The following is a 57,671-nucleotide window of genomic DNA, read 5'->3' as shown; positions in this document are numbered from 1 at the left end:
TGGTTCAGGACCGCAAGAAGCTGCAGAGCACGGTGGTCGAGGAAATCGTCAGGACCGCAAGAGGCGAGGCGGAAGTGCTCTATATCGGGCGCCAGAAGCCGCTGTGGACAACCGGGCGCAACGACCCGATCCGGCTCGGCTGCAGCATCTCGCCGACCACGGTTCCATACGCCGGGACGCTCGGCTGTTTCGGCCGCGACAATCTGACGGGCGAGACCGGGATCCTGTCGAACAATCATGTGCTTGCCGATGTGAACAGCGTCCCCATCGGAACGACGATCATGCAGCCTGGAGCACGCGACGGCGGCAAGCCCGGCCCGGACGATATCGCCGAGTTGCTGCGTTTCGTGCCGATCCAGTTCGGCGGCTTCCCAAATGGCGTGGACGCTGCATTCGCAAAGCTGATCGAACACGGCCGCGCTGAAGACCGCGCGACACTCTACGGCAGTGCGGATGAACCCGAGGCAGCGCTGACCCTGCAGCCCGGAGTCCTCGTCGATGCCGTTCCAGGCATGACGGTGTTCAAGACCGGCCGCACCACCCGCCATACGCGCGGTCGCGTGCTGGCAGTCAACGTGAACAACTATCTCGTCGATGTCGGAGTGGGGGTGGCGCGGTTCGACGGCCAGGTCGTCATCGAAACCGATGCCGCACCTCAACCCTTTGGCCGGCCAGGCGACAGCGGCTCGCTCATCGTCGACGAGGAAGGCCGTCCGGTCGGGCTGCTGTTTGCCGGATCGGCGTCGGGCGGCGCCGGAAATGTTGGAATTACCGGCGCAAACCCTATATCATCGGTGGCGGCTCAACTGGGAGTGACGCTGATCTGAGGACATGAATGGCTGATACGAAACACTCGATGAAAGAAGCTGTCGAAATACAGCGCGCTTTTGAGAAACAGTTCTGCGACAACGGACTGGTCGGTGTGGGTATTGGCCTGAACCCGCAGCGCGACGATCTCGCGCTCAACGTCTTCGTTTCCCGCGAGAAGGAGGCGGAGAAGCTGCCGAAAACCTTCGACGGCCTGGAAGTGGTCGTCGATGTCGTCGGCGTTATCCGCGCCTACTAAGCGCATCGCGCCGGCCAGGATTCGGCCGCCGCGCTTCAGATTCCTTGATTTGATGCATGTCGTTATCCCGAAACCGAGGACACTTTCGGGCGACCCCTTTCGGACATGCTCGACGGGTTGCCGGTGTCCCATACAGGGACATGAGGCGTTGGCATGCGTTTCGCTTCCCAAATCTTATTGATGGCGGGAGTGAACGATGGACATGATACTCGAGAACTCAATCGGCATCGACGGGCAGGTGTTCGCCGATCGCCGCAACGACATCCGCAGACGCGTGCTCAAAGGTGTCGTGCTGAGCTTCAACCACGGCTTCAGCTCGTTTGAAGGGGTGATGCGCAATCAATCCGGAGGCGGCGGCAAGTTGAGTTTCGGCGAAGCCCTGTCTCTGCCTTCAATGTTCGAGGTGCGCATCGCCGGCGAGGAGAAACCGCGCACGGCACGGGTGCGCTGGCGCTCGATGACAGCACTCGGCGTCGAATTTATATAGATACAGGCCGGAAAAACCGGCGCTAACCGTAGTGCCAGGCGGGTTTGGGCTCGGTGCCGGCGAACGTCACGCCGACGCGCCCCTCCTTGCGCCAGCGCAGCACCGCCTTGTAGGCAATGCCGTCGACCGGCACATAGAGCAGGAATTCGCCGGGTATGCGCGCGTCGAGATCGACTTTCAACTCCGCGCCTTCCGCATGCATGTTGCGGATCAGGCATTTGACTTCCGAGTTGGCGACGCCGGTCAGTATCGACGCGCCCTTGAGCACGCGCTGCCTGCGATCCTTCCTGTGTTCGGACGTTTCCGATAAAGCCATGGCGATTTTCCTTGCCGCCGAATCTTAGCTTAAAGACCGGTAGAATTGGTAAATCGCCGCGGTAAAAAATGAATGACGCTAGGGGAGTTGTTCCCTGGCGTCACTCATGTGGAGCGGAGCTTGTTAGCTGTAAGGCGACCAGCACTGCCGGCGCGGACCGTTGTAGGGCTGATACGTGTTGTCCCACGAGCGGTAGGACCGGTAGCGGTTGTAGCACCACTGGACGTGGGCCGAGCCGCCGCCGCGGTAGACACGCCGCGGTGCGTAATAGCGGCGCGGCTCGTAGTAACGATAGCTCGGCACCGAGAAATCGAAATAGATGCCGGAACCGCCGTAGTAGGGCCGGTAGGGTCGATAGTGGCGCCTGTTGTAGCGCCGCCAGTCGCGGCGATCGCCGCGCCAGTGGCGATTGCCGTCCCAATGACGGCCGCGCCACTCGCTGTTGGAATTCCAGTGACGGCCGCGCTGGGCATTCAGAAATGGTCCGCCGCGTCCGCCCACGCAGGATCCGCTGCGGATGCAGCTGGAATATCTGCCGTCGCCCTGGACAGGGACGACAGTACTGGCGCCGTCCAGGACAGGACTATTGGCGATACCCGTGGGGGCTGCCGTTGCGGAAAACGTCAAACCGCCGATCACGCCCAAGGCAAGCAGCCCGGAGCGCGCCAAAGAGCTGAGTTTCGATAGCATCGTTCTTCTCCAGAAGTCGAAAACCATTAGGGCCCCGCGCCCGAGATCCGAATGGAGGTGGACGCAAGATGAGCTTAACTGGATGAACGGGGGATGAACGAAAAAGTTGCAGCTTGGGAAGGCCGTTACTGCCGGCCTTCAATAGAAATGCCGCCGGAGCTGGGCCGGCGGCATTTCTCTTTTTGAAATCCTGATCGCCGCGTCAGTTCAGGTAGATGCGGAACGACGGACCATCGTTGTGGCGGCGGTGATGCCGGCGATCGCGGTCACGGTCACGGTGCCGTCGCCAGTACCGGTTGTTGTCCCATTGGCGATCGGAGCGCCAGTGACGGCCGCGCCAATCCCGGTCGCGATCACGCCAGTCCCGGTCGCGATCACGCCGGTAATGATCGCGGCTCCAGCGGCGATCCTTCCTGCCGTTCCAGCAGTCGCCACCGCGGTTGCAGTCTGAATACCTGCCGTCGCCCTGGATCCTGATCACGTTGCCCGTGGTGTCGGCAACCGGATTGGGCGCCGGGCTTGCCGGCCCCGCGACAGCCGTTACCGTCAGGCCGCCGACCACGCTCAATGCGATCAACCCGGAACGTGCCAAAGAGCTCAATTTCGCTAACATTGTCATTCTCCAAATTGTCCTTGTGCCAGCCGCCCGGTGGATGCGCTGCACAATGGTCGTCGGGCGATGAACGGAGCCTGAACGGAAAAGTTCCGGAATGCGCAGGCTTGTCTTTGCCTCCGCTTGCGGGCAAAGCTCGCGCCCATGTCGCTTCGCCTGGCCACCTTCAACGTCGAAAATCTGATGAACCGGTTCGATTTTTCCGGTTTCCGCAACCAGCTCAATCAGGACCGGAGCCTGGCGCTTTTCGCCATCAAGGACGAGGCGGAGTACAAGCTCCTCGAGCAGGCGCGCGCCATTGCCCATACGGATGATACGCGGCAGCTTTCCGCGCTCGCCATCGCTGCAACGCGCGCCGACATCCTCTGCCTGCAGGAAGTCGACAACATCGAGGCGCTGAAGGCGTTCGAATACGGCTATCTGTTCAAGATGGTGGGCGAGGGCTACCGCAGCAAATATACGTCCGCCGGCAACGACAGCCGCGGCATCGACGTCGCCGTCATGATGCGCGACCAGACGCATCACGGCCAGCCGATCGAATTCGTGCGCATGACCAGCCACGCGCATGTCACATTCGAGGAGTTCGGCCTGCACACGCCGGAACTTGCAGAACTCGGCAACGAACCTTTCGAACGGATATTCCGGCGCGACTGCCTCGAGATCGATATCCGCATCGCCGGCCGGCCGCTGACGCTCTATCTGGTGCATTTCAAGTCGATGGGCGGTGCGGCGCGCAACGGCGTGCCGGGCCGCGACGCCTCGATGCCGATCCGCGTCGCCGAGGCGCAGGCGGTGCGGCGCATCATCGAGGACCGCTTCGGCAAGGATCATGCGTCAAAGAAAAACTGGGTGATCTGCGGCGACTTCAACGATTACCGGCAGCGCGTCTTGATCAGCGGCGATGCGCAGGCCGGATACGGCTTCGACGTCGTCGACGAGACGCAGTCGTGCCTCAACGTGCTTTTGGCGGGAGGTTTTTGCGAAAACGTCGTCGAACGGCGGCCCGAACTCGATCGCTGGACGCTCTATCACACGCGGGGGCCGCAGGAGCGGCATCTCTGCCAACTCGACTACATACTGGTCTCGGAAGCCCTGGCGAAGAAAAATGCAAAGGCGGTGCCGGACATCATCCGCAACGGGCAACCGTGGCGCACGCCATTCCCACCCGGGCAGGAGGTGGAACGGTTTCCGCGCGCCGGCTGGGACCGGCCGAAGGCGTCGGACCACTGCCCGGTCGCCGTGACCCTCGACATTGCCTGAGGACGAAATCTTGCCGTTCGACATGCCGCGTGACGTCATCCTGCCCATCGATCGCGTCGATGTGCGCCTCGATCCAGCACCGCATCCCTTCGAAGTGGCGAATGCCGCCGAGATCGACGAGAACTGGATCGGCGAACAAGCGGCCAATCCCGCGGTTTTCGACGGCAGGATGGTGCTCTTGTCCAGCCTCTCGCATCGGGATCGGAGGCTCGAGGGCACTTGCCACGCCATCCGCTTCGCGACGTTTCTGCACTGGCGCAAGCACCGCGATTATTCGATTGCCGAACACGCCTATGCGCATGCCGCACTGGTGACGACCGACAATGCGCTGGTGGCGATCCGCATGGGCCCGAAAACGTCCAATCCCGGCCAGGTGTATTTCGCCGCCGGCTCGTTCGAGCCCAGCGATTTCCGCGACGGGCTCGTCGACCTGCATTTCAACATGGCGCGTGAGGTGCGCGAGGAGACGGGGCTTGATATCGACAGCCTTCGTCGCGATCCGCACTCCCACGCATTGCTGGAGAAGGGCGGCGCGGTGATCTTCCGCCGGTATTTTCTCACAGACGACGCGGAGACCGTGGCGGCGAAGATCCGCGATTTCGTCGTGGGCGATCCCGACCCGGAAATAGAGGAGCCGGTGATCATCCGGCATGCCGGCGACCTGCCGACCAGGCTCAGGCCGCACATGATGCCGATCATCAACTGGCACTTCGCCAATCCGGCAGGCTGAGCCAGGCCTATTCGTGCCTTAATGCGTCGATCGGGTTGAGGCGCGCGCCGCGCAGGGCGGGGAAGAAGCCGAAAACCATGCCGATCAAAGCCGAGAAGCCAACCGCCAGCAGGATGATGGCGATGCTCGGCGCGAACGGGATCGACAGGCTGTAGGCTGCTGCCCCCGCCAGGCCGAGGCCAAGTGCGATGCCGATCAGACCGCCAAGCAGCGACAGCACCGTCGCCTCGACCAGGAACTGGATGAGAATGTGCTTTTCATGAGCGCCGATGGCGAGCCGGATGCCGATCTCGCGCGTGCGCTCGGTGACCGAGACCAGCATGATGTTCATGATGCCGATGCCGCCGACCAGCAGGCTGACACCCGCGACCGCGCCCAACATACCGGTCATCGTGGTGGTCGCGCTGGTCATCGCGTCGGCGATCTGCGTCATGTCGCGCACCGAAAAATTGTCCTCGCCGTCAGGAGCGATGCGGCGCGTCTCGCGCATGATGGTCTCGATGTTCTGCTGGACGAGCGACGTCGATACGCCATCACGCGCGGCGACGTAGATCGTGTCGATGTCGCGGTCGCCGGCGATGCGCCGCTGATAGGTGAGCAGCGGCATCATGACGACATTGTCCTGGTCCTGGCCGAAGCCCGAAAACCCCTTGGTCTGCAGGACGCCGATGACCTTGCAACTCATGCGGTTGACGCGGATCGACAGCCCGTCCGGGTCGCCGGCGCCGAAGAATTGCTGGCGCACCGTCTCGCCGATGACGCAGACATTGGTGCCGCCGCGCACTTCCGATTCGGTGAAAAGCCGTCCTTCGGCGACATCCCAGTCGCGGGCCACGAAATATTCGGTGTCGGTGCCGGTGACCTCCGCTGCTACGTTTTCGGCGCCGTAGACGACGCGGACGGTCTTCTGGGATGCGGCGGATACCGCGTTGACGTTGTCCAGACCCTTGACCAGTCCCGCGACATCCTTGTCGTCGAGTTGGCGCGGCGTGAAAGAGGTCGAGCCTGACCGGTCAGGCCTGGCCGCGCGGACGACGAGCAAATTGCTGCCGAGCTTGGAAATGTCGTTCTTCACCTTCTCGGTGGTGCCGCTGCCTATGGTGATCATCGCGATGACGGCGGCGACGCCGATGACGATGCCGAGCAGGGTCAAGAACGAGCGTAGTACGTTGCGGCGGACGGAGCGGAGCGCCAGGCGTACGGTTTCGAGGAACATCACGCCGCCTCCAGACTGCTCGTATCCGAGGCGACATCGCCGTCGAGGAAGCCGATGGTGCGCTGGGCGTAGGCTGCGATGTCGGCTTCGTGGGTGACCATAACGACCGTCAGGCCAAGCTCGCTGTTGAGTTCGGTCAGCAGATCCATGATTTCATGGCTGCGCGCGGTGTCCAGGTTGCCGGTCGGCTCGTCGGCGACGAGCAGCGCCGGTTTCGTGACGATGGCGCGGGCGATCGCTACGCGCTGCTGCTGGCCGCCCGACAACTCGCCCGGCGTGTGATGCTCGCGGCCTGCCAGCCCGACCTGCTCCAGCGCTTCCATGGCGCGGGAGCGGCGTTCATGCGCCGGTACGCCGCGATAGATGAGAGGCAGTTCGACATTCTCGGCCGCAGTGGTGCGGGCAAGCAGATTGTAGCCCTGGAAGACGAAGCCGATGTAGAGGTTGCGCAGCACGGCACGGCGGGTGCGGTCGAGACGGCCGGCGTCGATGCCCTGGAAGGAGTACACGCCGGCGGTCGGCGTATCGAGGCAGCCTATGATGTTCATCGCGGTTGACTTGCCGGAGCCAGACGGACCCATGATCGCCACGAACTCGCCCTTGGCGATGGCTAGGTCGACGCCGGCGAGCGCATGGACCTTGGCTTCGCCGCGGCCATAGGTTTTCCAGACGTTCCGGAAGCCAAGCAGTGGGGAATCCGGCATCGGACTACCCGCCGCCGGTCTGCGAGGCACCGGTGATGACGAGGTCGCCCTGTTTCAGCCCAGAGACGATTTCGACCTTTTCGCCATCGGTCGAGCCGGTCTTGACCTGCACCGCTTTGGGCGCGCCGTTATCGAGCACGTAGAGCGTCCGACCTCCATCGGAAGCTGCAGGCCGCTGTCGCTGGCCTCCCATGCGCATGCGCGGCATGAACAGGTCGCGCAGGCTCCAGCCGCGGGTCTGCCGCGCCGTTGCCGGCTGGTAGCGGAAAGCGCTGCTCGGCACGGTGAGGATGCCGTCCGCCTCGCGGGTGATGACGGCAACAGTCGCCGTCATGCCCGGCCGTAGCAGAAGCTCGGCATTGTCGACATCGAGCCGGGCATCGTAGGTGACGACGCCTTCGGTGGTGACCGAGGCGAAGGCGATGTCGCGGATGTCGGCGTCGAAGCGGCGATCAGGGAAGGCGTCGACGGTGAAATAGGAGTTCTGGCCCGGCTTGACGGCGCCGATGTCGGCTTCGTCGACCGCCGCCTTCAATTCCATCTTGCGCAGGTCGGCCGCGATCACGAACAGAACCGGCGCCTGCAGGGACGAGGCGACCGTCTGACCGGGGTCGACCGAACGGGTCAGCACGATGCCGTCGATCGGTGCGTAGATGGTGCTTTTCTCGAGATCGGCCTGCTGCAGCTTCAGTTCAGCCACCGCGATGGCGAGGTTGGCCTCGGCCATGGCGACAGCACTGTCGGCGCGATCGCGCGCCGCGGTTGCGGTCTCCAGCGCCTGGTCGGCAACCATGCCGCGGCTCGACAGTTGCGTGGCGCGCGCCAGCGCCTGGTCGGTTTCCCTGAGCGTGGTTTTCGTGTCGGCGACCTTGGCCTCGGCAGCCTTGGCGGAGGCCTCGGCGCGCTCGATCTGCGCCGAAAGCCGCGTGGTATCGAGCACCGCCAGCACGTCGCCTTTCTTGACGCTCTGGTTTTCGTTGACGGCGACGGAACGCACCACGCCCGACAATTCGCTGGAGATGTCGACCTGGGTCAGCGGCTGCAGCGTGCCGGTCGCCGACACCTCGACGGTCAAGGCACCGGTTTCCACCGGGACGGTGGTATACCTGATCTCCGGGGCCGACTGGCCGAACCAGGAATAGGCCGCTGCCACGATGGCAGCGGCAAAGATCACCGCTACAGCATAGCGCCAACGGCGCGGCTTCCTGCGTGCTCCACCATGTTTGTCGAGCGCCAGGGCTGTCTCGATGGCGGCGGTTTCCTCGGCTTGCGGCCGTTTCACAATCTGGTCGATTGTAGACCCCTATATGTACGCCGTAGAAATCCCTTCACGACAGAAATCATGCCTATCGTAGCGGAATTCAAATTAAATTTCGCTCATGTTTGGAATGCGATGGCGATCGAATGAGGGAGAAACGCATGAAAGGCCGAACTTATGCCGTCTACGATGTCTTCACCGACAAGGTCCTGACGGGCAATCCGCTGGCCGTCGTCTTCGATACCGATGGGCTCGACGCGGCCGCCATGCAGGCCATTGCCCGCGAGTTCAACCTGTCGGAAACGGTGTTCGTGCTGCCGCCTGGAAACCCAGCGCACCGGGCCAATATCCGCATTTTCACGCCGGGCAACGAACTGCCGTTCGCCGGCCACCCGACGGTCGGCGCCGCGATCGCCCTGACCGAGCGGGATGGCGACGGAGCGGCTGAAACCGGCATCTTCGTGCTCGAGGAAAAGGTCGGCGCGGTACGCTGCGCCATAACCCATGGCAAGGGCGGCGCCTTCGCCGAGTTCGACCTGCCGCGGCTGGCGCAGCCGGTCGGTTTCCCGGCACTGCCCGAAGCCGTGGCAGCAGCGCTTGGGCTCGAACCGCAGGACATCGGCTTCGAGAACCATGTCGTCGGCGCTTGGTCGGCCGGCGTTCCATACGCCACCGTGCCGGTGCGCGGGCTGGCGGAAGCCGCCAAGGTGCGCATGAACACCGATCTCTGGCTCGAACTGACGCCGGTGATCGGAGGCATCATCACATCGCCCTACGTCTATTGCCGCGAGACGGTGAACCATGGTTCGTCATTCCACGCGCGCATGTTCGGGCCTTACGACGGCATTATCGAGGATCCGGCCACGGGATCGGCGGTGGCCGCGCTCACCGGCGCGATCATGAAATTCGACCGGCCGGTCGATGGACCGTCGCAATTCTGGATCGAACAAGGCATCGAGATGGGCCGGCCGTCGTCGATCCGGCTGGAAATCGACGTAACTGGAGGCGCAATGACGGCGGCGCGCATCGGCGGCCTCGCCAGGAAGGTGGCTGAAGGCACGCTGTTTGCGTGAAGTTTTTCTTTTATTAGATTGAAATACCAGCGGAAAGTTTTGGTGGGTGCGACAGGGATCGAACCTGTGACCCGCTGATTAAGAGTCAGCTGCTCTACCAACTGAGCTACGCACCCACACGCCGCGGAAGTGGCGGATGGCGCGCATATACCCACACCGTTCCAGCCTGTCCAGCCCCTCGGCCGCGCATTCGGTCGCAGGGACAGGGATAACGCGCTTTTCTTCGGGTCCGCATTTTTCCGCAGCGGTTGCAACTCACCCGATTTGCCGGCTTGCGGCGTGCTGGCATGGGAGGTTTCGCTGCGTGACGGCAACGACGGTTCACCATTGCCGCCAGGCGTGGAACCCCGTTCCCTCAAATCCAGGAAAAATGGAACTGCCGCGTGTGTGATCGGCTTCGCGCCTGCGGTAGGTTCCGCACTCGTCCGGCGTGCTGTCAAGCTCCGGGCTAAGGCAATGCCGCTTCGCCTCCATCGGCCAGGGAAAATGTTTCGATGAATACCGTGCTGGCCGGAAATCCTCCGGCCCCGTCAATCCTGAGCAGGACCGCAATTGCGGCGGGTGGCGAGAACCGTGCCGAGTTTGCTGCGGCCGGCGCTTCGGCTAAAAATGACCGCATGAGTGTCCCCGCAAATGCAATGGTCTCGTTCGAGGCAGTTTCGAAACGATTCCCCGCCAATCGCTCGAGCGCGGAAGTCGTGGCGCTCGACGCCATCGAGCTCGATGTCCCGCGAGGCTCCGTCACCGGCATCATCGGCCGGTCGGGCGCCGGCAAGTCGACGCTGATCCGGCTGGTCAACGGGCTGGAAAAGCCGAGTTCGGGCCGCGTCATCGTCGATGGCGTGGATGTCGCGGCACTCGGTGAGGACAGATTGCGTGATGTGCGCCGCTCGATCGGCATGGTGTTCCAGCATTTCAATCTTCTGTCCTCGCGCACCGCCTACCAGAACATAGCCTTGCCGCTGGAGATCGCCGGCGTCGACCGACGTGTCATCGAGGCGCGGGTGACGCCGCTGCTCGGGCTGGTCGGGCTCACCGACAAGCGCGACCGTTATCCGTCCGAGCTTTCGGGTGGCCAGAAACAGCGTGTCGGCATCGCCCGGGCCCTGGCAACGCAGCCGAAGCTGCTTCTGTCCGATGAAGCGACGTCGGCGCTCGATCCGGAAACAACGCGGTCGATCCTTGCGCTGCTCAAGCAGATCAACACCGAACTCGGGCTTACAGTGCTTCTGATCACGCATGAGATGGAGGTGGTGAAGACCGTTGCCGACCAGGTCGCCGTCATCGACCGCGGCGCAATCGTCGAGCGCGGCACCACGTTCGACATATTGAGCGCGCCGAAGCACGAGACGACGCGGGCGCTGCTTGCCGGACTGCCGAGCCTCCGGCTGCCCGCCTTCCTCGCCGAACAGTTGCGGCCGGAGCCGAGCGCCGGCAGCCGCGCGGTCCTGCGCATCAGCTTCGCCGGCGACAGCGCGACACAGCCGATCCTGTCGCGGCTGGGGCAGGTGACCGGCGTCGAGGTCAATATCCTGGCCGGCGCCATCGACGAGATCGGCGGGCGGCCATTCGGCTCGCTGGTGGTTTCCATCGCCGGGGAATCAAAAACGCTGGCCAAGGCCGAAAAGCATCTGGCGGGGCAGGGGTTGCAAACGGAGGTGCTCGGCCATGTCGCCTGAGATTTTCAAGCTTCTCCTGCAGTCCACCGGCCAGACGCTTTACATGGTGGCGATTGCCGGGCTCATCGGCTCGCTGGTCGGCGTGCCGCTCGGCGTCTTCCTGGCCACCAGCGGCCGTGGCGAGCTTTACGCGGCGCCTGCCGCCAACAAGGTACTCGGCGCTATCGTCAATGCCACCCGCTCGACGCCGTTCATCATTCTTGTCGTTGCGATCATCCCCTTCACGCGGCTGGTCGCAGGCACCTCGATCGGTACAAGCGCTGCGATCGTGCCGCTGACGGTGGCGACGGTGCCGTTCGTGGCGCGGCTGGTCGAGGCGGCAATCCGCGAGGTCGATCCCGGACTGATCGAGGCGGCGCGCGCGATGGGCGCCAGCCCGCTGCAGATCGTCACCAAGGTGCTGCTCGCCGAGGCGCGGCCCGGCATCACGCTGGCGCTGACGCTGACCGTCGTCAGCCTGATCGGCTACTCGGCGATGGTTGGAGCGGTCGGCGGCGGCGGGCTCGGCGATCTCGGCATTCGCTACGGCTACCAGCGCTTCATGCCGGACGTCATGGCCGCCGTGGTGATTGTGCTGATCGTGCTGGTGCAGGCGGTGCAGAGCGCCGGCGACATGCTGGCGCGGCGTTTCGACAAGCGCTCACGCCCGCGCTGATTTTATCCTCCCAGGAAGAAACGGAGACTACCCATGCTGAAGAAAACACTCATCGCCGCAGGGCTGGCGGTGCTGCTCGGTGCGAGCGCCGCGGCGGCGGAGACCATCAAGATCGGAGCGACGCCCGGACCGCACGCGCAGATCCTCGAAAAGGTGAAGGAGATCGCGGCAACCAAGGGGCTCGACATCGAGATCCTGGAGTTTTCGGACTATGTCGTGCCGAACCAGGCGCTGAACGACGGCGAACTCAACGCCAATTCGTTCCAGCACAAGCCCTATCTCGACAACCAGATCGCCGACCGCAAATACGACATCGTTGATGTCGGCTATACCGTGAATTTCCCGATGGGCATCTATTCGAAGAAGGTGAAGAGCGTCGATGAGCTGCCGGACGGCGCTACCATCGGCATTCCCAACGATCCGACCAATGGCGGCCGCGCGCTGCTCATCTTTGCCGACAAGGGCTTCATCAAGCTCGACGAAGCCAAGGGGCTGAAAGTCGGCCCGGCCGATGTCACCGAAAACAAGAAGAACTTCAAATTCGTCGAACTGGATGCCGCGCAGCTGCCGCGCTCGCTGGACGATGTCGACGCCTCGGCCGTCAACGGCAATTACGCCGTGGAAGCCGGCCTTCAACCGACCGATGCGATCCTGACGGAAGGCGCCAAGGCACCTTATGTCAACCTGATCGCGGTGAAGACGGCGGACAAGGATGCGCCGTGGGTGAAGACGCTGGTCGAATCCTACCACACGCCGGAAGTGAAGGCGTTTGTCGACGAGACATTCAAGGGCGCCGTCGTCACCAGCTGGTAATTTTTGCCCTTGGGGCGTGGAATTGGAGAGCGCGGGAGCCTGGCTTCCGCGTTTTTTGTTTGGGGATGCATACCGGCGGCTGTAATTTTTGAGCGCTCGCGCCGCCCCTCATCCCCCCGCCGGGACCTTCTCCCCGTAAGGACGGGGAGAAGACGGCTGGCCGCGACGCCGGCGCCCCCTCTCCCCGTTCTTACGGGGAGAGGGTAAGGGTGAGGGGCGGCGCTAGCGGTCGAAAGTTACGACCCGCTGGTCTCAGGCGCCGAGCGCCTGCGCCAGGTCGGCGATCAGGTCGTCGGCGTCCTCGATGCCGCATGACAGCCTGACCAGCGAATCGGAGATGCCGATCTCGGCGCGCTTCTCGGCCGGGATAGAGCCGTGCGTCATCAGGGCAGGGTGCTCAATCAGGCTTTCGACGCCGCCTAGGCTCTCGGCCAGCGTGAACAGCTGCGTATGCTCGAGAAAGCGCTTGGTGGCGGCGAGGTCGCGGTCGAGTTCGACGGTGATCATGCCGCCGAAGTGAAACATCTGCACCTTGGCGATGGCATGCTGCGGGTGGCTCGGCAGGCCGGGATAGACGACGCGGCGCACATCCGGCCGGGCCTCCAGCCATTCGGCGATCTTCGCGCCATTGGCGGAGTGGCGCTCCATGCGCAGCGCCAAGGTCTTGATGCCACGCAGGGCCAGAAAACTGTCGAACGGGCCGGAGATCGCGCCGACGGCATTCTGCAGGAACTTCATGCGATCCTTGAGATCGGCGTTGTCGCCGACGATGACCGAGCCGCCGACCATGTCGGAATGGCCGTTCAGATATTTGGTGGTCGAGTGGACGACGATGTCGATGCCGAGTTCCAGCGGCCGCTGCAGATAGGGGCTGCAGAACGTGTTGTCGGCGACCGAAATCAGATTCTTGCGCTTGGCGAGCGCGGCGACGCCTTCGAGGTCGACAATGCGCAAAAGCGGATTGGTCGGCGTTTCCACCCACAGCATCTTCGTTTCGGGGCGGATCGCTGCCTCGACCGCGGCCAAGTCGGTGAAATCGACGAAACTCACCGAAAACCCCGCCGAGCGCTTGCGGACACGTTCCAGCAGCCGAAACGTGCCGCCATAGATGTCGTCGGTGGCGACGATATGGGCGCCGGCGTCGAGCAGTTCGAACACGGTGGCGATGCCGGCAAGGCCGGAGGCGAAGGCAAAGCCGGCGCTGCCGCTTTCCAGATCGGCGATGGCGCGCTCGAAGGCCATGCGGGTCGGGTTCTGGCTGCGCGCGTATTCAAAACCCTTGTGCACGCCGGGGCTCTGCTGCGCATAGGTCGAGGTCGCATAGATCGGCACCATCACCGCGCCGGTGGTCGGGTCGTGGTTCTGCCCGCCGTGAATGGTGCGCGTCGAGAAGGCGAGGCGGTTCTTGCGGTGTTCCGTCATTTGCTGCGTCTCAGATGGTTGATGAGGTCGATGCGGGTGATGAGGCCGACAAACTCGTCCTTGTCGAAGACTATGGCAACCTCGTTGCGTTCGAAAACCGGCAGCAGCGCCTCAAGCGTCTGCGTCGCCTGGAGCGTGTGCAGGTCGGAGGCCATCGCGGTTTTGACCGGGGCGCCGAAACGGTCCCAGCGGCTGTCGTAAGGACCGTCGACGACCGACAGGATGTCGCTTTCGTCGACGATGCCGACCAGTTTGCCATCTTCAAGCACCGGCAATTGCGAAACGTCGCCGCGGCGCATGCGGCCATAGGCGGTGAGCAGCGTGTCGTCGGGGCCGACGAACACGGTGCCGCCCTCGCGGTGCGAACGGGCGACGAGGTCGCGCAGATCGCCGTGATGCTCGACCTCCGACAGGCCCTGTTCGGCCAGCCAGAAATCGTCGAATACTTTCGACAAATATTTGTTGCCGCTATCGCAGACGAAGGTGACGACGCGCTTGGCCGTCTTCTGCTCGCGGCAGTAGCGAAGTGCCGCGGCAAGCAGCGTGCCGGACGAAGAGCCGGCAAGGATACCCTCGCGCGACAGGAGATCACGCACCGCCAGCATGCTCTGCTTGTCGGGGATCGAATAGGCTTTGCCTACCAATGACAGGTCGGCGTTGGGCGGCACGAAATCCTCGCCGATGCCCTCGACCGTCCAGCTGCCGGCTTCCACCGTCTTGCCGGTCTTGATCAGCGGCGCCAGTACCGAGCCGACCGGGTCGGCGAGCACCATTTCCGTCCTCGGCGAGTTTTTCCGGAAGAACCGCCCGAGGCCGGTCAGCGTGCCGCCCGAGCCGACGCCGACGACCACGGCGTCGATATCCTGGCCGAGCTGCTCCCAGATCTCCGGTCCGGTGGTGGTTTCGTGAGCCAGCGGGTTGGCGGGGTTGGCGAACTGGTTGACATAGAAGGCGCCGGGTATTTCGGCGGCCAGCTTTTCCGCCATGTCCTGGTAGTACTCGGCGTGACCCTTGCCGACGTCCGAGCGGGTGAGCCGTACCTCTGCGCCGAGCGCGCGCAGGTGCTGGATCTTTTCGCGGCTCATCTTGTCGGGCACGACCAGGATGATGCGGTAGCCCTTCGGGATGCCGACCTGGGCGAGGCCGAGACCGGTGTTGCCGGCGGTCGCCTCGACGATGGTGCCGCCGGGCGAGAGGCGCCCGTAACGCTCGGCATCGGCGATCATCGACAGCGCGATGCGATCCTTGATCGAGCCGCCGGGGTTCTGGCTCTCCAGCTTGATGAACAGCCGGCATTTGCCGGTGTCGAATTTGGTGAGCTCGACGATTGGCGTTTCGCCGATCAGGTCGAGGACCGAAGAATAGGGTGCGCGCAAACGGGTCATGTCGGCGTTTTCTCCAATCTTTTCTCGCGGTTCGCGGCGTCTCTCCGGACACTATCACAGGCGATTTCCGGCCGCTGCCTCGGCATCTCCCGGTTGGCCAGATTCTCGGCGGCATCAGCCTTTTCGGTAGAATTTTGCCTTTCTAGCCATGCAATCAAGACAGCAAAGACAGGTTGGACCAACAATTTGCATTTCGTTGGAAATTCATTCCCACGGCGGATTTGCAATGGGCATGGTGCCGCCTGTCAGCAGAATGGCGAACCGGCCATTGCCCGAATGAGAGGACGGGCTAAGTTAGGGGTTGAGCGGCCGCATGGCCCTTGAGAGCGATTTTTTGCGCCGGTCGCGGCGAATATGAAACCGGATGCCCCGACAGGACATTCCCCTCATGGTCAAACGGCATCCTCAGTCTCAAGCAAAGGAAATCCCGCCATGTCCCTGAAAAAGAAGCTTGCCGGTGCCGTGCTGGCACTCGGCCTGACCGCCGGCGCCGCCAATGCGCAGGTCGTCGTCTCCTCGAAGATCGACACCGAGGGCGGCGTGCTCGGCAACATCATCCTATCGGTGCTGAACGCCAACGGCATTCCCACCACCGACCGCATCCAGCTCGGCGGCACGCCGGTGGTGCGCAAGGCGATCACCGCCGGCGAGATCGACATCTATCCCGAATACACCGGTAACGCTGCGTTCTTCTTCGAGAAGGCAGACGACCCGGTGTGGAAGGATGCCGCCAAAGCCTATGAAACCGCGAAAAAGCTCGACTACGACGCCAACAAGATCGTCTGGCTGTCGCCGTCGCCCGCCAACAACACCTGGGCGATCGCGCTGCGCAAGGATGTCGCCGAGACCAACAAGCTGGCAACGCTTTCCGACTTCGGCAAATATGTCGCCGGCGGCGGGGAGGTGATCCTCGCGGCTTCTTCGGAATTCGTGAATTCGGCGGCGGCTCTGCCAGCCTTCCAGACGACCTACGGCTTTACGCTGAAGCCGGAGCAGCTGATCACGCTGTCGGGTGGCGATACGGCGGCGACGATCGCGGCGGCCGCCAACCAGACCAACGGCGCCAATGCCGCGATGGTCTACGGCACCGACGGCGGCATCGCGCCGTCCGGCCTCGTGGTGCTGGAGGACGACAAGGGCGTGCAGCCGGTCTACCAGCCGGCGCCGATCATCCGCGAGGCGGTGCTGAAGGAAAACCCGAAGATCGAGGAACTGCTGAAGCCGGTGTTCGAAAAACTCGACCTCGTCACGCTGCAGGATCTCAACGGCCGCGTGCAGGTCGGCGGCGAACCGGCCAAGGCTGTGGCCGAGGACTTTTTGAAGAAGAACGGGTTCCTGAAGTAGGCGGCCGCGTTGATCCCGGTAAAAGACAAGGTGGGTGCTCTACGGCGCCCCCCTCTGTCCTGCCAGACATCTCGCCCACACGCGAAGGAATGGGACGCATCTCGTGAATGCGAGACGATCCAATGAATCTCCGCCTCGACAAGCTCGGCGTCGTCATCGCCCTGATCGTCGCTTACGGAGCATTGCTGGCGCCGTTCGCGACCTTCCGCGCCAACCGCATCGTGCCCGGCGAAGCACGGAGCATTCTTGAGGCACTGCCTGGCTGGGCGGGCATCCTGCTTTTCACGATCCTCGGCATCGCCGGCCTCGCAGCCTTGTTGAAGACACCGGCACTCATCCGTCTTGGCGCGGCGGTTGCCGCGCTGGTAACGCTGGCGGTGCTGATCGGCGTTGCGGCGCTTTTTTTGACGCCGGAAGGCAACACCTATGCCCGTGTGTCGCCGGCCTCCGGTTTCTGGCTGTTGCTCTTCGCCTTCGCGCTGCTCGCCGCCGATGCGCTGACCCGCCTGCAACTGACGCCGCTGGCGCGTATCGGCGCGCTGGCGATCGTGGCCGTCGCAATCTGGCTGTTGCTGTTCCTCGGCGGTTGGGACGGGCTGTCGATCCTCAAGGAATATGCCAACCGCGCCGACAGTTTCTGGGCAGAGGCCGGCAAGCATGTGACGCTGGCGCTGGGTTCGCTTGCAGCAGCCGTCATCGTCGGCATTCCACTCGGTATTCTCTGCCACCGCGTCGACAACTTGCGCGATGCGGTGCTCAATGTCCTGAACATCGTCCAGACCATCCCGTCGATCGCGCTGTTCGGCCTGCTCATTGCGCCGCTTGGCTGGATCGCCGTCAACGTGCCGGGAGCCGCGGCAGTCGGCATCCGGGGCATCGGCACCGCGCCTGCCTTCGTGGCGCTGTTTCTCTATTCGCTGCTGCCCGTCGTCGCCAACACGGTGGTCGGGCTGGCAGGCGTTCCCCGCGCCGCCAACGACGCAGCGCGCGGCATGGGTATGACCGATACCCAGCGCCTCTTCCAGGTCGAGTTTCCGCTGGCCTTCCCGGTGATCCTCACCGGCATCCGCATCGTGCTGGTGCAGAACATCGGCCTCGCCACGATCGCCGCGCTGATCGGGGGCGGTGGTTTCGGCGTCTTCGTCTTCCAGGGCATCGGCCAGACGGCGATGGACCTGGTGCTGCTTGGCGCCGTGCCGACGGTAGCGCTGGCCTTCGCGGCGGCCGTCGTGCTTGACGCCATTATCGAACTCACCCAGACCAACAAGGGCCGGGCCGCATGATCGAGATCGAAAACCTCACCAAGCGTTATGGCGAGACTGCGGTGGTCGACGATGTGTCGCTGGTGATCGAGCCGCGCACCGTTGCGGCAATCGTCGGCACCTCCGGCTCCGGCAAGACGACGCTGCTCCGGATGATCAACCGGCTGGTCGAGCCGACCTCCGGGACGATCAAGCTCGACGGCGTCGACAACCGCTCGCTGCCCGGCCACCAGCTTCGCCGCAGCATCGGCTATGCGATCCAAGGGCATGGCCTGTTTCCGCACCGCACCGTTGCCGAGAATATTGCCACCGTGCCGACGTTGCTCGGCTGGGACAAGGCGCGGATTTCCGCACGGGTCGACGAGCTTCTGACGCTGTTCCAGCTCGACCCTGGCGATTTCGGGCCACGCTATCCGCATGAATTGTCGGGTGGCCAGCAGCAGCGCGTCGGCGTGGCGCGGGCGCTTGCCGCGGAACCCAATGTGCTCCTGATGGACGAACCGTTCGGCGCGCTCGACCCGATCATCCGCGCCAAGGCGCAGGACGACCTGCTGGCGATCCAGAAACGTTTCGGCACCACCATCATCCTGGTCACGCACGACATGGAAGAGGCAATCCACCTCGGCCACAAGATAGCTGTCATGGATGCCGGCAGGCTGGTGCAATACGCGCCGCCGGCCGAAATCCTGGCGAAGCCGGCGACGGAATTCGTGGAAACGCTGATCGGCACCGGCGAGCGGCCGTTCAAGCTGCTGTCGCTTGGAGCAGTCGGCGACGCGGTCGAACCGGGCAAGGCGGAAGGCGAGGCGATCCCTGCGACCGCGACGCAGCGCGACGCGCTGGCGGAACTGTTGTGGTCGGGTCGTCCGGCGCTGCCGGTGAAAGGCGATGACGGCGCCAGCTTGGGCAAGGTGACGGTCAAAGGGCTGGTCAAGCGGGCAGAGAGGCCGGCATGAGCCTGTCGATCCCGACGCTGCTCCGGCTGGCGGCCCTCATCCTTCTGGTGGTCTTCATCGTCGAGCCGCAATGGTTCGAGCCGCTGTTCAAGCCGCTGACCGAGAACAACGCGCCGGCGATCTACAATCAGGGCAGCCTGCTGTCGCTGACCTTGCTGCACCTGCGCACCGTTGCCATCGCGACGATCGCGGCGATCGTCGTCGCGGTGGCGCTGGCGATCCTGGTCACGCGGCCATTCGGCGCCGAGTTTTTGCCGTTGTCGCGCAGCCTGGTGAACATCGGCCAGACCTTTCCGCCGGTCGCGGTGCTGGCGCTGGCCGTGCCGGCGGTCGGTTTTGGCGAGAAGCCGACGCTGATCGCGCTTTTTCTCTATGGGCTGCTGCCGATCTTCGAAAATTCGCTGACCGGGCTGACGACGCTGCCGCAGCCGGTGGTCGAGGCGGCGAAGGGCGTCGGCATGACCAGCTGGCAGCGGCTGACCCGGGTCGAGCTGCCGCTGGCGCTGCCGGTCATCCTCGCCGGCATCCGGCTTTCCGTGGTGATCAGCCTTGCCACCGCGACAATCGGCTCGACGGTTGCGGCCAAGACCTTGGGCGAAGTGATCATTGCCGGCCTGCTCTCCAACAATCTCGCCTTTGTGCTGCAGGGCGGCCTGATCGTCGCGGTTCTGGCGGTGCTGATCTACGACGCGTTCAGCGCGCTCGAACGCTTGGCGGCGCGGCGGACCGGGCGACTGGCCGGATAAAGGTGCGCAAGACGTGGAACAGGTTCACCCCGATTTGCGCCCATTTCCGCTTCAAAAAGCAGGCCGAAAAGTTTTTTGGAAAAAAATGATTTTTTGTGGAACCTTCTCCGGGGCTGCGCATTTATGCATCCGACGGCCGGCGATCCCCCCACCCACCCCCATGCCTGCCGTCTCAATTCAAAGCCGGCCGCAAGGTCGGCTTTTTCTTTGACCGGCCGACGGAACCGGCCTTCCGAAAGGGCGTTACGCAAGGGTTGCGGCATGCGATCCGATGCCGCGGATCAAGGAATGCATCGATGGCTCCACGTCCCGCCTGGAAAGGCTACCTCAAGCTTTCGCTTGTCACCTGTGCCGTCGAACTCTCCAATGCCGTCAGCGAAAGCGAAAAAATCTCCTTCCGCGTCATCAATCGGAAAACCGGCAACACCGTTCGCCGGCAATATGTGGACGCGGATAGCGGCAAGCCCATCGACGAGAAGAACGAGGTCAAGGGATACGAGACCGGCGGCGACAAGTTCGTGCTGATCGAAGAGGACGAAATCGAGGCGGTGCAGATCGAGTCCTCCCACACGCTCAACCTCGAGCGGTTCGTGGAAAAAGCCGACATAGACAAGATCTACCTGGACACGCCCTATTACCTGACGCCGGCCGACGAAGTCTCGGAGGAAGCGTTCGCGGTGATCCGGCAGGCGCTGGCGGACAAGAAGATGGCCGGGCTGGCGCGCATCGTCCTGTGGCGGCGCGAGCGTCCCGTCGTCATCGAGCCGTTCGAAAAGGGCATGCTGCTCACCACCTTGCGCTACGACAAGACAGTGCGTCAGCCGGACGACGTTTTCGGCGATATCGGCGAGCCGAAGCTCGACAAGAAGATGATCGACCTGGCGACCCGCCTCGTCGACAAGAAGGATGCGAAATTCGATCCGTCGAAATTCGAGGACAAGTACGAGGCGGCGCTGATGGAACTGGTGCGTTCCAAGAAGGCGGGCCGCAAGGCGCCGAAGCCAAAGAAAAGCCCCAGCGAGACCAAGCCGTCCAATGTGGTCAATCTTTTCGACGCGCTGAAGAAGAGCCTGGGTTCGGAGAAGGATGGAGGCGGCGAAGGAGCGTCGAGGGATGGGCGCAAACCTTCAAAGTCGAAGGCCAAGGCCCGAACCTCCCGAACCGCGAAGAAGAGCACCGCAAAACGCGAAACATCGAAGAAGCGGAAATCCGCCTGAGGGCGGCAGCAATGGCCGATCTCGAACAATACAACGCCAAACGGGACTTCAAAGTTACCAGCGAGCCGTCTGGAAAGGGCAAGGCGAAGCGGAAATCCGCCGGCGGCATCTTTGTCGTTCACAAGCATGATGCGACGCGCCTCCACTACGATCTCCGCCTCGAACATGGCGGCGTCCTTTGGAGTTGGGCGGTGACGCGCGGCCCGAGTCTCGACCCTTCGGAGAAGCGGCTTGCCGTGCATGTCGAGGACCATCCCTTCGATTACCGTTCGTTCGAAGGCAATATCCCGAAGGGGCAGTATGGCGGCGGCGCGGTCATCGTCTGGGACGACGGGACCTGGGAACCGGAAGGCGATCCGGCGGCCGGGATGAAGAAAGGCCATCTGCGGTTCGAGCTGAAAGGCAACAAGCTGAACGGCACCTGGCATCTGGTCCGCCTGAAGCGGCGACCCAAGGAAAAGCGCGACAACTGGCTGCTGATCAAGTCCGATGACGAGTTTGCCCGCCGCAAGGGCGATATTCTCGAGGAAGCGCCGGAATCGGTGAAGTCCGGCCTGACGATCGAGGATGTCGCCGAAGGGCGGACGATGCAGCGACGCGCCAAGCCGGCTGCCAAATCGAAATCAAAGCCGGCCAAAGGGGCGGCAAAGAAGCGGTCGAAGGCGGCGACAATGCCGGATTTCATCCCGCCATGTCTGGCGCGGTTGCAGGACAGGCCGCCTGCCGGTGACGAATGGCTGCACGAGGTGAAGTTCGACGGTTACCGCATGCAGGCGCATGTCGCGGGCGGCGAGGTAAAGCTCTTTACACGCACCGGGCTCGACTGGACGCACAAGTTCGGCAAGGCGATCCCGGACTTGCTTGCCGGGCTCGATCTCGACGCTGCCATAATCGATGGCGAGGTCGTTGTGCTTGGAGACAACGGCGTCTCGGCGTTTTCCGAGTTGCAACTGGCACTGTCTGAGAAGCGCCCCGAGCGCATGATCTTCTATGTCTTCGATCTGCTTCATCTCGACGGCGCCGACCTTACCCCGGCGCCGCTGGCCGAACGCAAGGAGCGGCTTCGCGATCTCCTGAAAGACCGCGACGAAGAAGGCGCGGTCCGTTTCAGCGAGCATTTTTCCGAACCGGGCAAAGTCATGCTGGCCCATGCCTGCCGCATGGGGCTGGAGGGCATCGTCTCCAAGCGTGCCGACGCACCCTACAGCAGCGGCCGTGGTCATGACTGGATCAAGTCCAAATGCACGCTGCGGCAGGAGTTCGTGATCGCAGGCTACGTACCTTCGCAAGCAGCGGGCAGGGGGCTTCGTTCGCTCGTCATTGGCTACCATGAAGACGGCGCGCTGAAATCGACGGGGCGTGTCGGCACCGGTTTTGCCGGCAACGCGACCAATGATCTCAAGAAGAAGCTCGATGCCATCCGCACGAAAACCTCGGCTTTCGATGGTGCCGTGGCCAGGGAAAAGGGCGTGGTGTGGGTCAAGCCGGAACTTGTCGCCGAAATCGAGTTCCGTTCCTGGACAAGGGGCGGTAGCATCCGTCACGCTTCATTCCAGGGCTTGCGCGAAGACAAGCCGGCAGAGGAGGTCGTCGTGGAAAAGCCGGAGCCGGCGAAGAAATCGAAGGCGGGGCAGGGAAAGCCGGACGGGAGCGGCAAGGCTTCGGCGGCTGCGCGGCCCGAAACCTCGGTCGAGCTGTCCAGCCCCGACAAGAAGCTGTGGCCCGATGAGGGGATAACCAAGCAGGATCTGCTCGACCATTATGCCGCGGTATGGCCGCGCATGAAGCAGTATGTCGTCGATAGGCCGCTGGCGCTGGTGCGCGCGCCGGACGGCGTCAAGGGTCAGCGCTTCTTCCAGAAGCACGCCATGCCCGGCATGCACAAATCAATCCTCAAGTCTCACGATCCGGAGGACAATGAGGAGATATTGTTCGTCCGCGATTTCGACGGGATCGCCGCGCTCGTACAGCTCGGCGTCGTCGAAATCCACATCTGGGGCTCGACGGTCGACAAGATCGCTACACCGGACCAGATCGTCTTCGATCTCGACCCTGACGAAGGCCTGGGGGTCGGGGATGTGCGCGCCGCCACGCTCGATGTAAAGCAGCGGCTCGACGATCTCGAACTGCCGAATTTTTTGAAGACGTCCGGCGGCAAGGGTTTCCACGTCGTGGTGCCGCTGAAGCCGAAGGCCGACTGGGCGACGGTAAAAACGTTCGCGCATGATTTCGCGCGCGCCATGGAACAGACCAATCCGGAACGCTATACGGCGACGCTGTCGAAGAAAGCGCGCCAGGGCCGTATCTTCATCGACTACCTCCGCAACGGCCGCGGCTCGACTACGGTGGTTGCCTACTCAAGCCGAGCCAAGGCAGGCGCTACCGTTTCGATGCCGGTGCCATGGGAGGCGCTGGACAAGCTGTCGCCTGGAGAATTCAAGCTCGGCGACAAGGTCTTCGCGAAGGAGCTGGCGAAGGACGATCCATGGAAGGATTACGAGAAGAGCCGCAAGCTTCTGGCCTTGAACGGCCGCTGACCTGTCGGATATCGATGAAATGAAAAAAGCCGGGCACCGCCCGGCTTTTTGATCTGCTTCTCCGCTCAGGCGGCTTCGACCGGAATGGAAATGCGGCTGAGACGGCGCACCTCCTCGTCGTTGAGCAGACCGCCGGCGCGCAGCAGGCCGGCGAAGCGGCCATTGCTGACGGCCAGTTCGTTAAAGGCGCCCGACTCGATGATGTGGCCGTTATCCATGAAGATGACCCGGTCCGCGTCGCGCACCGTGGTCAGGCGGTGAGCGATGATGAAGGTGGTGCGGCCCTGGCGAAGCCGGTCGATGGCTTCCTTGACGCGCGCCTCGGTCTCGACGTCCAGCGCGCTGGTCGCTTCGTCGAGTACCAGGATCGGCGCGTCTTTAAGGACGGCACGGGCGATGGCGATACGCTGGCGCTCGCCGCCGGACAACTGGCCGCCGCGCTCGCCGACTATGGTGTCGTAACCCTCGCTCTTCGAGAGGATGAAGTCCTGCGCGGCAGCAGCCTCGGCGGCGGCGTGAACTTCATGATAGCTCGCGCTCTCGCAGCCGACGCGGATGTTGTCCTCGATGCTGCGGTTGAACAGGCCGGCATCCTGAAAAACGCTGGCAATCGACTGGCGCAACGATTTGCGGCTCACCTTACGGGTGTCGATGCCGTCGATGAGAATGCGTCCTTCATCGGGATCGTAGACACGCTGCAGCAGATTGATCAGCGTCGTCTTGCCCGCGCCGGTCGGGCCGACGATGGCGATCGTCTCGCCGGCCTGTACCTCGAACGAGACGTCGTGGACGCCCTGGCCGCAGTTCGGGAATGTAAATTCGACATTCTCGAAGCGGATATGGCCGGTGACCTTCGGCAATTCGCGCTGGCCTTCAGGCTCGCTGCGCATGGCGGAAGCATCCTGCAGTTCATAGAAATCGACGAGCTTGGCGCGCGCCTCGAACACCTGATTGACGAAGGTAGCGATCTGGTCGAGCCGGCTGATCAGCAGCGTGGCGAATCCGGTGAACATGACGATGTCGCCGATGCGCAGCTGGCCGTAGGTCACCAGAAGCGCGCCGATGAACAGGACGATCATCATCGAGATGGTGGAGGCAAGGCGTCGCAGCGTATCGGCAAGCGCCCACCAGTCGAGGACCGGATTCTGCGCCTTGATCAACTGGCTGGTGTAATCCTTGAGCGCGGCAGTCTCGTGAGCTATGCGGTTATAGCTCTGCAGAACCGAGACGTTGCCGATGGTGTCGCTCACATGGGCGAACACGCGATGATGGTGCTGCTCGACGGAAGCCTGGCCGTCCTTGGTCTTGCGCATCACCACGCGGTTGATGGCAACGTAAGCCACGCCGAGGCACAGCAGTACCGCCGACATGCGCAAGTCGACGACCAGGGCGGTCGGTATCATCAGCATGAGTGTGACCGCGGTGGTCAGATGCTGGCGCATGAAATCGAGCCAGAGGGAGAACAAGGCGTCGACGGCCCTGATCAGCGTGTGCAGGGTGCGCGAGGTGCCATGTTCGTGGTGCCATGAGAGCGGCATGGAAATGGTGCGCTCGAATGACTGCGTCAGCACGTCAACGCGTAAGGCATGAGCGAGCCGATCGGCGCCACGCGTCACGAGCACGAAGGCAACAATGTTGAATGCCCCCAGGCCAGCCCAGAGGGTCAGCGTCGGCAGGACATCACGCTTCTCAGCGATCGCATCGATGATCCGGCCAAACAGTATGGGCTCGGCGATGACTACCATCGCGAGCACAATATTGGCCGCGCAAATGAACAAAACGCGCCTCGGTGCTGCCGAGAGATGACCGAGCGCTCTCAAGTAGATTTGAAACAAAGACACTATGCTACCCCGCGGGGACTAATTTGTGCAGTGCGATGGCGTGACAGGTACCGTTTGACGAACGACATTACAATGCTTCGGGGTGACGCAGGTTCCTTCGTTTTGGACAACAATATGCAGGATTGGTAATTTGATGTGATCGCGTAACGAACTGACAAATAAGGAAAAATGGCTACACTGGGGCGAAAGAAAGGCCCTTCGACCGCAGGCTAGTTCGATTCCGGACTGCTGATCAGGCCGGAATCGTCACAAGCACATCGCGTTCTCCGCTATCGGAAAGCTCTATAGTGGAACCTTTAATCTTGCGGCCGTTGACTTCCAGCGCCGTTGTTCTGGTGCCGGATGCTCTTTTGACCTGAATCTTGTAGATCGCACCGGCCAGATTTACTGTCGCAGCAAAGCCGTCCCAATGGGAAGGCAGCCTTGGCTCGATGCGGAGGCGGTCGCCTTCCTTGCGGATTCCAAGGATTCCTTCGATCGCCGCGCGGTACAGCCAGCCGGCCGACCCCGTGTACCATGTCCAGCCGCCGCGCCCGCCCTTGTTGCCTTCCGAGTAGATGTCGGCGGCGACCACATAGGGCTCGACCCGGTAAAGTTCGGCCGCGTCCGCGTCGAGCGCGTGGTTGACCGGGTTCAGCATCTGGAAGCAGCGCCAGGCGTCGTCGACACGGCCCATGTCGGCGAGCGCGATGACGAACCAGGTGGCGGCATGCGTGTACTGCCCGCCGTTCTCGCGAACTCCGGCAGGATAACTCTTGATGTAGCCGGGCTCCTTCTCCGTCTTGGCGAAGGGCGGTGTGAACAGCCTGACGATCTTCAACTCGTCGTCGACGAGCCGTTTCATGGCCGAATCCATCGCGGTCTCCGAGCGGGCGGGATCGCCGTGACCCGAAAGCACGCTCCACGACTGCGCGATGGAATCGATCTGGCATTCGTCCGAATTGCGCGAGCCAAGCGGCGAGCCGTCGTCATAGGTGCCGCGACGGTACCATTCGCCATCCCAGCCGGCACTTTCCAGCGCTTTCTTCAGTGTTTTCGCGTGCTTCAGCCAGGCCTGCGCGCGCTTGCCGTCTTTCTGGTCTTCCGCGATCGGAGCGAAATCCTCCAGCGTTTTCAATAGGAACCAGCCGAGCCATACGCTTTCGCCGCGGCCTTCCGCGCCGACACGGTTCATGCCGTCGTTCCAGTCGCCGCCAAGGATCAGCGGCAGCCCGTCCGCACCGGTCCGCTCGACGGCAAGGTCGAGAGCCCGGGCGCAATGCTCGTAGAGCGGCACCTTCTGCTTGGAGACTTCCGGCGTGAAGAATGCGTCGTGCTCGCCGGGAGCCAGTTTTGGACCCTCGATGAACGGCACGCTCTCCTTGAGGATCGAGGCATTGCCGGTAACGCGGATATAATGCGCTACCGCGTAGCCGAGCCAGACCACGTCGTCGGATATAAGGGTGCGGACACCCGCGTCGGTACGTGGCAGCCACCAATGCTGGACGTCGCCCTCCCTGAACTGCCGGCGGGCGGCGTTGAGGATCTGTGCGTGGGCCAGTTCGGGATCGTGGAGCAGTAGCGCCAGCGTGTCCTGCAACTGGTCGCGGAAGCCGAACGCGCCACTCGCCTGGTAAAAGGCAGAGCGGGCGCGAATGCGGCAAGCGAGGCTCTGATAGGGCAGCCAGTGGTTGACCATCGCGTCGAACGCCTTGTCGGGGGTCTCCACCTGCAGCGTGTCGAGAAAGCCGCGCCAGGTCCTGGTTGTTTCGTCAAGGCGCTTGTCGAAGTTCTGCGAGCGATGGCGGGTGACCAGCGCGCTCGCCTCTTCCGGGGAACTGGCATCGCCAAGCAGCCACAACAGCTTCACTTCGCCATTCGGCGGGATTTCGACGTCGCGCGCCATCGCGGCGCACGGATCGGCACCGGCCTCGATGCGGTTCGACAGTGCCGCGCCCGCCGCGACCGTTTCCGGCAGTTCGACCGAACCGCGCGCGCCGATGAATTCGTGGCGGTCGGCGGTGACACTGTCAGCCGCCTCGTCGCTGGCAAGGAAAGCCACCCGGTCGCCAAAGTCGAGGCTGTAGGTGTTGCGGGCAAGCACGGCGCCTGTCGCCGCATCCTGCGTGGGAATGATGTAAGGCGCCGAGCGCGACCGGCTCGAGCCCAGCACCCACTCGGCATAGGCATAGACCCGCAGGCGAAGCGGCACCGAGCCGGAGTTGCGAAGCGTCAGCTGCGAGATCTTGACCGGATCGGTCGGATCGACGATTTGCGTCACCTCCATGGACAGCGGACCGCGCCTGGCGCTGAAGCTGGAAAACCCCTGGCCATGGCGTGCTTCGTAGACGATCGACGTATCGCGTGCGATGGCCGCGAATGGCGAGAACGTCTTTCCGCTCGCATGGTCATGGACATAGATGGCTTCGCCGGGCCGGTTGCTGACCGGGTCGTTCGACCACGGCGTCAACTGGAAATCGCGGCTGTTGCGGCTCCAGGTGAAGGAAGCGCCTTCCGCGGATGTGTGGAAACCGAACGAGGCGTTCGAAATCACGTTCACCCAGGGTTGCGGCGTCGAGCGTTCATCGCCAAGCCGCACGACGTAATCGCGGCCGCCTCGGTCGAAGCCGCCGAAGCCGTTCCAGAAGGAAAGCTCTTCGGAGGGCGCCTGCTCCTTGCCGACGGCGCGCAGCTTTGGCGGCGCGGCGGGGCGGGGACGAGCTTCTTCGGCGGGTTCCGAGGCCAGCGCGGCCAACGCCGCGTCGCGGGTGGCCAGCGCGGTCGCCTCGGCGCGCTCCAGTTGATCGAAGATGGTGCCGTTGCGCGTATGGAAGGCGATGCGCGCCGCCGCCAGCAGCGTCCGGTAGGAGCTTTCGTCCATCAGGTCGCGGCGAACCGTGAAGATATGCTGGCGTGGTCCCAGTTCACGACCGCGCAGGCGGCTGTTTTCGCAATGCCACTCGATCGCCTGCTGCAGGTCCTGCACATAGGACGAGCCTTGCTCGTTGACGATCACCAGGTCGGCAACGAGGCCGCGAGCGCGCATGTACTCCTGGAAACGCAGGCTTTGCGCAACGATCTCGAGATCGGCCTGATCGCCGATCCTCAGGACGAAGATCGGATAATCGCCGGAAATCGCCATCGGCCACAGCGCCGACTGGCGGCCGAGGCCGGACGCTATCGACTGCGCGGCGATCCTGACCGACGGGTCGGGATAGATGAGATAGCGGGCGAGTTTCTGGACATTGGCTGCCTGGGTGAGCGTCAACCCGATATGCCGGGTCTGTACCTGCGAACCGGTCCAGGAAAGCATCGCTTGGCGCGAAAAACTCTCCGTGTGGTCGAGGCGGGCGATCGTTGCTTCGACTTCATCGCGGTTGGGTCCGACGACGCTCCAGAAGGTCAGCGACACTTTCTTGCGCGCCGGCACCCTGACCCTGCGGCGGATTGCGGCGACCGGGTCGAGCACGAAGCCGTGCGCTCCGGAAAGCTTGGCGCCCGGATCGAAAGCGGCGGCATTGGCAATCGAACGGCCGCGGCCGATGAAGGCGCGCCGGTCCGTTTCGGCCTCGATGTCGCGTCCGAAGCCCGAGCCGCCGCTGACGAAGTGGCCGAACGCGATGTCCGGGTCGTTCTTGTCGCGCTTGCGCCGGCTGGCAAAAATCGTGCTTTTATCGGCCGAAATTTCCGTTTCGACGAACATTTTCGAAAATGCCGGGTGTGCGCTGTCGGTAATTTCCGGCGCAAGCGCCAACTCGGCAAACGAGGTGACGTCGATCTGGCGATCCGTATTGCCCTCATTGGAGATGACGATGCGGCGCCCTTCGCCATTGCCTTCTGAAATGACGATGCATTCGACCTCCGAACGCAGGGTGCCGACAGATTTTATGAAGGTCGCCTTGTCGTCCGAGAAAAGCGTCTCGAGCGCTTCCTCGGGCGCCTGCTTCGGTTCGGCCGTCGCCGACCACCATTCGCCGGTCTCGGCATCGGTAATGAAGAGGTAGGTGCCGAGACGGTCCTCGGTCGGGTCTGGCTGCCAACGGGTGACCGCGAGGTCATCCCATTTGCTGTAACCGGAGCCGGTTGCCGTCACCATCACCGAATAGTGGCCGTTCGACATCAGATTGGTCGCGCGCAGCGAATGCAACGGGTTGAGTACGATGCGCGTATCGGGGCTGACTTCGACCACCTCCGCCTTGGCCCGTTCGGCAGCCTCCGGCTTGTTCACCGCGATGGGGATGTCGCGCGGTGCTTTCTCCTGCAGCAGCAGTTCGGCGGCCTCGATGACCGGATCGCTGTGGAAGCGGTCACGCATGCGGCCCTCGAAGATGGCGTTGGCGATTGCAACGATCGACATTCCCGAATGGTGGGCCATGTAGTTGTAGACGACGGCGCGGCGGTCACCCTCGGGCACCCGTTGCGGTGTGAAATCCACGGCATCGTAATAGCCGTAGCGGCCCATCGCGCCGATCAGCCGGAGCCGGCGAAGGTTTTCGGCTGCCTCATGCGGCATGAACTGCGCCGCGAGCACGCTCGCGTATGGCGCGATCACCGTATTCTGCGCCAGGCCGCGTTTGAGGCCGAGCCCGGGAACACCGAAATTGGTGTATTGATAGGTCATTTCGCGGTCGCGGCCATTGTAGGCGGCTTCTGAAATGCCCCACGGGATCTGCTTCGAGCGGGCATACTGGATCTGCCGCTTGATGATCAGGTGATTGGTCTGGTTGAGGAGGCCGCCCTGCGGTTCCTTCATCACCAGCGGCGGCATCAGGTATTCGAACATCGAACCCGACCACGACATCAGCGCGCCGCGGAAACCGATCTCGACGATCGGGCGGCCAAGCCGGAACCAGTGTTCGGTTTGGATGTCACCCTTGGCGATGGCGAACAGGCTGGTCAGCCGCGCCTCGGAGGCCAGAAGATCATAGCAGCTTTCGTCGAGTTGCTGCTCGCTGACCCGATAGCCGATGGACAGAAGCTTGCGGTCCTCGCGCAGCAGGAACGAGAAGTTCATTTCGAAGGCATATTTGCGGGCGCGGTCGCGCAACTGCTCCAGCCGTTTGCGCAGGGCAGCGAGATTGCCCTGGTCGCTGTGCGCATCATGGACATGCGCCTCGCAGGTTGCTTCAAGCTTGGCAGCCCAGCCGGCCAGTTCCTCGCTCTTCGCGGAGCCGGTCTCGTTCTGGATGGTGTCGGCGAGCTTGCGCAGTTCGGCGGCGATCACGGCAAGGTTGATGGTGCGGATCGAAGCCATTTCCGGCTCGTTCTTGATGGTTTCGACGGCACGGCGCATGCCGCCCAGACGATCGCGCAGGCGCTTGCGAAGCGGCCGCAATTGGCGACGGTCGTCGGGCAGGGCTTCCAGGCTCTCTTCGAGGATGGTGACGGTGTCGAGCAGTCCATCGAAATCGCCCTGCAGATGTACGGCGGGCGCCTCCGCCCATTCCTGGCATGCCGCAGAGAGTGCGATCAGGTGACCGGCGAGATTGCCGCTGTCGACGCTCGAGATGTAGAGGGGGAACAAGGGCTTGAGCGTGCGCGTGTCATACCAGTTGTAGAGATGGCCGCGATGGCGCTCCATGCCCTCGATGGTGGAAAGGGTCGCCTCGATCCGGTCGACGGCATTTGCCAGGCTTATCCAGCCAAAATCCCGCGCCGAGACCACCGAGAGGAAATAAACACCGATGTTGGTCGGCGAGGTGCGACCGGCGACAACCGGCGCCGGGTTTTCCTGGAAGTTGTCCGGCGGCAGGTGGTTGTGTTCGGCTGTGACGAAGGTTTCGAAATAAAGCCAGGTGCGACGGGCGATGGCGCGCAGCCGCAGGCGATCCTGGTCGCCGATCTCGAGCCGGTCCTCGGTTTCGGCGGAGCGACTGATCAGCCATGCAAACGCCGGCGAAAGAATCCAGAACAGCGAGAAGATCAAAGCGAGATACAGGCCGGAGGATTCGAACAGCAGCGGCAGCAAAGGTCCAGCAAGGCCGATCACCACGGCGCCATACATCATGCGATAATACGCCTTGATGTCGTTGCCGCGCGTTTGTCCGGCCTGGGAGGCCGTGCGCCATTCGAGCAGGTAACGCCGGCTGATGAATAGCCGATAGAGGGTGCGGACTATGGCGTCGCCCATCATCCACGCCGTGTCGGCGATCAACACGATCTTGAGTGCCACCTGCGCGGTGCCGAAGGCAAAGTCGCGGGCAAGCGCGTTGATGTGGCCGCGCAGCGTGGTGTCGCGGCTGTCCGGCAGGAGAGAGTCGACGACGTCAAACGTCAGCGCCACGAAGATGCTGAGGATCAGCAGCGCCTGCCACTGGACCGCCGCGCTGAAGGGCAGCAGCGTCCAGCCGGCGATCGATGCCAGAACCCAGGCGATCGGGGTGAGCGAGCGGCGAAGATTGTCTATCATCTTCCAGCGCGAGAGGGCCGGAACGCCTGAGGAGGGGCTGAAGATAAAAGGCAGCAACTGCCAGTCGCCGCGCGCCCAGCGATGGTGACGGGAGGCGTCCACGGCATAGCGGGTCGGATAATCCTCCACCACTTCGATATCGGTGACCAGGGCGGCACGGGCAAGGGCCCCCTCCAGGAGATCGTGGCTCAGCACCGTGTTTTCGCCGATGCGGTCTTCGAGCGAAGCCTCCATCGCATCGATGTGGTAAAGGCCCTTGCCGGTGAAGGTGCCGTCGCCGAATACGTCCTGGTAGACGTCCGAGACCGCGAACACATAAGGATCGAGGCCGCGATTGGCAGAGAATACCCGCTGGAAGAATGAAGCATCGTCACCGGTCGTCAGCGAGGCGGTGACGCGCGGCTGCAGGATGCTGTAGCCGGCAATGACGCGACGCGTCTGAGGATCGAAGACCGGGCGGTTGAGCGGGTGGCCGAGCTTGCCGACCAGGCGGGTGATTGCGTCACGGGTCGTGCGTGTGTCCGCATCGAGCGTCATCACATAGACAACGCCTTCAGGCAGCGGGTCGGTGTTTGGCAGGAAGGTCGTGTCCGGGTCGCCGCGCAACAGGTGGTTCAGTTCGTGCAGTTTGCCGCGCTTGCGCTCCCAGCCCATCCAGCAGCCTTGCGCCTCGTTGTAGAGCCGGCGGCGATGCAGCACGTGGAACCTGGGCGAACCCTGGAGCGGGTAGCGCTGGTTCAGTTTTGCGATCTCCTCGCGCGCGAAATCGAGTAGCTGAAGATCCGACGGCTTCTGCTCGAGATCACTGTCCGGCCAATCCGACAGCAGCGCGAAGCGCAAATCACCTTTGCTGTTGGCCAGATAGTGAACCTCCAGATTGCGGATGTTCTCCTCGATATCGTCTCGGGAACCGATGAGAGCCGGCACGACGACCAACGTGCGCTCTTCTTCCGGAATGCCGTCCTTGTATTCATAGCCGACGAGCCGCGTTGGCTTCAGAAAAAGCAGTACGGCGGTGTTGAAGAGCCCGAGCGTCGCCTCCGCCGCCGGCAGGGCGAACAGAACCAGCATCAGCGCCACCGCGGCACCGGACAGCCCGAGCGCTGCCAGCGCCGCGCCGGTCACCCACAGGAACAGCGCGGTCAGCAGCGCAACAGGGATGGCGATGCCTGCCCAGCCGCTTTTCTGGAACGAGCGGTTGATTTTTCGGCCAAAGCTCGGCCGATAGCCGATGGCCTGCTCGAGTTCTTCGCGCCGGTCGCCGACGAGCCAGAAGCCGATGTCGTCGGGGCCGGCCAGCTTGACGGGGACTGCGGCGGAATCGGCCTGGCCGGACGAAGCCTCTGCCTCGGCAGCGTCGGCTGCCGCGCTTGCAAGCTGCAAGGCGCGGTCGGCAACATAATATTCGCTGAGCTTGGAACGCTTGGCCAGATCTTCGATCGCCTGGCGGTATTGGTCGCGCGACGGGAAATCCAGCGCGGCAAAGTCGGTTCGTTCGCGCAGCAGTGCATCGACCCGGCTGATCGCCTCGAACCAGTCGGTCCACTCGATGTCGTTGATCTTGCGGAGTCCGCGGATGATGTTGCCGGTGGTGACATTGCCGCTGGAAAGCGTGCGATGCTCTCCGATGATGATTTCCTCGGCGTCGGACCCTGACTTTTCCAACTCGCTTTCCAGCCAGACCAGCGCCTTGCCCGCGTTCTGGGAGCCGTCGCGAAGCCTGTAGAGGAGCTGTGTTGCAAAAGTTGTGTCGCGCGCGTGCTCCGCATAGCCGGCAAGGATGTTGCGCCGCTCGTCACCGTCTCCCGCTGCAAGCACCGCATCGGCAACCGTGTTGGCAGTCAGCCTCAGTTCGCGCGCCCGGTTCACCCGCAAGGCGAGCCGGCGCAAGTTCTCGATCAGCACGAAACGCAGGAGCGAGGGCAGAGCCCAGAGTTCGCCGATGCGCAGCGGATCGACCGACTGATAACCCTCGACGATCGACTGGAACATGTCGGGGGTGACCGTGCTGTCGACGTGGGCGACATAGATCCACGCGAGCGCCAGAGCTCGTGGTATCTGGCGTCCTCCGATGTCTATGGTCGGCAACTCGCGATAGAAACGGCGCGGCAGGTCGCGGCGGATCTGATAGATGGTCTCTTCCACCAGATAGTGATTGTCGAGCAGCCACTGTGCCGCGGGGGTGATGGTTTCCCCGCGGGCCTGGGCGTCATTGGTCAGGCGATAAACTTCGAGTATTTTCGCGGCGTTCTCGCGATTGCGTTCCTGGAAGTCGAAGGTCTCGAGCCCATAGAAGAATTCCAGCTCGCCCCTGGCCAGACTCTCGCCGAGTTTCCTCAGTTTGTCTTCATGAAGAAAAGTCGAGCGGATTGGTAGTTCGGCATCTGCTGGAAGCGGGTGAATTCCTTTTTCCAAATGGGTGGGCTCAGTCCGGATATTCATTCATTCCAATCCATACAACATGAATCGAGCCGCGCCGTTGCCGGTGCAGCCCACGCCTAAAGCATTTCAGGGCGTCTTGGTTGCATTCTATATCCTGCCGCAAAGGCAATTTCTATTTCGCAACGCAACAAAAAGATTATTGCGATGCGATGGAACCAGAGGCAGATAGCCGAGTTATTGGAGCATTCTGCGGCAAACGTGCCCTGCCGTGACCTCAATTAATATTTCAGGAAGAACCATGCACCGGAAAATTCGGAAAGCCGTCATCCCTGCCGCCGGTTTTGGAACCCGCATGCTGCCGGCGACCAAAAGCATCCCGAAAGAACTCCTCACCATCGTCGACCGGCCGATCCTCGACTACATCGTCGCGGAAGCATTTGCGTCGGGTATCGAACATGTCGTGATCGTCACCGGACGTATGAAATCCGCGATCGAGGATCATTTCGACCACGCTTTCGAGCTTGATGTCTCACTGCGCAAGGGCGGCAAGCATGCCGTCGCGGACAGGCTGGCCAAAGACACGCCAGGCGTCGGCGCGGTTTCGTTCGTCCGCCAGCAGGAGGCGCGCGGCCTCGGCCACGCAATCTGGTCGGCACGCCATATTGTCGGCGACGAACCGTTTGCCGTGCTCCTGCCCGACATGCTGATGGTCGCCGGCGAGCCGTGCCTCAAGTCGATGACCGGCATCTACGACCGCAACGGCGGCAACGTGATCGCCGTCGAGAAGTGCCGACCGGAAGACGCGCACAAGTTCGGCATCGTATCGCTGAAGCCCACCGGCAACGGACCGCTGGTCAACGGCTTGGTCGAAAAGCCGGCGCCGGGCACCGCGCCGACGAATTTCTTCATCTCGGGCCGTTATATCCTGCAGCCGGAAATCTTTGCCCTGCTCGAAAACCAGGAGCCTGGGGCGGGCGGCGAAATCCAGCTCACCGACGCGCTGGTGTCGCTGATGGGAATGCAGGAGATTCGTCCGTTCGAATTTGCCGGTCAGACATTCGATTGCGGTTCGCCAGCCGGCTTCGTCGGCGCCAATTTGCACATGGCCATGCAGCGTGCCGACATTGCCGAGGCGATCGGCCATCAGATCGACGCGCTCTCCATGCTGGCCCGGCCCGGAATGGGTTCGAAGGCTGCCTGACAGGCGCGGTCCGGACATGCATAGAAGCGCCGCCTCGTGCGGCGCTTTTTCGTTTTGGCAGGAACCTTTGCCGTTGCAGCATTTTCCGGTTGCGCCGATTTGAGCCTTCCGCATGCTGCCCGGGTAGCGATTCCGCGCTGTTCGCGCGGATGGGAGCATTCGTGGAATGACGGAAAAGATATCGCTCAAGACGGCGCGCCGTATCGTGCTCAAGGCGCAAGGCTTCAGCGAGCCGAAGCCAGGCGGCAACGTCGACCGCCGCCACCTGAAGAAGGTGCTGGCTCGGCTCGGGCTTTTCCAGATCGATTCCGTCAGCGTCATCGTGCGCGCACACTACATGCCGCTGTTCTCCCGCCTTGGGCCTTACCCGCAGTCGCTGCTCGACGGAGCGTCGGTCGGCCGCAAACGGCTTTTGTTCGAATACTGGGCGCACGAGGCTTCGCTGCTGCCCGTCGAAAGCTATCCATTGATGCGCTGGCGGATGGAGCGGGCTGAAAGAGGCAAGGGCACCTATGGTGCGCTCGCGCGATTCGGCCGCGAACGTGCCGATTTCATCGAAGCGGTGTTTTCCGAGGTCGAAAAACGTGGACCCATTGCCGCGTCGGATTTCGACGGCGAGCGTGGTTCCGGCGGCTGGTGGGGCTGGAGCGATACCAAGCACGCGCTCGAATTCTTGTTCTGGGCAGGGCGCATCACCACCGCCGAGCGCCGGCCGAGCTTCGAAAGGCTCTACGATCTGCCGGAGCGGGTGCTGCCGAAGGCGGTTCTGGCCATGCCGACGCCGGAACCGAAGGATGCGCACCGAGAATTGCTGCGCATTGCCTCGCGGGCGCTCGGTGTGGCGACCGCGAGCGACCTGCGCGACTATTTCCGCATGTCGCCGGGCGACGCCGACCCGCGCATTGCCGAACTGGTCGAAGCCGGCGACCTGTTGCCGGTAAAGGTCGAAGGCTGGACGAACAAGGCGTATCTCGATCCAAACGCACGGCGGCCGCGAAAGGTCGATGCGCGCGCGCTTCTCGCGCCGTTCGACCCGCTGGTGTGGGAGCGTTCGCGCGCCGAACGGTTGTTCGATTTCCACTACCGCATCGAGATCTACACGCCGGCCGAGAAGCGGGTGTTCGGGTATTATGTTCTGCCGTTCCTCCTCGGCGAAAGGCTGGTCGGTCGGGTGTCGCTCAAGGCGGACCGGGCAGCAGGCAAGCTTCTGGTTCACGCGACTTATGCGGAAAAGCATGCGCCCGACCATACGGCCGAGGCGCTGCTGGGCGAACTCAGGAGCATGGCCGCCTGGCTGGAGCTCGACGGCATCGAAATAACGAATTCAGGCAATCTGGCGCCGGCGCTGCTGGATGTGGCGGGCAGCGCAAGCATCGCCGCCTGAATTTCAGGGCAGCCAGTCGGCAAGCCGTGCCTTGCGCACGTCGCGCAGCAACCGGATGAACCCTTCGGCCTGGAACTCGGCGGTCAGCCGGCCTTTTTCGGCGGTTGCTATGCTGGCGTCTCCGACCACGCCGTGCGGATTGAGGTCGGTGGCGATCCAGGCGAATGCGTGGATGCCGGTCTGCCGCAAAAGGTCGAATTCCTGCTCGGCGCGGGCGACATTGGAGACAAAGTTCTCCGCCTTTCCCATGTCGACCAGATCCGGGCGGAAATGCAGCATCAGCGATGTCTCGACGTTGCCGCCGTGGATCCCCTGACGATCCTCCAGTTCGGTGTACATGCCTTCTGGACGGCCGAAGCGCTGCCAGCTCGTCTTTACCGACATCATGCCGAACCGCACGCGCAATTCGCGCGAGACGATGCCCATGATCTCCTCGTTGCCGCCATGCGAATTGACGAAGACGATTTTCCTGACGCCGGCTCGCGCCACCGAGGCACCGAGTTCGGTCCAGGCGTCGATCAGCGTTGCCGCCGGCAAGGTCAGCGTGCCGGGCGCGTGAAGGTGCTCGTTCGACTTGCCTACCGCCTGGACCGGCAGGAACCGCACGTCGAGTTCGTCGGGCAGATGCTGGATCACCATGTCCAGCATGCCTTGCATGATGGTGGTGTCCGTCGACACCGGCAGATGCGGACCGTGTTGTTCGATCGCGGCGACGGGGATGACGGCGATCGTCGCCTCGGGATCGATCGATTGATATTCGGTGGTCCGGTAGTCGCCCCACCACACGCGTCTGTTATCGCTGGACAATATACGGGCCTCGTTCGCGTCTGCCCGGCCAGATGCCGGGGGCAGTTTTCTTCCTTTCCGCAGAAGGCGGTGCGGTTTAGATGGCGCGCGGGCGGAAAAAAGTAAACTGTCCCTGGAGCTACCCTGCGGCGATCACTTCGATCTCGACCTTGAATTCCGGTCGGGCGAAGCCGGAAACGATCATTAGCGTCGACGCCGGCGCGGGGTCGGAAAACAGCCGATCACGCACATCCATATAGGCGCGCAGATAGGCGCGGTCGGTGACATAGGCGTTGATGCGCACGATGTTCTTCAAATCCATGCCGGCTTCACCGAGGATCGCGCCGATGTTGGAAAAGCAGAGTTCGGCCTGCGCGCCCGCATCGTCCGGGACGCTGTCGTCCGGTCCGATTCCCAGTTGTCCGGAACAGAAGACCAGGCGTTTTCCTGGCGGTACCTCGACGCCGTGGCTGTAGCGGGCGAAAGGCGGCTTGATCGTTTTTGGGGCGAGAAATCCGAACATCTCAATCTCCGGGTAAGCGGCCAGCCTAAAGCCGGAACCTCCCGTGCTTCAAGCGTTGCTTTCAAGCCTCGCCGCGATGGACAGCAGCCCGGAAAATGGGCACCATGACGAAGGAAGCAGCATGAATGGAACCGCGACGCGAGGGCAAGGCGTAGGATTTCTGCCCTGCGTTGTGGCACATGTCTTGCGTGGTGAGATTCCGGTGTCGAAAATGCCCGCAGCCTTGAGCGCCGGGCAGAAGGGGGTGGTGTCGATGACGAAGAAATTCAGGGTGTCCGGGATTGCGGCTGCAATGCTTGCCGTGTCGGTGTCGGTGACGTTCGCGGCGGAAAAGGTCACTTTCATGACCAACTGGCTCGCCCAGGCCGAACATGGCGGCTACTACCAGGCCGTGGCCGACGGCACCTATGCGGCCTGCGGCCTCGACGTGACGATCGCGCCGGGAGGCCCTCAGGTGAGCGGCCGCCCGCTGCTGCTTGCCGGCAAAGTCGATTTCTACATGGGCGGCAACCTGCTTCAGGCGTTCGACGCGGTGCAGCAGAACATCCCGCTCAGGATCGTCGCCGCATCCTTCCAGAAGGAACCACAGGTGGTGATGTCGCATCCCGGCCAGGGTCTCGACAAATGGGAGGACCTCAAGAACGCCGAACAGTACATTCTCGGCGACGAGGGAGCCCAGAGCTTCTTCCAGTGGATGATCACCGACTACGGCTTCGATCCCGCCAAGCGCGCGCCCTATACGTTCAATGCCGCGCCCTTCATCGCCAATCCGAAATCGATCCAGCAGGGCTACGTGACTTCCGAGCCATATGCCGTTGAAAAAGAAGGCGGTTTCAAGCCGAACACCTTCCTGCTCGCCGACTATGGTTTCGAGACCTACGCGACCACGATCGAGGCTATGCAGGAGACCATCGACAAGCGGCCGCAGGTCGTCCAGTGCTTCGTCGATGGCTCGGCCAAGGGCTGGTACAATTATCTCTACGGCGACAACAAGGCTGCCAACGAGATGATCAAGAAGGACAACCCCGATATCACCGACGAGCAGATCGCCTTCTCGATCAAGCAGATGAAGGAATTTGGCATCGTCGATTCCGGCGATGCCGAAAAACTCGGCATCGGCGCGATGACCGACGAACACATCGCCAAGTTCTACGAAACCATGGTCAAGGCGAAGGTCGTGCCGGAAGGTCTTGATATCAAAAAGGCCTACACGCTGGATTTCGTGAACAAAGGCGTCGGGGTCGACCTGAAGAAGTGAACCCGACCGTTTCAGCATGCTCCAGCGTACCGAAGTGCAGAACGAGGCGTCCCGATGAATGAAGGCGCCCCGCTTCTGGTGATGGACGGCGTTGGCAAGACGTTTTCGAATGGCGTCACCGCGCTCGATGATGTGAACCTGACCATCGGGGAAGGCGATTTCCTCAGCCTCCTCGGCCCTTCAGGCTGTGGCAAGTCGACGGCGCTCCGCCTCATCGCGGGCCTGTCGGTACCAACCCGCGGCAGGCTGGACTGGCGCAAGGAAATGGGAGACGACTGCGTCGGGTTCGTTTTCCAGGAACCGACGCTGCTGCCATGGGCCAGCGTCTTCGACAATGTCTGGCTGCCGCTTCGCCTGCGCGGCGTATCGCGCGCCAAGGCGGCGCCGGCGGTGCATGAACTGCTTGAGCGCGTGCACCTCTCAGGTTTCGAGAACGCCGTGCCGCGCGAACTTTCCGGCGGCATGAAGATGCGGGTTTCGATCGCACGCGGTCTGGTCACCAAGCCGCGTGTGCTTTTGATGGATGAGCCTTTCGCGGCACTGGACGAAATCACCCGGTTCAAGCTCAACAACGACCTGCTCGAACTCTGGCAGGACGAGCGCTTCACCGTGGTTTTCGTCACCCACAGCGTTTTCGAAAGCGTTTTCCTGTCGAACCGCATCGTCGTGATGGCGGCGCGTCCGGGTAGGGTGCATGAGGAAATCGCCATCGATGCGCCATATCCGCGCGACGAGGCCTTCCGCACCTCGCCAGGATATGCCGCGCTTTGTCGGCAGGCATCGGATGTGCTGGTCCTTGCGATCAATTCGACACATGGAGCCGCGGCATGACGATCACCGAGAGCCGGGCCGTGGCGCTCGATCCGGAAGAAGCGCGGCGGCTGCGCAACGCACGGCTGGAGCGTATCGGACGCTGGCTGCTGCCGCTGACCATCATGGTACTGGCAATCTGGCTGTGGGACCGCATCTGCGTCTGGAACGAGATACCGCAATACATCCTGCCGCGGCCGGGCGTCGTTTTGCAGACGCTTCACAAAGACGCCGGGCTGCTGTTCGGGTCGCTGCTGGTGACCTTGAGGATCACCTTTCTCAGCCTTGCGCTTGCAGTGATCGGCGGCGTTGGGCTGGCGGTACTGTTCACCCAGTCGAAATGGGTGGAGATGTCGTTCTTCCCCTTCGCGGTTGTGCTGCAGGTGACGCCGATTGTGGCGATCTTCCCGCTCATCAACATCTACGTGGACAACCAGACCGCCAAGCTCCTGCTGTGCGCGTGGATCGTCGCGTTCTTCCCGATCCTCTCCAACACGACGCTCGGCCTGAACTCGGTCGATCGCAATCTGCGCGATCTGTTCCGACTGAACGGCGCGACCCGCTGGCAGGAACTGTGGCACCTCAGGCTCCCGGCGGCGATGCCGTATTTCCTCGGCGGCCTGAAGATCGCCGGCGGCCTGTCGCTCATCGGTGCGGTGGTGGCCGAGTTCGTCGCCGGTGCTTCCGGGCAATCGTCCGGGCTCGCCTCGCGCATCATCGAAGCCGGCTACCGGCTCAACGCGCCACGGCTTTTCGCGGCGCTGATCCTCATCTCGCTGACCGGCATCGTCATTTTCCTGGTGCTGTCGCTCGTCTCGCATCTCGCTCTGCGCCGCTGGCACGAGAGCGCTCTGAAGCAGGAGGGGTGATGGAGCAGTGTGCCAAAACACCGGAATGCCGTCGATGATTCCCGCATCCGGCGCTTTCACCCTTTCCAACGCCCGTCTGCATCAATCGCTGACTCCCGGCCTTCAGGCGGCGTTCGACAGCGACGGTTTTGCGCTGACCGACATTGCGGTGGACGGCGGCAAGGTTGCATTGATCGAAGCAGCCGGAAGGAAACCGGTGCAGGACGCCATCGACCTCGCCGGCCGCATCGTGCTGCCGGCTTTCGTCGACTGTCACACCCATATCGACAAGGGGCACATCTGGCCACGCACACCGAACCCGGACGGCTCGTTCACGGGCGCGCTCAATGCGAACGGCGCTGACCGGAGAGCATACTGGAGCGCCGAGGACGTGGCGCGGCGCATGGATTTCTCGCTGCGATGCGCCTACGCGCACGGCACAAAGGCGCTGCGCACCCACATCGATAGCGAACGACCGCAGGACGAAATCTCCTGGCCGGTCTTTATCGACATGCGCGAACGCTGGCGCGGGCGGATCGAATTGCAAGGTGCCTGCCTGTTCGGCATCGAGGCGGCCCGCGACAAGAAGTGGCTCGCCGGTCTGGTCAAAAGGGTGGCGGCCGCGGGCGGCGTGCTCGGCGCCGTCACCTATATGGTTCCTGATCTGGAGGAACTTCTCGACCGGGTCTTCGCGGCGGCGATCGAACATGGGCTCGACCTCGACTTCCACGCCGACGAGACCGACGATGTCTCGGCGATCTCGCTGAAGAAGATCGCCGAAGCCGCATTGTGGAACGGCTTCGAGGGAAAAATCCTGGTTGGCCATTGCTGTTCGCTGGCGCGCCAGCCCGACCTCGATGTGCTCGATACGCTGGACAAGGTGGCGCGCGCTGGAATTTCCGTCGTCTCGCTGCCGATGTGCAATCTCTATCTGCAGGATCGACGGCAGGACGGCACCACGCCGCGCTGGCGCGGCGTCACGCTGCTGCATGAGATGAAAGCACGGGGTATTCCGGTCTGCGTCGCCTCCGACAACACCCGCGACCCGTTCTACGCTTACGGCGACCTCGACATGCTGGAGGTCTACCGCATGGCGACGCGCATCCTGCATTTCGACCACCCCGTCGGCGACTGGCCGAAGACGATCGCCGCCACGCCTGCCGCGGTAATGCGGCTCGATGGGGCAGGGGTACTTGCCGCGGGTGGCCCTGCCGACTTCATTGTCTTCAAGGGCCGCAACTGGACCGAACTTCTTTCGCGGCCGGAATCGGATCGCATTGTCGTCCGCGATGGCAAGGTGATGCCCCGCGACCTGCCAGACTATGCCGAACTCGACGATCTGATGGTGGGATGATGGATATTGCGGCGCTGAAGCGCGACCTCGACGGCATCAGGATCGAGGACAACGACAAGATCGTCCAGCAGAAGAGCCGCGACTTCTACTGGTACAGCCCCGTGCTGAAGCGCCAGCTCGACCACGTCACCGGCGATCTGGTCGTGTCGCCGAAGAACGAGGCGGAAGTTATCCACATACTGTCTGCATGTTTCCGTCATGGCGTTCCGGTGACGCCGCGCGGTACCGGCACCGGCAACTACGGGCAGGCGATGCCGCTTTCCGGTGGCGTCGTGCTGTCCTTGGCGGAGATGAACCAGGTGACCGCGATTTCACCTGGCCGGGTCGTCACCGGCCCCGGTGCGATCCTCGCCGATATAGACCGGGCGACGCGGGCGCATTCCGGCCAGGAACTGCGCATCCACCCCTCGACCTACAACACCGCCTCGGTTGGCGGCTTCATCGCCGGCGGTTCCGGTGGTGTCGGCTCGATCAATTTCGGCGGCCTGCGCGATTTCGGCAATGTGCTGCGGCTGCGTGTGGTCACCATGGAGGCGGAGCCCAGGGCGCTGGAGTTGACCGGCGAGGACCTGCACAAGGTGACGCACGCCTACGGCACCAACGGCATCATCACCGAAGTTGAGATGCCGTTGACGGCTGCCTACGACTGGGTTGACGTCATCGTCGGTTTCGAGAGTTTCATGGGGGCTGCGCGCTATGGCAACGCGCTGGCCTGCCAGGACGGCATTCTGACCAAATTGGTCACCCCCCTCGCCGCACCCGCGCCGCAGCTTTATTTCAAGCGGCACCAGAAGTTCTTCGGCGAAGGCCAGAGCATCGTCGCGGTCATGGTAGCGCCGCATGCGCTCGACGCCTTTCTGGCTTTCACCCGCCGTGAAGGCGGTGCGGTGGTCTACAATGCCGCGATGGCGAGCGACGACGACAGGAAGGGCTTGCCGCCGGCCTACGAACTCGCCTGGAACCACACGACACTGCGTGCGCTGCGCGTCGATCCGTCGATCACCTATCTGCAATCGCTCTATCCATTTCCCGACCAGCTGGCGCTGGTCGAGAAGATGGACGGGATGTTTCCCGGCGAGGTGTTTTCACATCTCGAATTCGTGCGCTTCGACGGCAATATCACCTGCTTCGGCCTGCCGCTGGTCAAATTCACCACTGAGGAGCGGCTGGACGAGATCATCCGGATTTTCGAGGAAAACGGCTGCCCGATCTTCAACCCGCACCGCTACACGCTGGAGGAGGGCGGCATGAAGCAGACCGACGACATCCAGCTCGCTTTCAAGCGCGAGGCGGATCCGCAAGGATTGCTCAATCCGGGCAAGATGATCGCCTGGGAAAATCCGGATTACGACTACAGGAGCGGCAAGACGTTTTTGTTCAAGGGCCTGCAGCAGGTGGGCTGACGGGGCAACATGTGAATATCCTCGTCCTCCATGCGCATCCGGTCGAAACCAGTTTCAGCGCGGCTCTCCATCGCATCGTTGTCGAACGCCTAACGGCCGGCGGCCACAGCGTCGACGCCTGCGATCTCTATGCGGAAGACTTCGATCCGCGCATGAGCCGCGCCGAGCGATTGGGCTATCACGATGCTCCCGCCAACATCGAAAATGTTCGCGGCTACGTCGAGCGCCTGCGCAAGGCCGAGGCGTTGGTACTGGTGTTTCCAGTGTGGAACTACGGTTATCCAGCCGTACTGAAGGGCTTTTTCGATCGCGTCTTCCTGCCCGGCGTTTCCTTCAAGATGGTCGACGGCAAGGCGAAGCCCAACCTCCATAACATCCGCAAAGTCGCGGCGGTGGCGACCTATGGCGGCAGCCGCTTCCGCGCTATGCTCGTCGGCGACCCGCCGCGCAAGCTGGTCACGCGGCTTCTTCGTTCGACGGTCAAACCCTTCGCGCCGGTATCCTATCTCGCGCATTATTCCATGAATCTCTCGACGGAAAGGTCGCGCGAAAAATTCATGGCGAAAGTTGCGGCCGCGATGGGAACATTCTGATGCGCGTGCTGGTCGTCTATTGCCACCCGCTGCCGGACAGTTTTTGCGCGGCGGTGCGCGACACCGTGTTGGAGGCGATCGCGGCCAAGGGTTGCGAGGCGCGCCTGGTCGATCTCTACGCCGAAAAATTCGATCCGGTGATGTGGGCCGACGAGCGCCGCATCTACAATCAGGCGGCGCCCGCAGACCCGGCGCTGCAGGCGCATATCGAGTATCTCAAATGGGCCGAGATGATCGTCTTCGTTTATCCGACATGGTGGTACGGCCTGCCTGCGATGCTGAAGGGTTGGCTCGACCGCGTCTGGGCGACCGACGTCGTCTTCACGTTGAAGGGCGACGGCATGATCGTCCCCTTGATGACGCATATTTCGAAGATCGCGGTGGTGACCACCTGCGGCGCGCCGCTCTGGTGGTCGCATCTGGTCGGGCATCCGGGACGGAAAACCATCCTGCGCGGCATCCGTGCGCTGTGTGCCAAACGCTGCAGGACATTGTTCCTGGCGCATTATCTTATGGATGCCTCGACGCCGCAGACGCGTACGGCGTTCTTAGGCAAGGTGAGGCGCAAGCTGGAAAGGTTTTGAGTTTCCTTTTCCTCCTCCCCGCTTGCGGGGAGAAGGTGGCCCGAAGGGCCGGATGAGGGGGCGGAGCCGACTTCCCCGGATTTGCACTGCCCCTCATCTGCTTGCCGGCATCTTCTCCCCGTAAACGGGGAGAAGAGAGCTACATCCGCACCCGTTCAGCCCTGGGATCGTACATCGGCTTCAGCGTTGCCTCGGCGGCAAACCGCTCGCCGGCGATCTCGATCTTGTAGGACGAGCCAAGCACATCGGCTTCGGTTTCGTCCTTGCAGGAGACATAGCCAAGGCCGATGGCGCCGCCGAGATGGTGGCCGTAATTGCCCGACGTGATGGTGCCGACGATCTTTCCGTCCCGCACGATCGCCTCGTTATGAAAGAGCAGCGGTTCCGGATCGGTTAGCTTGAACTGGACGAGCCGGCGGTTCAATCCGGCTTCCTTCTTGCGCAGCACCGCATCGCGGCCAAGGAAATCCTTCTTGCCGGTCTTCACCGCGAAGCCCAGACCAGCCTCCAGCACGTGATCCTCGTCGGTGATGTCGTGGCCGAAATGCCGGAAGGCCTTTTCGATACGGCAGGAATCCAGCGTGTGCAGGCCGCAAAGCTTCAGGCCGAATTCCTGGCCGGCTTCTTCCAGCGCCTCGAACACATGCGCCGTCTGGTCCGTCGAGACATAAAGTTCCCAGCCAAGCTCGCCGACATAGGTGACGCGGTGGGCGCGTGCGAGACCCATGCCGATCTCGATTTCCTGCCATGTGCCGAACGGATTTTTCTCATTCGAGAAATCGTTCGGGCTCACCTTCTGAATCAGGTTTCTTGCGTAAGGGCCCATCAGGCAAAGCACACTCTCGGCCGCCGTCACGTCGGTGATGACGACGAACTCGTCGGCAAGGTGTTTTCTCAGCCATGCAAGGTCGCGCTGCAAGGTAGCGCCGGGTACGACGGCCAGGAAGGCCGTTGGCGACAGACGGGTAACGGTGAGGTCGCTCTCGATGCCGCCGCGCTGGTTGAGCATCTGCGTGTAGACGATCTTGCCGGGCGCCACGTCCATATCGTTGGCGCAGAGCCGCTGTACGAAGGCGAGCGCATCGCGGCCTTCGATGCGGATCTTGCCGAATGATGTCATGTCGAACAGGCCGACGCCGTTGCGTACGGCCAGATGTTCCTCGCGCTGATTATCGAACCAGTTCTGCCGCTTCCAGGAGTAGCGGTACTCGCGCTCCTGGCCGTCGCGGGCAAACCAGTTGGCGCGCTCCCAGCCCGCCACTTCGCCGAACACCGCGCCGCGCGCCTTCAAATGTTCATGTAGCGGCGAGCGTCTCACGCCGCGCGACGTGACCACCTGGCGATACGGGAAATGATCGGCGTAGAGCAGGCCAAGCGTCTCCGAGACACGCTCTTTCAGGTAACGCCGGTTCTTCTGGAACGGCTGGGCGCGCCGGATGTCGACTTCCCACAGGTCGAACGGGGCTTCGCCGTCGTTGATCCATTGCGCCAGCGCCATGCCGGCGCCGCCGGATGAGACGATGCCGATCGAATTGTAGCCGGCAGCGATCCAATATCCGCGCAATTCCGGCGTCTCGCCGAGATAATAGCGGTCGTCGGGCGTGAAACTTTCTGGGCCGTTGAAGAAGGTATGGATGCCGGCGGTGGCGAGCATCGGCATGCGGTTGACGCCCATTTCGAGGATCGGCTCGAAATGATCCATGTCTTCCGGCAATTGGTCGAAACAGAAATCCTCCGAAATGCCGTCCATGCCCCATGGTTTCGCCACCGGCTCAAAGGCGCCGAGCATCATCTTGCCCGCATCCTCCTTGTAGTAGGCGCACTCGTCGGGCACCCGCAGCACGGGCAGGCGGGAGAGGCCGGGGATCGCCTCGGTGACGAGATAAAAATGCTCGCAGGCGTGCAGGGGAACGGTGACGCCGCTCTGTCCGGCGAGTTCGCGCGCCCACATGCCGGCGCAGTTGATGACGATGTCTGTCTCTATGGTGCCTTCTTCGCCGCCTTTCGCCCAGGAAACGCCAGCGACGCGTCCGTTTTTCGTGTGGACCTTCGTTACCTTCACGTTCTCGACGATCCTTGCGCCGCGCTGCCGGGCGCCTTTGGCTAGCGCCATGGCTATGTTCGCCGGGTCGCACTGTCCGTCGAGCGGCAGGTGCACCGCGCCGACCACGTCGGACACATTGAGATGCGGGTACATCTCCTTGACTTCACTGGGAGAAATTTCGCGCACATCGATATCGAAAGCGCGTGCGAGCGAGGCCTGGCGGTAAATTTCGTGCTTGCGCTCCTCGGTCAACGCGACGGTGATCGAACCGACTTGACGCATGCCGGTGGCGACGCCGGTTTCTTCCTCGAGCTTGACGTAGAGGTCGGCCGAATATTTGGCGAGCCGCGTCATGTTCTGCGAGGCGCGCAATTGGCCGATCAGGCCCGCCGCATGCCATGTCGTGCCCGAGGTAAGCTGCTTGCGCTCCAGAAGCACGACGTCGGTCCAGCCGAGCTTGGCCAGATGATAGGCGACCGAGCAGCCTGAAACACCGCCGCCGATGATGACGGCGCGTGCCTTGGACGGCAGCTGGCTCATGCGGACTTGCTTTCAGTGACAGTTCCATAGTCGCCGACGAAGCGCTTCAGGCGGCTTGCGGCCTCCTTCAAGACTTTCTCTGGCTGGCAGAGGCTGATGCGGATATGGCCTGCCGCCGCGTCGCCGAAGCTTGCACCCGGCATGACCGCGACCTTTTCCGCATCGAGGAAGGCCCAGGCAAATTTTTCGCAGTCCGGTTCGACGGCACGGATGTCGAGCATCACGTACATGCCGCCTTCCGAGCCGCGCACCACCACATTGTTGAGGCCGCGCATTTCTTCCAGCCATACATTCCGGCGTGCGGCGTAGCGCTCGGCGATCTCCTTGACGCCATAGCCCTGTTCGAGCGCCTCGACCGCCGCCCGCGAAACGAAATCCGTGAGGCCGTAGGTTGTCACCAGGTTCAGGCTGATCAGCAGCGTGATGATTTCCTCCGGCCCGGTCAGCCAGCCGATGCGCCAACCGGTCATGCCATGGCTCTTGGACATCGAGTTGATGACCAGCGTGCGCTCCGCCATGCCGGGCAGGGCGCGCGGCGAAACATGTTCGCCGCCGCCGAGTGTCCAGTAGACTTCGTCGGAGAGCAGCCAGAGATCCTGCTTGCGACAGATGTCGGCGATACCTTCGAGCGACTTGCGCGAATAGACCGCGCCGGTCGGGTTGTTCGGCGTGTTGATCAGGATGGCGCGCGTGTTGGGCTGCAGCGCCTTGCGGATCGCCTCTGCACGCGGCTGGAAGCCATCCTCAGCCACCGTCTCCACCACGGTGAATCCGGCGCCGGCGGCCCGGAATGTGCCGGGGTAAGTAGCATAATAAGGGGCCACAACGATCGCGTGGCCACCGGGATCGAGCACGCCCTGCACGGCCGCGTAGAGTGCCGCCTGACCGCCCGGGGTGGCGATGACCTCGTTGGCGGAGGTCGGCACGCCGGTGGCGCGTGTCGAGATCTTCGCCATCGCCTCGCGCAAGCGCGGAATGCCCGGAAGCTGGGTGTAGTGGTGGAAGCCGCCGCGCACCGCGGTGACGCAGGCTTCGACGGTTTCGGACGGCGTGTCGAAATCATGGTCGCCGACCGAAAGCATGATGATGTTCTCGCCGGCCTGATGGCGGTTCATGGCGGCGAAATGCACTTCCCAGCCATCCTTGCCGGAAGGGGTAATGCCGGTAATGCGCGAAGATGGACGGGGCATGCTAGCTCCTCAGTCTTTCGTTCTGTGAATCCCACAATGGCTTGTCTTCCTGCACCACCGCCGGAAAGTTCTCGCCGAAAATCTCGACCTCGATCCTGGTGCCGGGCACTGCGAGGTCGGCGCGGATCATGCCGAGCGCGATCGATTTGTCTACCCGGTAGCCGAAGCCTCCCGACGTCGTCTCGCCGACGATTTTCCCGTCGTGCCAGAGCGGCGACATATAGGACGCGTCGTTTTCACCGGCTTCGACCACCAGAGTGACGAAGCGCTTCTTCACGCCCTGCTGCTTTTCGTTGAGCAATGCAGCCTTGCCGCGGAACTCCGGCTTGTCCCATTTGACGAAGCGCTCCAGCCCGCCTTGCAGGATGGTGTAGTCGGTCGAGAGGTCGCCTTTCCAGGCACGGTAGCCCTTTTCGAGCCGCAGCGAATCCAGTGCGAACATGCCGAACGGTTTCAGGCCATACTTCTGGCCGGCGGCCCAGACAGCGTCGAAGACTGCCGCCGTGTCCTCCACCTTGGTGTGGATTTCCCAGCCGAGTTCGCCGGCGAAGGAAACGCGGACCAGTTGCAGCCAGCGGCCGGCAATCTGGCAGGACTGATGCGACAGCCATGGCAGTGCAAGATCGGCATCTGTGATCTCGGCCAGGATTTTGCGCGCATTCGGCCCGGAGAGGATCTGGCAGCTGAAACGCTCGGTGGCGTTTTCCAGAGTCATTTTCGTGTCTTGCGGTAAACGGTTCTTCAGCCACTCGAAGTCATGCAGTTCCGCCACTGAAGCCGTGATCAGGAAGAACAGGTTCTCGTCGAGTGCCATGATCGACATTTCGGTGACGATGCGGCCCTTGTCGTCGGCGAAATAAGCAAGGCCGATGCGGCCTGGCTTGGGCACCATGCCGGTGATCATCGTGGCCAGCCAGTCGCGGGCGCCGCCGCCCTGCAGGCGGAAGCGCGAGAAGCCGGGCAGGTCCAGGATGCCGGCGGCGTCGCGGACGGCGAGACATTCCTCGCGGATTCTTTTTTCCCAAGGGCCGGAGCGAGCAAAAGTCTGGGTGGATTCCTCCGAGGTGTCGTCGCCCGGCTTCGCGAACCAGGTGGCGCGCTCCCAGCCATTGTAGGCATTGAACTGCGCGCCGAGTGCCTTCATGCGTTCATGCAACGGCGAGAGTTTCTGGTCGCGGCCAGCCGGCCAGGCATGACGCGGAAACTGGATGGCATATTCGTGCCCGTAGATTTCCATGCCCTTGGCGACGGCGTAATCGTGATCCGCTGCGAATGCGGTGAAGCGGCGCGGATCGCACGACCATATGTCCCATTCGGTCTGGCCTTCCGTCACCCACTCGGCCAGCACTTTTCCCGCGCCGCCGGCCTGTGCGATGCCGAAAGTGAAGACGCAGGCCTCGAAAGCATTGGGCACACCCGGCATCGGGCCGATCAGAGGGTTGCCGTCGGGCGTATAGGGGATCGGGCCGTTGATCACCTTGGAAAGGCCGGCGGTGCCAAGGATCGGCACACGTGCGGTGGCGTCGTTCAGATACCATTCCAACCGGTCGAGATCGTCGGGGAAGAGCTGGAACGAGAAGTCTTCCGGCATCGGGTCATTGTGGGTTGCCCAGTGCGCGCGGCAGTTCCGCTCGTACGGGCCGAGATTCATTCCGTTCTTTTCCTGGCGCAGGTAATAAGACGTGTCGACGTCACGCAGGAGCGGCAGTTTTCCACCGTGCTCCCTCGACCAGGCGGCCAGTTCGGGAATTTCGTCGAACAGGATGTACTGATGGCTCATCACCATCATCGGAATGTCGCGGCCGAACAGTTTGCCGACCTCCTTGGCCCGGTAACCGGCGGCATTGACGACATATTCGCAGCGGATCTCGCCTTGCGGCGTCTCGACGATCCAGTCGCCGTTTTCGCGCCTGACCCCGGTGACGGGACAGAAACGTACGATCTTCTGGCCCATGTCGCGAGCGCCCTTGGCGAGCGCCTGAGTCAGTTGCGCCGGGTCGATGTCGCCGTCGCTCGGATCATAGAGCGCGCCCTTCAGGTCGTGTGTCTCGATGAACGGATAGCGCGCCTTGATTTCGTCGAGACCGATCACGTCGATATCCATGCCCTGGTAGCGGCCCATGCCCCTGGCGCGCTGGAACTCCTGCATGCGCTCCTTGCTGTGCGCCAGCCGCAGCGACCCGGTGACGTGATAGTTCATGGGGTAGTCGACCTCTTTCGCGAGGCCCCGGTAGAGCTCGGTCGAATAGCGCTGCATGTTCATCAGCGACCACGACGACGAAAAGGTCGGCACGTTGCCGGCGGCATGCCAGGTGGAACCGGAGGTCAGTTCGTTCTTTTCCAGCAGCACGCAGTCGGTCCAGCCGGCTTTCGCCAGATGGTAGAGCGAGGAAACGCCGACGGCGCCGCCACCGATGATGACCACCCGCGCGGAGGAGGGGAATTCAGCCATATGCGTTTTCCTCAATAAACCGGCGGGGACACCACCCAGATGACCACGGCCGGCTCGGTTCCCGGATTTTTCCAGCGGAACGGCTTGTTGTCGAAACGGAAGCTGTCGCCTGCCGAAAGGCTATGCCAGATGCCGTCGATCTCGATGTCGAAGAGACCCGAAACCAGATAGCCGGCTTCCTCGGTCGGACGATGCGCGGCCGCTTTCAACTCCGCGCCGGCTGCGAATTCGGACCGCAGCACCTCGAAGCTGCCGCCGAGGTCTGGCGACAGGAGTTCCTCGACCAAGCCAGAATCGCTGGTGCCGAGTGAGCGCCGATGCCCAGCCCGAACGATAACGCCGCGCTCGTGTTCATTTTGCACCTCGTGGCCGAAGAACAGGCTGATCGGCACCGCGAAAATATCGGCGAAGGCCCGGAGGTCGGCGATCGAAGGGGTCGACAGGCCACGCTCGACCTGGCTCATCCAGCCGACCGAACGCCCAAGCCGCAGCGCCAGTTCGGCCAGGGTCAGGCCGCGCGATTTGCGCAGCGCGCGGATGTCGCGCGCCAGGAGCTGATTGCTTGAAGGCGCTTCGTCGCGCGCTAGTTCGGCTGGCAGGGACAAGGGCATCTCATGAAAATTTCGAACAGATTTTCACGGAAGCCGAGTCCGGTGGAAAATTCAAGCGAAATCCGGTCTGGGCCAAGATTTGCTTGCGGGAAAGAGGCGGCTGGTGCAAAGCCAGAAAAAACCGGAGAGGGGCTTGCGTCGTGACAAGAGCTCGGAATCGGAAGGATTATTGATGCTTTCACGCGATAGACAGACCGCAAGGCTGGACGAGACGGCGATCGTCGACGAGGCGATCATGTCGCGTCGTTCGGTGCGCGCCTTCCTGCCCGACATGGTCGATGACACAACGATCCGCGATATACTGGACGTCGCTGCCCGTGCACCGTCCGGCACCAACATGCAGCCGTGGCGCGTTTACGTGACCAAGGGCGAGGTGAAGCAGCGGATCACCGACGCGGTAATGAATTCGGGCATCCGCGCCGAAAAGGCCAAGTGGGACGAATACAAATATTATCCTGACCAGTTCTTCGAGCCGTACTATGCACGCCGCCGCAAGGTGGGTTTCGATCTCTACGGCGCGCTCGGCATAGGCCGCCGCGACGTCAACCAGATGCGCGAGCAGCACGACCGCAATTTTGTCTTCTTCGATGCGCCGGTCGGCATGATCTTCACCGTCGACCGCCGGCTGAACCAGGGTTCGTGGATCGACTACGGCATGTTCCTGCAGAACATCATGGTGGCGGCGCGGGCGAGGGGCCTGCATACCTGCCCGCAGGCGGCGTTTGCGCCCTATCACAACCAGATCCGCCCGGTGCTCGGCATTCCGGACGAGGAGATCGTGGTGTGCGGCATGGCGCTCGGCTACGAGGATACGTCAAAACCCGAGAACAGCCTGCGCACGGAGCGCGCGCCGCAGGACGAATGGGTCAAGTTCTGCGATTGAATGAAACCCGGGCACTGGCGGTCAGCCAGCGTCCCGCAGGCGTCATTTGTCGGAAAGCTTGGCCATCACGCGCTGCTCCATCAGCCACTTGGCGCCGCGCGGCCAGGCGTAGTTGGCGCCCATCCGCAGCCCCGTATAGCCGAAAGCGACGGGTATCCCGGTGTCACTGTCGACGACCTTGATCACCATTTCGAACTCGGTCCGGCTGATCCTGTTGACGATCCCCGTCATGGCCAGTTCGCCGCCGAGTTTCGAGGCGATGGCCGCCTCACAACCTTTGCAACTTCGCAGTGAACCAGCCTGCGCCACCTCGGTGGCCGCCGGTTTTGCATCGACGATCTTGTATGCTCCCGACGACTGCAGGAAGGCCTTTGCGACCTGTGTGGACTCTACAAGATATCTTGTGTCGATCTCGTCCTGGGGAATGATTCCCGCGGCGGCGCTCGAATCCATCATCTCGAAATCGAAGACGACGATATCCTTGACCGGCTCGGCGGCGGCTATCTGAACACTCGCCAGTAAGGCGGTGAGGAGAAGAGAGCAGATCGGAAATCCATTGGTCATGGCCATCGCCTGTCCACGCATCTTCCTCGGCATCTGCCTGAGGAAGAGCGTGTCCAGATTACCACCATCCGGCGCTGCCGCCAATCGATCGAAGGGTGAAGGCGGGTGAGGGGCTGACCTCAGCTCACCTCGTAGCCGACCTCTTCACTTGCATGGCAAAGCATCGTCCAGAACGAGCGGGCGAAGGAGCGGAAGACGTAGAGGTCGAACTGCTCTGCACCGGTGCGCTGGATATGGGCGAAAATGTCGTGATGCAGGGTAGCAATGCCGGAGCCGACCGGAAATGCCGGCAGGGCGAAATCGACGGCGAAGAACTTCGCCAGCACCCATTCCGCCTTCGGGCCGGAAATACGCAGCGCCGTGCGGCCGTGCGAAAGGTCAGTGACGGTTCCGACCTCGGAAGTGACCGCGCCTGAGAAGATAGCCGCAAGTCCTTCGTTCTGATCGACAATCAGAAACTTTCCGGGCGCAATTCCGAAGGCAGCCTTGCTGTCGCCGGACTTGCCGCCGCCAGCCCCATCGGGCAGTGCCAAGGCGGACACGGCCTTGATCGCCGCAAGCAGCTTCTTCTCCTGGCCTTGCCAGGCGGCAAGCTGGACGATCGAACCGGGCTGCGTCTCGGTAAGGACGACGCCGATGCCGTTTGCGGTATTGCCGTGCGTGCCCGGTTTCCAGACCGGCTTCAGCGGCGACAGAACGTCAACCATGCATACGCTTCCCTTCAGGATCGAAGAAATGGTGGCTAACGATCTCGACCGGCCCGAAACGTTTGCGCAGCGGATCGGCGACGAAGGCGCGGCTGCCGTGGCGCGATTTGCCGCCCTTGACCAGCGCCAACCCGATATATTTGCCAAGCGCCGGCGAATAACAGACAGCCGTGATGTGGCCGATCGAATTGCGCGGTTCGTCCGGATTGTTCTCCTCGACGATGTGAGCGCCGCCGTTGAGCGGCCGGTTGTCGAGGGAAATCACGCCGACCAGCTTGATGCGATCTTCCGCCATCAGCCCTTCGCGGTCCATCATCGCCGAGCCGATGAACGGCTTCTTCTTCGACAGCATCCAGTCGAGATGCAGGTCGCGACCGGTGGTGCGGCCGTCGATCTCGGCGCCGGTGACGTGACCCTTCTCGATGCGCAGCGTGCCGAGCGCCTCCAGCCCGTAAGGCACCAGGCCGAATGGTTTGCCGGCCTGCATCAGCGCCTTCCAGACATGGCAGCCGTGGCAGGCTCCGGAATAGACCTCGAAGGCCATCTCGCCGGAGAAGGACAGCCGGCAGATCATCACCGGCGCTCCGGCGATCTCGCCGTGGACGATGCCCATGAATTGCAGCGCCTCGTTGTCGACCGCGGTCCCGGTGACGCAGCTTGCCAGAATTTCGCGCGCCTTGGGCCCGCCGATCGCCGCACCCGCCCATTGGTCGGTGACCGAGGTGAGTTGCACCTTCAGGTCCGGCCAGATCACGTCGAGCAAATATTCCAGGTGCTGCATGACCTTGCCGGCGTTGGCCGTGGTCGTGGTCATCAGGAAATCGTTCTGTCCGAGCCGCCAGGTGGTGCCGTCATCCATCGCGAGACCGTCCTCGCGCAGCATCAGGCCGTAACGTGCCTTGCCGATTGCGAGCGTCGAAAAGACGTTGGTGTAGACGCGGTCGAGGAATTCGGCGGCATCCGGCCCTTGCACGGCGATCTTGCCCAGCGTCGAGACATCGACGATGCCGGCTGTCTCGCGTGTTGCCTTTGCTTCGCGCACGTAGGCCTGCTCGACCGTTTCGCCGGGGTCGCCATAGATCATCGGGCGGAACCAGAGGCCGACCGGATACATCGTTGCATTGTGTTCGATGTGCCAGTCATGCATCGGCGTGAGCCGTTCGGGCTTCAGGTCGCCATAACGCTCGGCGGCAAGGCTGCCCAGCGAAACGGCTGAGAAGGGCGGGCGAAAGCGTGTCGTGCCGACATCGGGAATCGGCTTGCCAAGCGCCTCCGCCATGATCGCGAGGCCCGGCACGTTGGATGTCTTGCCCTGGTCGGTGGCCATGCCGAGCGTCGTGTAGCGCTTGAGGTGCTCGACCGAGACGAAACCCTCGCGATAGGCGAGACGCACATCGTCTGCGGTGACGTCGTGCTGGAAATCCACGAATGCCTTGCCTTTGGCCTTGATTTCGAAAACCGGGGCGGGGTGCGAGCGGAGAGCGGGCGTTTCCACTTCCGGCAATGCCTCGATCAGACCATCGACGGTGCCGGCGGCCTGGCAGGCGGCGGCATGGCCTTCGGCAAGTGCTTCTTCGGTCGAGAAACTGCCGTTGAAGGCACCGGCGCCAACCCAGTTCTGCGTCGGCTGTGGCGGCAGGAAGGCCTGGCGGGCGTCGTCCCATTGCGGATTGATCCCGGCCTGGCTGGCGAGATGGATGACGGGCGACCAGCCACCGGAAACGATCAGGCAGTCGGCCTCGATGGAGCGCGGTTCTCCGGAAAGCGCGCCTGTCGCTGCGTCGAAAATCTGCACCTTGATGCCGGAGAGTTTTGCGCCGCCCTCGGTCGCGACGACGGCATGACCGGCGAGGAATTCACCGCCCACGGAAAGTGCGGCGGCATGCGCTGCCTCGGAAACCTCCCTGCGGACATCGACGATCGCGGCGATCCCGGCGCCGGCTTTTTTCAAGGCTGCCGCGGTGGCGTAGGCGCTGTCGTTGTTGGTGAAGACCACGACCTTGCGGCCCGGAAGCACTCCGAACTCGGCGGCATAGCGCTCGGCGGCGCTCGCCAGCATGACGCCGGGGCGATCGTTACCCGGGAAGACCAGAGGCCGTTCGAAGGCGCCGGTGGCCAGTACAACGGCTTCGGCGCGGATCGTCCAATATCGGTGCCGCGGCTCGCCTTTGCCGGGATTGGGCTTGTGATCGGCGACGCGCTCCAATGCCGCCAGCGTGTTGCCGTCATAATAGCCCCAGACTGTGGTGCGCGGCAGAAGCCGGACATTGGCGTTTTGGCGCAATTCGGTGACCGCCGCTTCGGCCCAGTCGGCGGCTGGCATTCCGTCGATGGTCTCGCCGGACCAGTTGGCCGAGCCGCCGAGGCGCGGCTCCAGATCGGCGAAGACAACGCGCTTGCCGCTCTCCGCGGCGGTTTTCGCCGCCATCAGCCCGGCCGGGCCGGAACCGACGACAAGCACGTCGCAGAAGGCGTTTATGCGTTCGTAGCGGGCCGTGTCCTTCTCATTACCGGCACGGCCGAGACCGGCGGCGCGGCGAATGAAATATTCGCAGAACATCCAGAACCGGGTGCCTTTCAGCGGGCCGATCACAGGGCCTATGAAAGTCTTGTAGTAAAAACCGGCGCCAAGCAGCTTGCCGCCGAGCTGGTTTGTAGCGCCGATATCGAAGCCCAGCGAAGGAAAATGATTCTGGCTGACGACTGTCAGCCCATCGTAAATCTCCAGCAGCGTTGCCGGTATGTTGGGCTCGCGGACACCGCCCTTCAAAACCGTGACGAGTGCATTGGGTTCGTCGACACCGGCCGTCATGACGCCGCGCGGGCGGTGATATTTGAACGAGCGGCCAAACAGCGAGACGCCGCTGGCGAGCAATGCCGAGGCAAGCGTGTCGCCGGGATACCCAGTGAACGGTTTGCCGTCGAAGGTGAAGCGGATGCTGCGCTGGCGGTCAATGCGGCCACCGCTGTCGGTGCGGCGCGGGCTCATGCGGCGCCTCCGCTCATGCGGTGACGGTCCGACTTGCGGTGGCCGGCATCGCGAGCGAACGCGACGGCCGAAACCTTGTGGGTCAGCGTGTTGCGGGTGACCATGAGATGCGCTCGGCAGCCGCCGGAATGCTGCCAGATCTCGTGATGGTCGCCGGCGGTATTTACCCGGTCGTAGACATAGGCGTTCCAGGCCTGCTGGTCGGTCGAGGCAGGATCCGGGCGGGTGCGATTGCCGTCGCCCTGATAGGTGAATTCGGACAGATCGCGCGGTCCGCAATAGGGGCAGGAGATGAGCATGGCGAACTTGGTCCGATCAGTGGAGGCGAGGGGTCGAACCCTGGCCCTTCTCGTCGATAAGGATGCCGCGGTGGAACCGGTCAAGCGTGAAGGCCGCGTTGAAAGCGTGCGGCTGATCCTTGGCGATGGTATGGGCAAAACACCAGCCGGAGGCCGGCGTTGCCTTGAAGCCGCCATAACACCAGCCGCAGTTCAGATACATGCCCGGCAGCGGCCCGGTGGTGATGATCGGCGAGCCGTCCATCGACATGTCCATGAGGCCGCCCCACGAGCGCAGCAGGCGGACACGCGCCAGGCCCGGGAACAGCGCCACCATCTCGCTCATCACTTCCTCGACCACCGGCAGGTTGCCGCGTTGCGCGTAGGTATTGTAGCCGTCGATGTCGCCGCCGAAGACCATGCCGCCCTTGTCGGACTGGGTCACATAGAGATGGCCGGCGCCAAAGGTGACGACGGTGTCCATGAAGGGCTTGATGCCTTCCGACACAAAGGCCTGGAGGACATGGCTTTCGATCGGCAGTTTATCGATGCCGGCAAGCTGCATGACGCGGCCGGTCGAACCGGCGACGGCGACAGCGACTTTCCTGGCGCGGATTTCGCCGCGTGTC

General features: G+C 62.9%; 45 protein-coding genes, 1 tRNA gene and 1 pseudogene (2 of these 47 only partly in view). 25 read left to right on the top strand and 22 right to left on the bottom strand.

What is annotated here, in order from left to right; all coding sequences use genetic code 11:
* The 3 genes from OHD58_RS13790 to OHD58_RS13780 form a co-directional block, all read left to right on the top strand.
* A protein-coding gene (locus tag OHD58_RS13790; protein WP_263803936.1) for a S1 family peptidase crosses the window boundary here: on the top strand, positions 1-827 show its 3' portion. It extends 235 nt beyond the left edge of the window; the window shows 827 of its 1,062 coding nt (coding positions 236-1,062); its start codon lies off the left edge, out of view; its stop codon occupies positions 825-827.
* An 8-nt stretch (positions 828-835) separates the two neighbouring features.
* Positions 836-1,066 carry a hypothetical protein gene (locus OHD58_RS13785; RefSeq protein WP_263803934.1) on the top strand — a complete coding sequence of 77 codons (231 nt, stop codon included), beginning with the start codon at positions 836-838 and terminating at the stop codon, positions 1,064-1,066.
* A gap of 196 nt (positions 1,067-1,262) precedes the next feature.
* Positions 1,263-1,553 carry a PilZ domain-containing protein gene (locus OHD58_RS13780; protein ID WP_263803933.1) on the top strand — a complete coding sequence of 97 codons (291 nt, stop codon included), beginning with the start codon at positions 1,263-1,265 and terminating at the stop codon, positions 1,551-1,553.
* A 22-nt stretch (positions 1,554-1,575) separates the two neighbouring features.
* On the opposite strand, the gene OHD58_RS13775 is transcribed toward OHD58_RS13780, so the two are convergent.
* The 3 genes from OHD58_RS13775 to OHD58_RS13765 form a co-directional block, all read right to left on the bottom strand.
* Positions 1,576-1,869 (bottom strand): PilZ domain-containing protein, encoded by a 294-nt coding sequence (locus OHD58_RS13775; protein WP_263803932.1) that lies wholly within the window; start codon positions 1,867-1,869, stop codon positions 1,576-1,578.
* A 123-nt stretch (positions 1,870-1,992) separates the two neighbouring features.
* Positions 1,993-2,559 (bottom strand): BA14K family protein, encoded by a 567-nt coding sequence (locus tag OHD58_RS13770; RefSeq protein ID WP_263803931.1) that lies wholly within the window; start codon positions 2,557-2,559, stop codon positions 1,993-1,995.
* A 202-nt stretch (positions 2,560-2,761) separates the two neighbouring features.
* Entirely contained in the window at positions 2,762-3,172 is a 411-nt protein-coding gene (locus OHD58_RS13765; protein ID WP_263803930.1) for a hypothetical protein, read from the bottom strand.
* Between the two features lie 144 nt (positions 3,173-3,316).
* Between OHD58_RS13765 and OHD58_RS13760 the strand changes: the two genes are divergently transcribed.
* Both OHD58_RS13760 and OHD58_RS13755 read left to right on the top strand, forming a co-directional pair.
* Complete coding sequence (locus tag OHD58_RS13760) at positions 3,317-4,432, top strand: endonuclease/exonuclease/phosphatase family protein (RefSeq protein WP_263803929.1); 1,116 nt, start codon at positions 3,317-3,319, stop codon at positions 4,430-4,432.
* 10 nt (positions 4,433-4,442) lie between these two features.
* On the top strand, positions 4,443-5,162 hold the full coding sequence (locus tag OHD58_RS13755) for an NUDIX hydrolase (protein ID WP_263803928.1): 720 nt from the start codon (positions 4,443-4,445) through the stop codon (positions 5,160-5,162).
* 7 nt (positions 5,163-5,169) lie between these two features.
* Here OHD58_RS13755 and OHD58_RS13750 read toward each other — a convergent pair whose 3' ends face one another.
* Genes OHD58_RS13750 through OHD58_RS13740 form a run of 3 tightly spaced genes read right to left on the bottom strand, consistent with a single transcriptional unit; the run spans position 5,170 to position 8,376 of the window.
* Positions 5,170-6,378, bottom strand: coding sequence for an ABC transporter permease (locus OHD58_RS13750; RefSeq protein ID WP_263803927.1), 1,209 nt, complete (start codon positions 6,376-6,378; stop codon positions 5,170-5,172).
* Entirely contained in the window at positions 6,378-7,082 is a 705-nt protein-coding gene (locus OHD58_RS13745) for an ABC transporter ATP-binding protein (RefSeq protein ID WP_263803926.1), read from the bottom strand. The genes OHD58_RS13750 and OHD58_RS13745 overlap by 1 nt, the downstream gene beginning before the upstream one ends.
* Before the next feature lie 4 nt (positions 7,083-7,086).
* Positions 7,087-8,376, bottom strand: a complete 1,290-nt coding sequence (locus tag OHD58_RS13740) for an efflux RND transporter periplasmic adaptor subunit (RefSeq protein ID WP_263804228.1) — start codon at positions 8,374-8,376, stop codon at positions 7,087-7,089.
* A 125-nt stretch (positions 8,377-8,501) separates the two neighbouring features.
* Between OHD58_RS13740 and OHD58_RS13735 the strand changes: the two genes are divergently transcribed.
* On the top strand, positions 8,502-9,413 hold the full coding sequence (locus tag OHD58_RS13735; protein WP_263803925.1) for a PhzF family phenazine biosynthesis protein: 912 nt from the start codon (positions 8,502-8,504) through the stop codon (positions 9,411-9,413).
* 40 nt (positions 9,414-9,453) lie between these two features.
* Here OHD58_RS13735 and OHD58_RS13730 read toward each other — a convergent pair.
* Positions 9,454-9,529: transfer RNA gene (locus tag OHD58_RS13730), tRNA-Lys, on the bottom strand.
* Between the two features lie 501 nt (positions 9,530-10,030).
* On the opposite strand from OHD58_RS13730, the gene OHD58_RS13725 reads away from it, so the two are divergent.
* From OHD58_RS13725 to OHD58_RS13715, 3 genes are read left to right on the top strand one after another with little or no spacing between them, the layout of a single operon-like run.
* Positions 10,031-11,092, top strand: a complete 1,062-nt coding sequence (locus tag OHD58_RS13725; RefSeq protein ID WP_412177219.1) for a methionine ABC transporter ATP-binding protein — start codon at positions 10,031-10,033, stop codon at positions 11,090-11,092.
* Positions 11,082-11,747, top strand: a complete 666-nt coding sequence (locus OHD58_RS13720) for a methionine ABC transporter permease (RefSeq protein ID WP_263803924.1) — start codon at positions 11,082-11,084, stop codon at positions 11,745-11,747. The genes OHD58_RS13725 and OHD58_RS13720 overlap by 11 nt, the downstream gene beginning before the upstream one ends.
* A gap of 36 nt (positions 11,748-11,783) precedes the next feature.
* Entirely contained in the window at positions 11,784-12,560 is a 777-nt protein-coding gene (locus OHD58_RS13715) for a MetQ/NlpA family ABC transporter substrate-binding protein (RefSeq protein ID WP_263804226.1), read from the top strand.
* Positions 12,561-12,812: 252 nt separating this feature from the next.
* Here OHD58_RS13715 and OHD58_RS13710 read toward each other — a convergent pair whose 3' ends face one another.
* Both OHD58_RS13710 and OHD58_RS13705 read right to left on the bottom strand, forming a co-directional pair.
* Complete coding sequence (locus OHD58_RS13710; protein WP_263803922.1) at positions 12,813-13,982, bottom strand: cystathionine gamma-synthase; 1,170 nt, start codon at positions 13,980-13,982, stop codon at positions 12,813-12,815.
* Positions 13,979-15,367, bottom strand: coding sequence for a pyridoxal-phosphate dependent enzyme (locus OHD58_RS13705; RefSeq protein WP_263803921.1), 1,389 nt, complete (start codon positions 15,365-15,367; stop codon positions 13,979-13,981). The genes OHD58_RS13710 and OHD58_RS13705 overlap by 4 nt, the downstream gene beginning before the upstream one ends.
* A gap of 432 nt (positions 15,368-15,799) precedes the next feature.
* Between OHD58_RS13705 and OHD58_RS13700 the strand changes: the two genes are divergently transcribed.
* From OHD58_RS13700 to ligD, 6 genes are all read left to right on the top strand, one after another.
* Positions 15,800-16,711 carry an ABC transporter substrate-binding protein gene (locus OHD58_RS13700; RefSeq protein ID WP_263803920.1) on the top strand — a complete coding sequence of 304 codons (912 nt, stop codon included), beginning with the start codon at positions 15,800-15,802 and terminating at the stop codon, positions 16,709-16,711.
* A 122-nt stretch (positions 16,712-16,833) separates the two neighbouring features.
* Positions 16,834-17,994: an ABC transporter permease gene (locus OHD58_RS13695; RefSeq protein WP_263803919.1), complete on the top strand. Its 1,161-nt coding sequence runs from the start codon at positions 16,834-16,836 to the stop codon at positions 17,992-17,994.
* Positions 17,991-18,929 (top strand): ABC transporter ATP-binding protein, encoded by a 939-nt coding sequence (locus tag OHD58_RS13690; protein ID WP_263803918.1) that lies wholly within the window; start codon positions 17,991-17,993, stop codon positions 18,927-18,929. The genes OHD58_RS13695 and OHD58_RS13690 overlap by 4 nt, the downstream gene beginning before the upstream one ends.
* A complete protein-coding gene (locus OHD58_RS13685; RefSeq protein ID WP_263803917.1) occupies positions 18,926-19,675 on the top strand; it encodes an ABC transporter permease in 750 nt (249 codons plus the stop codon). The genes OHD58_RS13690 and OHD58_RS13685 overlap by 4 nt, the downstream gene beginning before the upstream one ends.
* A gap of 296 nt (positions 19,676-19,971) precedes the next feature.
* Positions 19,972-20,892, top strand: coding sequence for a Ku protein (locus OHD58_RS13680; RefSeq protein ID WP_263803915.1), 921 nt, complete (start codon positions 19,972-19,974; stop codon positions 20,890-20,892).
* 11 nt (positions 20,893-20,903) lie between these two features.
* Positions 20,904-23,429: a DNA ligase D gene (gene ligD, locus OHD58_RS13675; RefSeq protein WP_263803913.1), complete on the top strand. Its 2,526-nt coding sequence runs from the start codon at positions 20,904-20,906 to the stop codon at positions 23,427-23,429.
* 65 nt (positions 23,430-23,494) lie between these two features.
* Here the strand turns inward: ligD and OHD58_RS13670 are convergent, their stop codons facing one another.
* Positions 23,495-25,270, bottom strand: coding sequence for a glucan ABC transporter ATP-binding protein/ permease (locus OHD58_RS13670; protein WP_263803912.1), 1,776 nt, complete (start codon positions 25,268-25,270; stop codon positions 23,495-23,497).
* 232 nt (positions 25,271-25,502) lie between these two features.
* Positions 25,503-34,100, bottom strand: coding sequence for a GH36-type glycosyl hydrolase domain-containing protein (locus tag OHD58_RS13665; RefSeq protein ID WP_263803911.1), 8,598 nt, complete (start codon positions 34,098-34,100; stop codon positions 25,503-25,505).
* Positions 34,101-34,338: 238 nt separating this feature from the next.
* Here OHD58_RS13665 and OHD58_RS13660 point away from each other — a divergent pair, with 238 nt between their 5' ends.
* Together OHD58_RS13660 and OHD58_RS13655 are read left to right on the top strand one after the other, a co-directional pair.
* Entirely contained in the window at positions 34,339-35,241 is a 903-nt protein-coding gene (locus OHD58_RS13660) for a UTP--glucose-1-phosphate uridylyltransferase (RefSeq protein WP_263803910.1), read from the top strand.
* Between the two features lie 166 nt (positions 35,242-35,407).
* Complete coding sequence (locus OHD58_RS13655; protein ID WP_263803909.1) at positions 35,408-36,625, top strand: winged helix-turn-helix domain-containing protein; 1,218 nt, start codon at positions 35,408-35,410, stop codon at positions 36,623-36,625.
* Positions 36,626-36,628: 3 nt separating this feature from the next.
* On the opposite strand, the gene OHD58_RS13650 is transcribed toward OHD58_RS13655, so the two are convergent.
* Together OHD58_RS13650 and OHD58_RS13645 are read right to left on the bottom strand one after the other, a co-directional pair.
* A complete protein-coding gene (locus OHD58_RS13650; RefSeq protein WP_263803908.1) occupies positions 36,629-37,432 on the bottom strand; it encodes a creatininase family protein in 804 nt (267 codons plus the stop codon).
* A gap of 118 nt (positions 37,433-37,550) precedes the next feature.
* Positions 37,551-37,934, bottom strand: a complete 384-nt coding sequence (locus OHD58_RS13645) for a RidA family protein (protein WP_263803907.1) — start codon at positions 37,932-37,934, stop codon at positions 37,551-37,553.
* A gap of 253 nt (positions 37,935-38,187) precedes the next feature.
* Here OHD58_RS13645 and OHD58_RS13640 point away from each other — a divergent pair, with 253 nt between their 5' ends.
* The 7 genes and pseudogenes from OHD58_RS13640 (at position 38,188) to OHD58_RS13610 (ending at position 44,784) form a co-directional block, all read left to right on the top strand.
* The gene (locus OHD58_RS13640) at positions 38,188-39,192 is read left to right on the top strand and encodes an ABC transporter substrate-binding protein (protein WP_263804225.1); all 1,005 of its coding nucleotides are present in this window, start codon (positions 38,188-38,190) and stop codon (positions 39,190-39,192) included.
* 54 nt (positions 39,193-39,246) lie between these two features.
* A pseudogene (locus tag OHD58_RS13635) lies at positions 39,247-40,030 on the top strand (ABC transporter ATP-binding protein); the annotation flags it as partial.
* Positions 40,020-40,871 carry an ABC transporter permease gene (locus OHD58_RS13630; protein ID WP_263803906.1) on the top strand — a complete coding sequence of 284 codons (852 nt, stop codon included), beginning with the start codon at positions 40,020-40,022 and terminating at the stop codon, positions 40,869-40,871. The pseudogene OHD58_RS13635 and the gene OHD58_RS13630, both read left to right, overlap by 11 nt.
* Before the next feature lie 34 nt (positions 40,872-40,905).
* Entirely contained in the window at positions 40,906-42,204 is a 1,299-nt protein-coding gene (locus tag OHD58_RS13625) for a cytosine deaminase (RefSeq protein WP_263803905.1), read from the top strand.
* Positions 42,204-43,607, top strand: a complete 1,404-nt coding sequence (locus tag OHD58_RS13620) for an FAD-binding oxidoreductase (protein WP_263804224.1) — start codon at positions 42,204-42,206, stop codon at positions 43,605-43,607. Before OHD58_RS13625 ends, OHD58_RS13620 begins: the two co-directional genes overlap by 1 nt.
* Before the next feature lie 11 nt (positions 43,608-43,618).
* Complete coding sequence (locus OHD58_RS13615) at positions 43,619-44,200, top strand: NAD(P)H-dependent oxidoreductase (RefSeq protein ID WP_263803904.1); 582 nt, start codon at positions 43,619-43,621, stop codon at positions 44,198-44,200.
* Complete coding sequence (locus tag OHD58_RS13610) at positions 44,200-44,784, top strand: NAD(P)H-dependent oxidoreductase (protein ID WP_263803903.1); 585 nt, start codon at positions 44,200-44,202, stop codon at positions 44,782-44,784. Before OHD58_RS13615 ends, OHD58_RS13610 begins: the two co-directional genes overlap by 1 nt.
* A gap of 139 nt (positions 44,785-44,923) precedes the next feature.
* On the opposite strand, the gene OHD58_RS13605 is transcribed toward OHD58_RS13610, so the two are convergent.
* From OHD58_RS13605 to OHD58_RS13590, 4 genes are read right to left on the bottom strand one after another with little or no spacing between them, the layout of a single operon-like run.
* Positions 44,924-47,368, bottom strand: coding sequence for a GcvT family protein (locus OHD58_RS13605; protein WP_263803902.1), 2,445 nt, complete (start codon positions 47,366-47,368; stop codon positions 44,924-44,926).
* On the bottom strand, positions 47,365-48,558 hold the full coding sequence (locus tag OHD58_RS13600; RefSeq protein ID WP_263803901.1) for a pyridoxal phosphate-dependent aminotransferase: 1,194 nt from the start codon (positions 48,556-48,558) through the stop codon (positions 47,365-47,367). The genes OHD58_RS13605 and OHD58_RS13600 overlap by 4 nt, the downstream gene beginning before the upstream one ends.
* Position 48,559: 1 nt before the next feature.
* Complete coding sequence (locus OHD58_RS13595) at positions 48,560-51,010, bottom strand: GcvT family protein (RefSeq protein WP_263803900.1); 2,451 nt, start codon at positions 51,008-51,010, stop codon at positions 48,560-48,562.
* Between the two features lie 11 nt (positions 51,011-51,021).
* Positions 51,022-51,621: a helix-turn-helix domain-containing protein gene (locus OHD58_RS13590; RefSeq protein ID WP_263803899.1), complete on the bottom strand. Its 600-nt coding sequence runs from the start codon at positions 51,619-51,621 to the stop codon at positions 51,022-51,024.
* A gap of 172 nt (positions 51,622-51,793) precedes the next feature.
* Here OHD58_RS13590 and OHD58_RS13585 point away from each other — a divergent pair, with 172 nt between their 5' ends.
* Positions 51,794-52,504 (top strand): nitroreductase, encoded by a 711-nt coding sequence (locus OHD58_RS13585; protein WP_263803898.1) that lies wholly within the window; start codon positions 51,794-51,796, stop codon positions 52,502-52,504.
* Between the two features lie 42 nt (positions 52,505-52,546).
* Here OHD58_RS13585 and OHD58_RS13580 read toward each other — a convergent pair whose 3' ends face one another.
* From OHD58_RS13580 to OHD58_RS13560, 5 genes are all read right to left on the bottom strand, one after another.
* On the bottom strand, positions 52,547-53,068 hold the full coding sequence (locus OHD58_RS13580) for a DUF3280 domain-containing protein (RefSeq protein WP_263803897.1): 522 nt from the start codon (positions 53,066-53,068) through the stop codon (positions 52,547-52,549).
* 119 nt (positions 53,069-53,187) lie between these two features.
* Positions 53,188-53,775, bottom strand: a complete 588-nt coding sequence (gene soxG, locus OHD58_RS13575; RefSeq protein WP_263803895.1) for a sarcosine oxidase subunit gamma family protein — start codon at positions 53,773-53,775, stop codon at positions 53,188-53,190.
* Positions 53,768-56,764 carry a sarcosine oxidase subunit alpha family protein gene (locus OHD58_RS13570; protein WP_263803894.1) on the bottom strand — a complete coding sequence of 999 codons (2,997 nt, stop codon included), beginning with the start codon at positions 56,762-56,764 and terminating at the stop codon, positions 53,768-53,770. Before OHD58_RS13570 ends, soxG begins: the two co-directional genes overlap by 8 nt.
* On the bottom strand, positions 56,761-57,063 hold the full coding sequence (locus OHD58_RS13565) for a sarcosine oxidase subunit delta family protein (RefSeq protein WP_263803893.1): 303 nt from the start codon (positions 57,061-57,063) through the stop codon (positions 56,761-56,763). The genes OHD58_RS13570 and OHD58_RS13565 overlap by 4 nt, the downstream gene beginning before the upstream one ends.
* A gap of 16 nt (positions 57,064-57,079) precedes the next feature.
* Positions 57,080-57,671, bottom strand: the final stretch of a protein-coding gene (locus tag OHD58_RS13560; RefSeq protein ID WP_263803892.1) for a sarcosine oxidase subunit beta family protein. Its footprint extends 668 nt past the window's final position; 592 of the gene's 1,260 nt are visible here — the last part of the coding sequence; its start codon lies off the right edge, out of view — the gene reads right to left on this strand; the stop codon is at positions 57,080-57,082.

The organism is Mesorhizobium sp. ZC-5 (assembly GCF_025753855.1).
GTDB lineage: Bacteria > Pseudomonadota > Alphaproteobacteria > Rhizobiales > Rhizobiaceae > Neomesorhizobium.
The sequence above is the reverse complement of the archived record's forward strand: the minus strand, read 5'-3'. Positions and strand labels throughout refer to the sequence as shown.

Coding starts and splice junctions, on each gene's coding strand:
- OHD58_RS13785 (WP_263803934.1), top strand. CDS start 836: ATGGCTGATACGAAACACTCGATGAAAGAAGCTGTCGAAATACAGCGC.
- OHD58_RS13780 (WP_263803933.1), top strand. CDS start 1,263: ATGGACATGATACTCGAGAACTCAATCGGCATCGACGGGCAGGTGTTC.
- OHD58_RS13775 (WP_263803932.1), bottom strand. CDS start 1,869: ATGGCTTTATCGGAAACGTCCGAACACAGGAAGGATCGCAGGCAGCGC.
- OHD58_RS13770 (WP_263803931.1), bottom strand. CDS start 2,559: ATGCTATCGAAACTCAGCTCTTTGGCGCGCTCCGGGCTGCTTGCCTTG.
- OHD58_RS13765 (WP_263803930.1), bottom strand. CDS start 3,172: ATGTTAGCGAAATTGAGCTCTTTGGCACGTTCCGGGTTGATCGCATTG.
- OHD58_RS13760 (WP_263803929.1), top strand. CDS start 3,317: ATGTCGCTTCGCCTGGCCACCTTCAACGTCGAAAATCTGATGAACCGG.
- OHD58_RS13750 (WP_263803927.1), bottom strand. CDS start 6,378: ATGTTCCTCGAAACCGTACGCCTGGCGCTCCGCTCCGTCCGCCGCAAC.
- OHD58_RS13745 (WP_263803926.1), bottom strand. CDS start 7,082: ATGCCGGATTCCCCACTGCTTGGCTTCCGGAACGTCTGGAAAACCTAT.
- OHD58_RS13735 (WP_263803925.1), top strand. CDS start 8,502: ATGAAAGGCCGAACTTATGCCGTCTACGATGTCTTCACCGACAAGGTC.
- OHD58_RS13725 (WP_412177219.1), top strand. CDS start 10,031: ATGAGTGTCCCCGCAAATGCAATGGTCTCGTTCGAGGCAGTTTCGAAA.
- OHD58_RS13720 (WP_263803924.1), top strand. CDS start 11,082: ATGTCGCCTGAGATTTTCAAGCTTCTCCTGCAGTCCACCGGCCAGACG.
- OHD58_RS13710 (WP_263803922.1), bottom strand. CDS start 13,982: ATGACGGAACACCGCAAGAACCGCCTCGCCTTCTCGACGCGCACCATT.
- OHD58_RS13705 (WP_263803921.1), bottom strand. CDS start 15,367: ATGACCCGTTTGCGCGCACCCTATTCTTCGGTCCTCGACCTGATCGGC.
- OHD58_RS13700 (WP_263803920.1), top strand. CDS start 15,800: ATGTCCCTGAAAAAGAAGCTTGCCGGTGCCGTGCTGGCACTCGGCCTG.
- OHD58_RS13695 (WP_263803919.1), top strand. CDS start 16,834: ATGAATCTCCGCCTCGACAAGCTCGGCGTCGTCATCGCCCTGATCGTC.
- OHD58_RS13690 (WP_263803918.1), top strand. CDS start 17,991: ATGATCGAGATCGAAAACCTCACCAAGCGTTATGGCGAGACTGCGGTG.
- OHD58_RS13685 (WP_263803917.1), top strand. CDS start 18,926: ATGAGCCTGTCGATCCCGACGCTGCTCCGGCTGGCGGCCCTCATCCTT.
- OHD58_RS13680 (WP_263803915.1), top strand. CDS start 19,972: ATGGCTCCACGTCCCGCCTGGAAAGGCTACCTCAAGCTTTCGCTTGTC.
- ligD (WP_263803913.1), top strand. CDS start 20,904: ATGGCCGATCTCGAACAATACAACGCCAAACGGGACTTCAAAGTTACC.
- OHD58_RS13665 (WP_263803911.1), bottom strand. CDS start 34,100: ATGAATATCCGGACTGAGCCCACCCATTTGGAAAAAGGAATTCACCCG.
- OHD58_RS13660 (WP_263803910.1), top strand. CDS start 34,339: ATGCACCGGAAAATTCGGAAAGCCGTCATCCCTGCCGCCGGTTTTGGA.
- OHD58_RS13655 (WP_263803909.1), top strand. CDS start 35,408: ATGACGGAAAAGATATCGCTCAAGACGGCGCGCCGTATCGTGCTCAAG.
- OHD58_RS13645 (WP_263803907.1), bottom strand. CDS start 37,934: ATGTTCGGATTTCTCGCCCCAAAAACGATCAAGCCGCCTTTCGCCCGC.
- OHD58_RS13640 (WP_263804225.1), top strand. CDS start 38,188: ATGACGAAGAAATTCAGGGTGTCCGGGATTGCGGCTGCAATGCTTGCC.
- OHD58_RS13630 (WP_263803906.1), top strand. CDS start 40,020: ATGACGATCACCGAGAGCCGGGCCGTGGCGCTCGATCCGGAAGAAGCG.
- OHD58_RS13625 (WP_263803905.1), top strand. CDS start 40,906: ATGATTCCCGCATCCGGCGCTTTCACCCTTTCCAACGCCCGTCTGCAT.
- OHD58_RS13620 (WP_263804224.1), top strand. CDS start 42,204: ATGGATATTGCGGCGCTGAAGCGCGACCTCGACGGCATCAGGATCGAG.
- OHD58_RS13610 (WP_263803903.1), top strand. CDS start 44,200: ATGCGCGTGCTGGTCGTCTATTGCCACCCGCTGCCGGACAGTTTTTGC.
- OHD58_RS13605 (WP_263803902.1), bottom strand. CDS start 47,368: ATGAGCCAGCTGCCGTCCAAGGCACGCGCCGTCATCATCGGCGGCGGT.
- OHD58_RS13600 (WP_263803901.1), bottom strand. CDS start 48,558: ATGCCCCGTCCATCTTCGCGCATTACCGGCATTACCCCTTCCGGCAAG.
- OHD58_RS13595 (WP_263803900.1), bottom strand. CDS start 51,010: ATGGCTGAATTCCCCTCCTCCGCGCGGGTGGTCATCATCGGTGGCGGC.
- OHD58_RS13590 (WP_263803899.1), bottom strand. CDS start 51,621: ATGCCCTTGTCCCTGCCAGCCGAACTAGCGCGCGACGAAGCGCCTTCA.
- OHD58_RS13585 (WP_263803898.1), top strand. CDS start 51,794: ATGCTTTCACGCGATAGACAGACCGCAAGGCTGGACGAGACGGCGATC.
- OHD58_RS13580 (WP_263803897.1), bottom strand. CDS start 53,068: ATGACCAATGGATTTCCGATCTGCTCTCTTCTCCTCACCGCCTTACTG.
- soxG (WP_263803895.1), bottom strand. CDS start 53,775: ATGGTTGACGTTCTGTCGCCGCTGAAGCCGGTCTGGAAACCGGGCACG.
- OHD58_RS13570 (WP_263803894.1), bottom strand. CDS start 56,764: ATGAGCCCGCGCCGCACCGACAGCGGTGGCCGCATTGACCGCCAGCGC.
- OHD58_RS13565 (WP_263803893.1), bottom strand. CDS start 57,063: ATGCTCATCTCCTGCCCCTATTGCGGACCGCGCGATCTGTCCGAATTC.